The sequence below is a fragment of the Terasakiella pusilla DSM 6293 genome (genome assembly GCF_000688235.1).
Lineage (GTDB): Bacteria > Pseudomonadota > Alphaproteobacteria > Rhodospirillales > Terasakiellaceae > Terasakiella > Terasakiella pusilla.
On the sequence record NZ_JHYO01000018.1, the window covers coordinates 1 to 57,671 of the forward strand.

At 50.3% G+C, this 57,671-nt stretch carries 52 protein-coding genes and 2 tRNA genes (1 of these 54 running past the window's edge); 18 read left to right on the forward strand and 36 right to left on the reverse strand.

The features are described from left to right. Nucleotides 1-477: 477 nt before the first annotated feature. On the reverse strand, nucleotides 478-1,884 hold the full coding sequence (locus Q397_RS0112840) for an SHOCT domain-containing protein (RefSeq protein ID WP_028879764.1): 1,407 nt from the start codon (nucleotides 1,882-1,884) through the stop codon (nucleotides 478-480). Nucleotides 1,885-2,156: 272 nt separating this feature from the next. On the opposite strand from Q397_RS0112840, the gene Q397_RS0112845 reads away from it, so the two are divergent. Then, a complete protein-coding gene (locus tag Q397_RS0112845) occupies nucleotides 2,157-2,363 on the forward strand; it encodes a hypothetical protein (RefSeq protein ID WP_028879765.1) in 207 nt (68 codons plus the stop codon). A 78-nt stretch (nucleotides 2,364-2,441) separates the two neighbouring features. On the opposite strand, the gene Q397_RS0112850 is transcribed toward Q397_RS0112845, so the two are convergent. Together Q397_RS0112850 and Q397_RS0112855 are read right to left on the reverse strand one after the other, a co-directional pair. Beyond that, complete coding sequence (locus Q397_RS0112850; protein ID WP_028879766.1) at nucleotides 2,442-2,897, reverse strand: hypothetical protein; 456 nt, start codon at nucleotides 2,895-2,897, stop codon at nucleotides 2,442-2,444. Between the two features lie 10 nt (nucleotides 2,898-2,907). Then, on the reverse strand, nucleotides 2,908-3,216 hold the full coding sequence (locus Q397_RS0112855) for a hypothetical protein (RefSeq protein WP_028879767.1): 309 nt from the start codon (nucleotides 3,214-3,216) through the stop codon (nucleotides 2,908-2,910). A gap of 215 nt (nucleotides 3,217-3,431) precedes the next feature. Between Q397_RS0112855 and Q397_RS22440 the strand changes: the two genes are divergently transcribed. Further along, nucleotides 3,432-4,787, forward strand: coding sequence for a mechanosensitive ion channel family protein (locus Q397_RS22440; RefSeq protein WP_051609996.1), 1,356 nt, complete (start codon nucleotides 3,432-3,434; stop codon nucleotides 4,785-4,787). On the opposite strand, the gene Q397_RS0112865 is transcribed toward Q397_RS22440, so the two are convergent. Continuing rightward, nucleotides 4,788-5,126, reverse strand: a complete 339-nt coding sequence (locus Q397_RS0112865) for a hypothetical protein (RefSeq protein ID WP_028879768.1) — start codon at nucleotides 5,124-5,126, stop codon at nucleotides 4,788-4,790. It abuts the gene before it with no gap. A 47-nt stretch (nucleotides 5,127-5,173) separates the two neighbouring features. Here Q397_RS0112865 and Q397_RS22445 point away from each other — a divergent pair, with 47 nt between their 5' ends. From Q397_RS22445 to Q397_RS0112880, 3 genes are all read left to right on the forward strand, one after another. After that, a complete protein-coding gene (locus Q397_RS22445) occupies nucleotides 5,174-5,824 on the forward strand; it encodes an rRNA large subunit pseudouridine synthase E (protein ID WP_038013903.1) in 651 nt (216 codons plus the stop codon). A gap of 27 nt (nucleotides 5,825-5,851) precedes the next feature. Further along, the gene (locus tag Q397_RS0112875) at nucleotides 5,852-7,531 is read left to right on the forward strand and encodes a sensor domain-containing phosphodiesterase (RefSeq protein WP_028879769.1); all 1,680 of its coding nucleotides are present in this window, start codon (nucleotides 5,852-5,854) and stop codon (nucleotides 7,529-7,531) included. Between the two features lie 189 nt (nucleotides 7,532-7,720). Beyond that, the gene (locus tag Q397_RS0112880; RefSeq protein ID WP_028879770.1) at nucleotides 7,721-9,382 is read left to right on the forward strand and encodes a sensor domain-containing phosphodiesterase; all 1,662 of its coding nucleotides are present in this window, start codon (nucleotides 7,721-7,723) and stop codon (nucleotides 9,380-9,382) included. On the opposite strand, the gene Q397_RS0112885 is transcribed toward Q397_RS0112880, so the two are convergent. Both Q397_RS0112885 and Q397_RS24230 read right to left on the reverse strand, forming a co-directional pair. Beyond that, nucleotides 9,379-10,095, reverse strand: a complete 717-nt coding sequence (locus tag Q397_RS0112885; RefSeq protein ID WP_038013905.1) for a substrate-binding periplasmic protein — start codon at nucleotides 10,093-10,095, stop codon at nucleotides 9,379-9,381. The two genes, Q397_RS0112880 and Q397_RS0112885, sit on opposite strands and share 4 nt — an antisense overlap. A 74-nt stretch (nucleotides 10,096-10,169) precedes the next feature. Beyond that, nucleotides 10,170-10,907, reverse strand: coding sequence for a substrate-binding periplasmic protein (locus tag Q397_RS24230; protein ID WP_028879772.1), 738 nt, complete (start codon nucleotides 10,905-10,907; stop codon nucleotides 10,170-10,172). 469 nt (nucleotides 10,908-11,376) lie between these two features. Here Q397_RS24230 and proV point away from each other — a divergent pair, with 469 nt between their 5' ends. The 3 genes from proV to proX are packed head-to-tail and all read left to right on the forward strand — an operon-like array spanning nucleotide 11,377 to nucleotide 14,751. Next, entirely contained in the window at nucleotides 11,377-12,600 is a 1,224-nt protein-coding gene (proV, locus tag Q397_RS0112895) for a glycine betaine/L-proline ABC transporter ATP-binding protein ProV (RefSeq protein ID WP_028879773.1), read from the forward strand. Then, nucleotides 12,593-13,696 carry a glycine betaine/L-proline ABC transporter permease ProW gene (gene proW / locus Q397_RS0112900; protein ID WP_028879774.1) on the forward strand — a complete coding sequence of 368 codons (1,104 nt, stop codon included), beginning with the start codon at nucleotides 12,593-12,595 and terminating at the stop codon, nucleotides 13,694-13,696. The genes proV and proW overlap by 8 nt, the downstream gene beginning before the upstream one ends. Before the next feature lie 38 nt (nucleotides 13,697-13,734). After that, a complete protein-coding gene (proX, locus tag Q397_RS0112905) occupies nucleotides 13,735-14,751 on the forward strand; it encodes a glycine betaine/L-proline ABC transporter substrate-binding protein ProX (protein ID WP_028879775.1) in 1,017 nt (338 codons plus the stop codon). Between the two features lie 75 nt (nucleotides 14,752-14,826). Here the strand turns inward: proX and Q397_RS0112910 are convergent, their stop codons facing one another. From Q397_RS0112910 to cysE, 18 genes are all read right to left on the reverse strand, one after another. Beyond that, complete coding sequence (locus Q397_RS0112910; protein ID WP_028879776.1) at nucleotides 14,827-15,033, reverse strand: hypothetical protein; 207 nt, start codon at nucleotides 15,031-15,033, stop codon at nucleotides 14,827-14,829. A gap of 9 nt (nucleotides 15,034-15,042) precedes the next feature. Next, complete coding sequence (locus Q397_RS0112915; protein WP_169737996.1) at nucleotides 15,043-16,194, reverse strand: EAL domain-containing protein; 1,152 nt, start codon at nucleotides 16,192-16,194, stop codon at nucleotides 15,043-15,045. A gap of 158 nt (nucleotides 16,195-16,352) precedes the next feature. Next, nucleotides 16,353-16,424 (reverse strand) — tRNA-Met (locus tag Q397_RS0112920). 40 nt (nucleotides 16,425-16,464) lie between these two features. After that, the gene (locus Q397_RS0112925; protein ID WP_028879778.1) at nucleotides 16,465-16,956 is read right to left on the reverse strand and encodes a hypothetical protein; all 492 of its coding nucleotides are present in this window, start codon (nucleotides 16,954-16,956) and stop codon (nucleotides 16,465-16,467) included. A 17-nt stretch (nucleotides 16,957-16,973) separates the two neighbouring features. Then, a complete protein-coding gene (locus Q397_RS24730) occupies nucleotides 16,974-17,396 on the reverse strand; it encodes a hypothetical protein (protein WP_084149053.1) in 423 nt (140 codons plus the stop codon). Between the two features lie 453 nt (nucleotides 17,397-17,849). Beyond that, nucleotides 17,850-17,926, reverse strand: a tRNA-Met gene (locus tag Q397_RS0112935). An 89-nt stretch (nucleotides 17,927-18,015) separates the two neighbouring features. Continuing rightward, the gene (mnmA, locus tag Q397_RS22455; protein WP_038013906.1) at nucleotides 18,016-19,140 is read right to left on the reverse strand and encodes a tRNA 2-thiouridine(34) synthase MnmA; all 1,125 of its coding nucleotides are present in this window, start codon (nucleotides 19,138-19,140) and stop codon (nucleotides 18,016-18,018) included. Continuing rightward, nucleotides 19,137-19,862 carry a DUF599 domain-containing protein gene (locus tag Q397_RS0112945; RefSeq protein ID WP_051609997.1) on the reverse strand — a complete coding sequence of 242 codons (726 nt, stop codon included), beginning with the start codon at nucleotides 19,860-19,862 and terminating at the stop codon, nucleotides 19,137-19,139. Before Q397_RS0112945 ends, mnmA begins: the two co-directional genes overlap by 4 nt. 7 nt (nucleotides 19,863-19,869) lie before the next feature. Further along, the gene (iscX, locus tag Q397_RS0112950; RefSeq protein ID WP_205618831.1) at nucleotides 19,870-20,070 is read right to left on the reverse strand and encodes a Fe-S cluster assembly protein IscX; all 201 of its coding nucleotides are present in this window, start codon (nucleotides 20,068-20,070) and stop codon (nucleotides 19,870-19,872) included. Nucleotides 20,071-20,104: 34 nt separating this feature from the next. Beyond that, on the reverse strand, nucleotides 20,105-20,431 hold the full coding sequence (locus Q397_RS0112955) for a ferredoxin family 2Fe-2S iron-sulfur cluster binding protein (RefSeq protein ID WP_028879781.1): 327 nt from the start codon (nucleotides 20,429-20,431) through the stop codon (nucleotides 20,105-20,107). 58 nt (nucleotides 20,432-20,489) lie between these two features. Then, entirely contained in the window at nucleotides 20,490-22,385 is a 1,896-nt protein-coding gene (gene hscA, locus Q397_RS0112960; RefSeq protein ID WP_038013908.1) for a Fe-S protein assembly chaperone HscA, read from the reverse strand. Further along, nucleotides 22,385-23,005 (reverse strand): Fe-S protein assembly co-chaperone HscB, encoded by a 621-nt coding sequence (gene hscB / locus Q397_RS0112965; protein WP_051610009.1) that lies wholly within the window; start codon nucleotides 23,003-23,005, stop codon nucleotides 22,385-22,387. The genes hscA and hscB overlap by 1 nt, the downstream gene beginning before the upstream one ends. Before the next feature lie 43 nt (nucleotides 23,006-23,048). Continuing rightward, complete coding sequence (locus Q397_RS0112970) at nucleotides 23,049-23,393, reverse strand: HesB/IscA family protein (protein ID WP_028879784.1); 345 nt, start codon at nucleotides 23,391-23,393, stop codon at nucleotides 23,049-23,051. A 28-nt stretch (nucleotides 23,394-23,421) separates the two neighbouring features. Continuing rightward, the gene (iscU, locus tag Q397_RS0112975; RefSeq protein WP_028879785.1) at nucleotides 23,422-23,826 is read right to left on the reverse strand and encodes a Fe-S cluster assembly scaffold IscU; all 405 of its coding nucleotides are present in this window, start codon (nucleotides 23,824-23,826) and stop codon (nucleotides 23,422-23,424) included. A gap of 39 nt (nucleotides 23,827-23,865) precedes the next feature. Next, nucleotides 23,866-25,092 (reverse strand): IscS subfamily cysteine desulfurase, encoded by a 1,227-nt coding sequence (locus Q397_RS0112980; RefSeq protein ID WP_156950717.1) that lies wholly within the window; start codon nucleotides 25,090-25,092, stop codon nucleotides 23,866-23,868. 36 nt (nucleotides 25,093-25,128) lie between these two features. Continuing rightward, nucleotides 25,129-26,235: a cysteine desulfurase family protein gene (locus Q397_RS0112985; protein ID WP_028879787.1), complete on the reverse strand. Its 1,107-nt coding sequence runs from the start codon at nucleotides 26,233-26,235 to the stop codon at nucleotides 25,129-25,131. Between the two features lie 27 nt (nucleotides 26,236-26,262). Continuing rightward, nucleotides 26,263-26,733 carry an Rrf2 family transcriptional regulator gene (locus Q397_RS0112990; RefSeq protein WP_028879788.1) on the reverse strand — a complete coding sequence of 157 codons (471 nt, stop codon included), beginning with the start codon at nucleotides 26,731-26,733 and terminating at the stop codon, nucleotides 26,263-26,265. Between the two features lie 16 nt (nucleotides 26,734-26,749). After that, nucleotides 26,750-27,457: a serine O-acetyltransferase gene (gene cysE, locus Q397_RS22460; RefSeq protein ID WP_051609998.1), complete on the reverse strand. Its 708-nt coding sequence runs from the start codon at nucleotides 27,455-27,457 to the stop codon at nucleotides 26,750-26,752. 229 nt (nucleotides 27,458-27,686) lie between these two features. Between cysE and Q397_RS0113000 the strand changes: the two genes are divergently transcribed. Next, the gene (locus Q397_RS0113000; protein ID WP_028879789.1) at nucleotides 27,687-28,346 is read left to right on the forward strand and encodes an alpha/beta hydrolase; all 660 of its coding nucleotides are present in this window, start codon (nucleotides 27,687-27,689) and stop codon (nucleotides 28,344-28,346) included. Nucleotides 28,347-28,408: 62 nt separating this feature from the next. On the opposite strand, the gene Q397_RS0113005 is transcribed toward Q397_RS0113000, so the two are convergent. Next, a complete protein-coding gene (locus tag Q397_RS0113005; RefSeq protein ID WP_028879790.1) occupies nucleotides 28,409-29,482 on the reverse strand; it encodes an anhydro-N-acetylmuramic acid kinase in 1,074 nt (357 codons plus the stop codon). Between the two features lie 12 nt (nucleotides 29,483-29,494). After that, complete coding sequence (locus Q397_RS0113010; RefSeq protein WP_028879791.1) at nucleotides 29,495-30,139, reverse strand: MarC family protein; 645 nt, start codon at nucleotides 30,137-30,139, stop codon at nucleotides 29,495-29,497. Nucleotides 30,140-30,235: 96 nt separating this feature from the next. Here Q397_RS0113010 and tyrS point away from each other — a divergent pair, with 96 nt between their 5' ends. Then, nucleotides 30,236-31,489 (forward strand): tyrosine--tRNA ligase, encoded by a 1,254-nt coding sequence (gene tyrS, locus Q397_RS0113015; RefSeq protein WP_028879792.1) that lies wholly within the window; start codon nucleotides 30,236-30,238, stop codon nucleotides 31,487-31,489. On the opposite strand, the gene Q397_RS0113020 is transcribed toward tyrS, so the two are convergent. Next, entirely contained in the window at nucleotides 31,486-34,764 is a 3,279-nt protein-coding gene (locus Q397_RS0113020) for a YhdP family protein (protein WP_028879793.1), read from the reverse strand. The two genes, tyrS and Q397_RS0113020, sit on opposite strands and share 4 nt — an antisense overlap. Nucleotides 34,765-34,855: 91 nt before the next feature. Between Q397_RS0113020 and Q397_RS22465 the strand changes: the two genes are divergently transcribed. The 3 genes from Q397_RS22465 to Q397_RS0113035 all read left to right on the forward strand — a co-directional run bounded on the left by Q397_RS22465 (nucleotide 34,856) and on the right by Q397_RS0113035 (nucleotide 40,243). Then, nucleotides 34,856-37,858, forward strand: coding sequence for a bifunctional [glutamine synthetase] adenylyltransferase/[glutamine synthetase]-adenylyl-L-tyrosine phosphorylase (locus tag Q397_RS22465; RefSeq protein ID WP_156950718.1), 3,003 nt, complete (start codon nucleotides 34,856-34,858; stop codon nucleotides 37,856-37,858). A 10-nt stretch (nucleotides 37,859-37,868) separates the two neighbouring features. Next, on the forward strand, nucleotides 37,869-38,333 hold the full coding sequence (gene bcp / locus Q397_RS25000) for a thioredoxin-dependent thiol peroxidase (RefSeq protein ID WP_028879794.1): 465 nt from the start codon (nucleotides 37,869-37,871) through the stop codon (nucleotides 38,331-38,333). A 227-nt stretch (nucleotides 38,334-38,560) separates the two neighbouring features. Beyond that, nucleotides 38,561-40,243: a putative bifunctional diguanylate cyclase/phosphodiesterase gene (locus Q397_RS0113035; protein ID WP_028879795.1), complete on the forward strand. Its 1,683-nt coding sequence runs from the start codon at nucleotides 38,561-38,563 to the stop codon at nucleotides 40,241-40,243. A 2-nt stretch (nucleotides 40,244-40,245) separates the two neighbouring features. Here Q397_RS0113035 and Q397_RS0113040 read toward each other — a convergent pair whose 3' ends face one another. From Q397_RS0113040 to Q397_RS22470, 5 genes are all read right to left on the reverse strand, one after another. Further along, nucleotides 40,246-40,992 (reverse strand): hypothetical protein, encoded by a 747-nt coding sequence (locus Q397_RS0113040; RefSeq protein ID WP_028879796.1) that lies wholly within the window; start codon nucleotides 40,990-40,992, stop codon nucleotides 40,246-40,248. Then, nucleotides 40,985-41,413, reverse strand: a complete 429-nt coding sequence (locus tag Q397_RS0113045; RefSeq protein WP_028879797.1) for a CBS domain-containing protein — start codon at nucleotides 41,411-41,413, stop codon at nucleotides 40,985-40,987. The genes Q397_RS0113040 and Q397_RS0113045 overlap by 8 nt, the downstream gene beginning before the upstream one ends. A gap of 72 nt (nucleotides 41,414-41,485) precedes the next feature. Beyond that, entirely contained in the window at nucleotides 41,486-42,601 is a 1,116-nt protein-coding gene (prfB, locus tag Q397_RS0113050) for a peptide chain release factor 2 (protein ID WP_028879798.1), read from the reverse strand. Nucleotides 42,602-42,670: 69 nt separating this feature from the next. Then, a complete protein-coding gene (locus Q397_RS0113055) occupies nucleotides 42,671-45,106 on the reverse strand; it encodes a PBP1A family penicillin-binding protein (RefSeq protein ID WP_028879799.1) in 2,436 nt (811 codons plus the stop codon). Between the two features lie 101 nt (nucleotides 45,107-45,207). Next, nucleotides 45,208-46,383: an N-acetylmuramoyl-L-alanine amidase gene (locus tag Q397_RS22470; protein WP_051609999.1), complete on the reverse strand. Its 1,176-nt coding sequence runs from the start codon at nucleotides 46,381-46,383 to the stop codon at nucleotides 45,208-45,210. A gap of 663 nt (nucleotides 46,384-47,046) precedes the next feature. On the opposite strand from Q397_RS22470, the gene Q397_RS0113065 reads away from it, so the two are divergent. Beyond that, nucleotides 47,047-49,767: an Rne/Rng family ribonuclease gene (locus tag Q397_RS0113065; protein WP_038013910.1), complete on the forward strand. Its 2,721-nt coding sequence runs from the start codon at nucleotides 47,047-47,049 to the stop codon at nucleotides 49,765-49,767. Between the two features lie 320 nt (nucleotides 49,768-50,087). On the opposite strand, the gene Q397_RS0113070 is transcribed toward Q397_RS0113065, so the two are convergent. Both Q397_RS0113070 and Q397_RS22475 read right to left on the reverse strand, forming a co-directional pair. Beyond that, a complete protein-coding gene (locus Q397_RS0113070) occupies nucleotides 50,088-51,236 on the reverse strand; it encodes a pyridoxal phosphate-dependent aminotransferase (RefSeq protein WP_028879801.1) in 1,149 nt (382 codons plus the stop codon). Further along, nucleotides 51,236-52,822 (reverse strand): gamma-glutamyltransferase, encoded by a 1,587-nt coding sequence (locus tag Q397_RS22475; RefSeq protein WP_169737997.1) that lies wholly within the window; start codon nucleotides 52,820-52,822, stop codon nucleotides 51,236-51,238. Before Q397_RS22475 ends, Q397_RS0113070 begins: the two co-directional genes overlap by 1 nt. A gap of 79 nt (nucleotides 52,823-52,901) precedes the next feature. Between Q397_RS22475 and Q397_RS0113080 the strand changes: the two genes are divergently transcribed. The 4 genes from Q397_RS0113080 (at nucleotide 52,902) to Q397_RS0113095 (ending at nucleotide 56,338) form a co-directional block, all read left to right on the forward strand. Beyond that, the gene (locus Q397_RS0113080; protein ID WP_051610001.1) at nucleotides 52,902-54,251 is read left to right on the forward strand and encodes a M48 family metalloprotease; all 1,350 of its coding nucleotides are present in this window, start codon (nucleotides 52,902-52,904) and stop codon (nucleotides 54,249-54,251) included. A gap of 3 nt (nucleotides 54,252-54,254) precedes the next feature. Further along, nucleotides 54,255-54,986: a hypothetical protein gene (locus Q397_RS0113085; protein ID WP_028879803.1), complete on the forward strand. Its 732-nt coding sequence runs from the start codon at nucleotides 54,255-54,257 to the stop codon at nucleotides 54,984-54,986. Nucleotides 54,987-55,058: 72 nt separating this feature from the next. Then, nucleotides 55,059-55,793 (forward strand): DsbA family protein, encoded by a 735-nt coding sequence (locus Q397_RS0113090; protein WP_038013911.1) that lies wholly within the window; start codon nucleotides 55,059-55,061, stop codon nucleotides 55,791-55,793. Nucleotides 55,794-55,816: 23 nt separating this feature from the next. Next, nucleotides 55,817-56,338 (forward strand): ferritin-like domain-containing protein, encoded by a 522-nt coding sequence (locus tag Q397_RS0113095; protein ID WP_051610002.1) that lies wholly within the window; start codon nucleotides 55,817-55,819, stop codon nucleotides 56,336-56,338. Nucleotides 56,339-56,350: 12 nt separating this feature from the next. On the opposite strand, the gene Q397_RS0113100 is transcribed toward Q397_RS0113095, so the two are convergent. Next, entirely contained in the window at nucleotides 56,351-57,049 is a 699-nt protein-coding gene (locus Q397_RS0113100; RefSeq protein WP_205618832.1) for a PDZ domain-containing protein, read from the reverse strand. A 123-nt stretch (nucleotides 57,050-57,172) separates the two neighbouring features. Next, nucleotides 57,173-57,671: the end of a diguanylate cyclase domain-containing protein gene (locus Q397_RS22480; RefSeq protein ID WP_051610003.1), read on the reverse strand. It continues 815 nt past the right edge of the window; the window shows 499 of its 1,314 coding nt (coding positions 816-1,314); its start codon lies off the right edge, out of view — the gene reads right to left on this strand; its stop codon occupies nucleotides 57,173-57,175.

Genomic DNA, 57,671 nt, shown 5'->3' on the forward strand with positions numbered 1-57,671 from the left:
AGGATATAAACTTCATGAGTTCGTCCAACTAGAATGCTGTCCGACTTCAATCCGCCGCCTGCGTATCCCTTTCGGTCATATGTACTTGTAAAAGAGCAATCCGGCAACCAGAGCAAGGCTCGGTGCGGAGGGCGGTTTATAAAGGCCTTACCCGAGGCCGTCAACCCTCAAAATTAGTTTCTTTAAAAAAACTGTAACACCTTAGCAAAACTTACTAAACCAATCCGGTCTAACTCGTTGTTCTCAAAGTGTTTTTCGAGAGCCCCGCTGGGGCAGCGCCCCGTTGGTGAAGACGGGTTATAAGGATCTCGCCCCACCCTGTAAACACCTTTTTTCACTTTTTTTCAAAAAACTTCAAAGGAACGTCTGAGATGGGCATAGAATATAGGATTTCAAGGCCAAACTTTTTAAAAAGAAAAAGGAGGTCGCATCGATTTGACGCAACCTCCTTTAGCATTTGGGAAGAGTATTCAGGCTTTAGCCATTTGTCCCCATGAATCCGGGTTCACAGAATTGACGTTTTGATTTCAACTTACCGCATAAACTAGAAGCCGCTTGCTTACTATCCAGTGGCCCTGCCAGCAAACGATAGAAAACACCCTTGCCCGGACCAAGGTTCACTTGCGTCACTTCTGACTGAAGGTTCCCCAGCAAATCACGATGCGCGCGCTTTAACTGTGTCCAGCCACGGGTCGCATCCCGTTGGGATTTATAGGAGGCTAAATGAACAGCCGGCTGCGGACCAGACTTGCGCGCATTATTCATCAAAGAGTTTGGCGCACCGGATGCAGCAGAAGACATGGACGCCCCACCCTGCGGCGGTGTTGGCTGCAAGCCCGATTCAATTGCCAGACGTTCTTGGCTATATTCGTCAGAACTAATCAGACCCTGATTTTTCAAACCTTCCAAACGACGCACCTTATCTGCTGATGCCATCAGGCCTTTTGGTGGTACAGCCGGATTTTCGAGAACCAGCGGTGTTTCCGGCATAAGTGCATCCAGAATCATTTTACGTTCCGCGGCATGCTGCTCAATTGTGATCGCGCGCATCTCCAGCGCACGACCGATCGCGCGCAAACGTCCTGAAATTTGCGCCGAACTTGGAACGGGACGATCCAAACCGGCTGCGGGCGGGTTGGACGACAACGGAATTAGAGCGCCGACGTTCCGTGCGCGGCGAACTTTATATTCTTCCGGTGTGATCAAACCCTGATCCAGTAAATCGCGTAATGTCTCAAAACGCGACACGATATTACGGTCGCCTTCATCCAATCCCATCTCAGGGATGGTATCGCCGGTCATATCTGTATTGGTCTGACGCATAGCTGTTGTGCCATTGTTGGGCGCAAGGTAACCATAGTTACCCGCACCACCGGCAAGCCCCTGCCCCGGCTGTCCGCCATATTGAGCAGGCTTATCAACACCAGCTGCGCCCGTTGCCAGATTGCCAATCACCCCACCAGAATCGATCATAGAAAGATTCACGCTTGCGACCTCCGCCACATTACGCGGCGTACTGTCTTGCAGAACGATCACATTCATGGACTCATCCGGGCGCTGCGCCAGAACGGCTTCGTATAAGGTACGCGCACGAGTCACTTGCCCGGTATTTTGATAAATAATCGCCTTACCCAACAGAGCATATACATTATGAGGATCGGCCTGAAGCGCGACATCGAATAGAGCTTCGGCAGGGAGGAAGTTCCCCTTCATCAATTCTGCCAAACCTCGGTCTGTGGCTACGGATGCCTTTGAGGGATTAGAAAATGCGCTTTTCTCCCAAAAAACCGGGTCAAGCAAACTTCCTTCCTGAACAGCGCCACAGGCTGACACCGTCAAACCCACAGCGAAGAATGCAGCGTAGCGTTTTGTCTTCCCAAACACGCGTTTCTTCCTTTTGCCTATGTCGTCCAGCGAAAACACATCCACCTCATGCGAACACGCACCTAGACGACTCCTACTCTAGGTTCTCCCATAATCCGATGTGAATCCTAATTTTTCTTTAATGAATACAAAAAGGATCAACGCCCGACAACAATTATACATCAAAAACGAAATTTATCAAAAACGCGAATTCCGCAAGTAAATGTTAACTTTTAGGGGGCAAAGTAACTTTCAGTATACAACATTTGTATTATTCATAACTGAGGGTAATTATGGCTAAAGCAACTATCCAACCCGGTGATCGCTTTGTCAAAGTTGGCATGCCGGACACTGTCTGGATTGCCACGCGTTTGATTGAGCTTCCCAACCTTCCCATGCATGTTCATTTAATGAATGAACGTGACGACCTTGAAATGCAAACGCTGTCAGAAGTCGCCTTGATTGATCGCAACTTGTACCAAAAAGTACAAGCGCATTAATCCACAGCGTGTCTCAAGAACAGAAAAAGCGGCTCTCCCTACCGGAGGCCGCTTTTTCTGTTTAACTTTATGCGCGTGCTATAGCCAGTCGCGCTCTTTTGATCGTGCTTCCCGTGGAGGGGCCGGATGTTTGTCCGTCTGATTAAAGCCCGTGAGGAATTCTCTTAATAGAAGATCAGCGTCGATGAGGCGGGTAATGCTCTGCTCCCCCTCGAAGGGAGAGAGTTTTTCTTTGGTTTGCTCCAACCGCGCCAAATGCTTGTTTGCCATCAAACCTGCAATAAAGGTCAACAGTGACAATATAAAGAGACTAATTGTTAAAGAGAGCCCAACGCTAACGCCTTCGCCCATCAAGAAGGAATAAAACCCGAAACAAAAAAGCAATAACATTGCCGCGATCAACACCCCCATCACGACAGTCGCAAGCAGCCCCTTGCGCGCATCTTGCAAGAGATCACGCAAGGTTGATGTTTCGGGCAGGCTGTATCCCAAGACAGCCAAGCCCAAGCGCTTCATCATTTCGGTTGTCAACATGGTGCCCCCGCTATTTGCGTTTCAGCAAGCCAACCAATAGGGCACCCCCGGCAAAGGCGGCTGCGGTTGTCAGGAACGGGCGTTGTTTAATCTGGCTTTCGCACGCATCACGGGCCTGCCCAATCTGTTGAGATTTTTCACCGACGAAACTGCGTACGCTTTGGCCTGCTTTATTTGCAAGCCCTGCAATCTCTTCGCGGGTCAGCATTGTTTTGCTGCGGCCATTCGCCAACGCTTCCTCCGACTGATCGACCAAAAGGTTTTTAATCTGATCGATATCGTCTTTCAGTGCCTTGATTTCTTTTTGTGTAGCAGTCATCAGTTTCTCCTAATTATTAAGGTGAAGCCGTGAAAAACGGCATGTGAATAAGCCTGCCTGAGCCCACATCAGTCTTAAATAGCTCTCCCCCTCAAAAGTATAAAGAAAACATAAATTGATGCTTTCTTGACGAAAATACCCCGCTTTCAAAACGGGAATCCTCCATCGATTACGATAAATAGGAGCCTTGAGATACAACTAACGTGGTCGAAAAAATGGAACCTACTGAAAAGAAAATTGGTGAACTGGTTGAAACCACCGCACAGGCCGTCGCCCCAATCAGCGAAAAAGCCCTCTCTTGGCTGTCCGCCGGATCAACCTATTCTCAGGCCGGATACATCCTGCTTTCCATCTCGCTTGCGTGGGGAATCACCTGGATCATTCATACAGTCTATTCTGAGATTGCCGATCCCAAAAAGTCCATCACGCCGTTTTCACGGCCTTGGTTTCTCAAGCGGTCCGGTCGCCTGATCTGCCCGTTTTTGACGATTCTGTTTTTAAACCTGATGGAACCCATCGCCTATAAACATCTCGACAATCAAGCTGTCATTCACGCCGCCCAGCGCGTGGCATACGTCTGGATGCTTTGGGTCATCCTGAAAGCCTACATCACAAATTCAATCGTACGCACAGTGGGCGTCTGGTTACTGGTCCCCGCAAGCCTGCTGCAAATGTTCGGCTTATTTGACGATGCCGTCAAATATCTGGAAAGTTATGGCTTTAAGCTGGGGGATGTTGAGATCACCGCCTACACATTCCTGAAAGCAATCTTCTTTATCTGCATCATTTTCTGGATTGGGAAAATAATCCGCAATACGGCGGAGCGCTATATTCGCGATAAACAGTCCCTGACCAGAACCACGCAAGAGCTGCTGATCAAGGTTTTTGATATCCTGCTCTATTCTATTCTGTTTCTCATCACGCTTAATCTGGTCGGAATCGACCTAACGGCCCTTGCTGTCTTTAGTGGGGCGCTTGGGGTCGGGCTCGGATTTGGGTTACAGAAGATTGCGTCCAACTTTATCAGCGGGATCATTCTACTGACCGAAAAATCCGTCAACATCAACAACCTGGTGGAAATGAATGACGGCGTCCATGGCTATGTGCGCAAACTGGGTGCGCGCGCGAGCATTGTTGAAACTTTTTGCGGCAAAGAAGTCATGGTCCCCAATGAAGATTTTATCACCTCAAGGGTTGCCAACCTGACCCACAGCAACCCAAAGGGCCGTATCTCCATCCCGATCGGAGTGTCCTATGACAGTGATCTACACAAGGTACGTGACCTGATCCTCGCCGCGGTCAATAGTTATGACCCCGCAATCAAAGAGGAAGAAGACTACCAACCCGGCTGCTACCTACGTGAATACGGTGACAGTTCCGTCAACTTTTTACTGACCTTTTGGATTGATGATGTCACCCAAGGCAGATGGTGCGCGCAAAGCGATGTCATGTTTAAAATCTGGGATTCGTTTAAAGAACATAACATCGAAATCCCCTTCCCCCAGCGCGACCTTAATATTCGCACCACGCAGGAACAAATCTTCCCTGCCCCTGTCCAACAAACCGCGTAGTTACGCCAACTCCTTGAGCCACACGTCTTTAAGGCAGTGGCTCACGCTATCCATCGGGGAGATCGCGACAATAATTTGACCAAAGGCATCTTGCAGCGCGCGAATAGCTTTAAGCACTTCTTCGGATCGTTCGCGCTCCAACGTCTCGCGACCGATGGCGTACATTTGCTCAAACGCCGACTTTTTAATCTCATTGAGTTGATCCGCCAAGGAGGTTGCCCCCAGACAGGGCGTATCTTCCAGAAGTGTCGTCATTGCTGACAGGCTATCGCGAATAATTTTTCGTAATTCTTCGTCGGTTACATTGCCAAAGCTGGCATTGTCTGCATTATGCGCCATAATTCTTATTCCTTCAGTTTGCCCTCTTCTAAAAGATATCCAGCGCCATGTCGAAAATAATCTTGTTCAACAAACCGTTTAATGTCCTCTGTCAGTTTACCGACGAAGGCATCCAACGCGAGACTCTTGCCGACTATATCAAAATTCCCGGTGTCTACGCCGCAGGTAGACTGGACAAAGACAGCGAAGGGCTTTTGTTGCTCACCGATGATGGTAGCGTACAGGCCCGTATTGCCCACCCCAAATTCAAACTTCCAAAAACATATTGGGTGCAGGTGGACGGCATCCCCGACAATGCCGCGCTTGAGAAACTGAGAAAAGGTGTCACCTTAAAAGATGGCCTGACCAAACCTGCCGAGGCACGTATAATCCCAGAGCCCGAAGACCTTTGGCCCAGAACACCGCCCGTGCGCTTTCGTGCCAACATCCCGACAAGCTGGATTGAACTGACGATCCGGGAAGGTAAAAACCGACAGGTCAGACGGATGACGGCCGCAATCGGCCACCCGACCCTGCGCCTGATCCGTTATGCCATCGGGCCTTGGTCCCTACAAAACTTGCCAACCGGTGACTATATAGAAACCACCCTGCAAGAAGGTCAACTACCCGCGCCCCCTCCACCAGCAAACCCCAAACATTCGCGGCCGCAAAGAAACAAAAAACACCATAGAAACAGGCCCCGAAAAGATTTATCCTAACGCTAAAGGATAATAAGAGAGAAACTAATGTCGACTGCCGATAAAAACAAACGAGAAAAAGAACGATTCGTCGCCCTGTCTTTTTGCAGGGCGGATATGCTGTTTGAACTCAACGACACGCACCATATAGAATTTGCCGCGGGGGCCACACCGGGTCTGTTGGGTAAAAAGCCGCAAGACATGGCACAGACCCGTTTTACCGATTATATCCACGAACAAGATCACAAGCTGCTGAAAGAACTGTTTGTCACAGCCAGCAATAAGGGGCGACTTGATGATGTCACCCTTTACATGAAAAGCCCCAGTGGTAAAAAAATCCGCACCATTCTGTCAGGATACCGGGTGCCAGACTTCCACAACCATTTTTTTCTCGCCATCAAGGTCGACCTGAGCAAACCTACATTTGGTAAGATTGACACACCCGAACGCGATGATGAAACCAACCTGATGGAAACAGAGTCGTTTTCGCAGGTGGCCTCCGAACGTGTCACCTCCTTCATCCATGCAGGGGGAGATGCCCAAGTCTCCATGGTGAAGGTAAACCATCTGGATAAGTTGCTCGACACCGTTGGCGCCACCGACAAGAAAAAACTGTTGGGCGAAATCGGCAAGGTTCTAAATGATAATTCCATCGGCGGCGATACGGCAAGCCGTATTGACAAAGATAGCTTTAGCTTTGCCCACTCCGACAAGGTAGATACGCTTGCCATCAACGCACAAATCGAAGCCTTGGCCGCACAAATCCATCCGGACGGGGATATGGTGCAGGCGATCTCCAGCACTCTTGATGTGGATGGCGCAGGCATGAGCGAAGATCAGGTCGCACGCGCGCTGATCCACACCATGCAGAAGTTCTGTGAAAATAAAGGCTCTGTGCGTGAAAGTGCTCTGTCCGATGTTCTTTCCGGTATGATGACCAACACGGTCAAGAATGTTGGTTTTATTAAAGATGTTTCCAAATCCATGGATCTGGACATCTTCTTTATGCCGATCAACGATCTAAAACGCGGCTACGTGCACCACTTTGAAGGGCTCGTCCGCTTTAAGGGGGAACACAAAGACGAATCTCCCTTCCATATGATCTGCCTTGCCGAAGAAGTCGGCATTATTTGCGATCTGGATATGGCGATCGTTAAAAAGAGTATTGAACGCGTCCATCATTTCCGTCAACAAAGCTTCCTGCCGCCGGTTGCGATTAACCTGTCCGGCGCCTCTCTCAGCAACGATGTCTTTATGCATAGTTTACACAAGATGCTCAAAGACGCGCCGGAAATGTCAGGCCATTTGATGTTTGAAATCACCGAGTCCGCCCGCATCGAAGACTTGCCTAAAGTAAACAAGATCCTGCAATCCATCCGAAAAATGAAATTTGAAGTCTGCCTGGATGACTTTGGTGCCGGGGCAGCCAGCTTTGACTACCTCAACGGGCTAGATGTAGATGTGGTCAAATTTGACGGGCCAGTGGTCAAACGCGCCTACCAAACGGAAAAAGGCGGCGACCTGCTGCGGGCCATGTCGCGCATGTGTCACGACCTCAACATCCATACCGTCGCAGAAATGGTTGAAGACAAAGCTATGGCTGACCATATGCAAGCGTGCGGTATTGATTTTGGTCAGGGATGGCATTTTGGTAAACCGCATCCCGATCCTTTACAATATTCGCGCAATTTTGCACCCGTAAACAAGGTCCGTATGGGAACAAAATAACGAATTTGCCGCACGGCCCCACTCAACGATAAAAATCCCTTGAATTAGCTGGGATTTTGAACCACATTCCGCCGCGTTTAAACGACCGATTGCATAAAACCTCCTTTTATTTCTTTGCGCTTTCTTAACGAAAACGTGATAACCCTAGTGTGTGAAATAGGTTAGGTCGGGGGAAGGACTGTACTAAATATGACTGAACAACCAAGACGCAGGCGAGAACGCGAAAGACTTGTCGCACTTTCTTTTTGCCGCGCAGATTTGCTTTTTGAACTGAACATCGACCGGAGGATTGAATATCTTCTCGGCGCGACCGACGTCATGCTGGGCAAATCCGCAAATGCCATGCTTGGAACCAACTTCCTTGACGTTATTCACCCGGATGACCAACAGCTGACAACCCAATTACTGGATAGTGCCTCGACCAAAGGTCGTCTGGACGATGTTGTAGTTTCTCTCAACGGGATCAAAAACACCAAAATTCCGGTCATTCTATCCGGTTATCGTGTTCCCGATTTTGACAATCACTTTTTCCTCGCCCTTAAAGTCGATAGCAAACGTGCGACCTTTGGCAAATTGGATAAACTGTCAAAAGATCAAGATAGCGGTCTACTTGAAGTCAAATCCTTTGCCCAATCAGCAGCACAACGCGTGACCTCCTTCATTAACGCAGGCGGGACCGCGCAGGTATCCATGGTGAAGCTCAATCATCTGGACGACTTGCTGACAAAAGTCGGGGCGAGCGACAAAAAAAAGCTCCTCACCGCCATCGGCACGATCCTGAACACCCACTCCATTGGCGGGAATACAGCCAGCCGAGTGGACGACGACAGTTTCAGCTTCATACATTCTCAGGACGTGGATGCCAGTGAGATTAGTAACCACCTAGAAAAACTCGCAGAGAAAATCCATCCTGATGGAAAAGAAGTGCAAGCCATGTCCACCACACTGGATGTGGATGGTGCCGGCATGAGCGAAGAACAAGTGACCAAAGCCTTGCTCTACACCCTACAGAGTTTCTGCGAGAACGAAAGCAAGATCAAGCAGACCTCAATTTCGGAAATTCTGGACACCTTGATGTCCAACACGGTCGAAAACGTATCGTTCATTAAAGAGATCATCAAGAAACGGGATCTGGACATTCACTTTATGCCGATTGTCCATCTGAAAGACGGCTATGTCCATCACTTTGAAGGCTTGCTGCGATTGCGTGGGGACAAATCATCCGAGTCACCGTTTAACTATGTTCGTCTGGCCGAAGAAGTCAATATCATCTGTGATCTGGATATGAGTGTGATTAAAAAAACCATGGATCACATTTATGCCTTTCAGCGCAAAGGGTTCATCCCGCCGATTGCCGTCAACCTGTCCGGCCTGTCCCTCAGCAACGAACTCTTTATGGATCAGCTTCACACCATCCTGCGGAACTCACCGGACATCGCAGGTCAATTGATGTTTGAAATTACGGAATCTGCAAAAATCAGCGACCTGACAACCGTCAATAATCTCCTTCAAGATATCCGCAAGATGGGTTTTGAAGTCTGTCTTGATGATTTTGGCTCTGGCGCGGCAAGCTTTGACTACCTCAACGCCCTTGATGTCGATGGTGTAAAATTCGACGGTCCCGTGGTGAAACGCGCTTATGCAAGCGAGCGAGGCCACGACCTGCTGCGGGCGATGTCACGCATGTGTCATGACCTGAACATCCACACCATCGCAGAGATGGTGGAAGATAAAGCCATGGCTGATCACATGAAAAAAAGCGGGATCGATTTTGCTCAGGGCTGGTACTTCGGTAAAGCTGTGGCCGATCCACTTGTTTTTAAAGATAAGTTTGACCACTCAAAACGTTAATTTTGTAACGCATTCACCTTCAACTCGCTGAGGGCCGCATTCACGATGGAAATGACTTCCTGACCGCGCGGCGTGTTATGGCACAAGACACGGTCCTGAATGATCGCAAGGGGTCGGTCGGGATCAAAAGTCAGTGGCCCTAAATCTCTTGTTTTTTGCACATAAAGCTGCATGCCCAACTTGGGAACAATCACTGCGTCCAGACGGCCTTTCTCTAACTTTCGCAAGTTGGTCGCCAGGTTACCATAAACATCATACACAACCCCTTCTTGTGGCACGACAGTGCGAAGGATTTCTGGGTCATACAGCAACCCGACCCTTTTTCCCTTTAAGTCCTCGGCGGCATCGATAGGCGGTTTGTTCTGATGATGAACCACAACCCATTCGGTTTCGCGGAAAGGTTCCGACTCTATAAAATCGTAGCTGGCATCATAATAAGTTTTGGCATCTGGACTCACGCAGGTATAGCGCCCTTCCAAAAATGCCTTAAACGAATGAGAAGGACTGTGGATTTGATAGGTGAGCTGGTTGTTGGTAACCTGCACGACGGCACTAATAATGCGCCCCGCCGGCCCATCCAAACGTTCCCAGGAGCGCCCAAAATTTTCAGCCGTCATCGGCAAGACAATATCGTCCGCATGCGACTTGGCAAACAACACAATTTGTAAAGATGCTAAAATAATGGCGAAACGACTGAGATCATGTACTTTCATCAGGCCACTATACACAAATGAATATTCTCTGAATATTGCCCAAAAGGAGTAAAACCGCTGGTGCAATTACCCCTTTAACGCTTATATCTTTCGATTACTTTTTCCAGATACTTCTCTCTTTTCAAGTCAGCTAAGATGCGACGCACCCGTTCCACAATGACGGGAGAGAGAGTTGGCGACCCGGCAAAGGTCAGATCGACATTGGAATAGGGTTCAGAAAAATAAGGCACGTCCATTTCGGGATTTAGCTTCCACATCCAATGCGCCATATCTTTAGGCGTATACCATGCATCTGCGCGGTCGTGGGCCAACATACGTGGAATTGCTGGGGTCAATGAGGGGATTTTCGCCAGATTTTTAAAGTTACTCTCTTCAAGCTGGTGGTCAGGGGGTGCCCCTTTGTGAACAAGGACCCGTTTAAACTCCCGCGCCTCTTCAAAGCTATGAACCTTGCTTTTCAAAGAAACAAAAACCATTTCCATCGGCTTTATCACATCAATCCACGTAAAATGGTTTTCTCGTTCGACGGTCCGCCCAAGCGGAAAGATAATGATATTGCGCCCCTCTTGGGCCAGCTCCAACGCCCGTGCCCATGGATATACTTCGATTTTAGTCTGGTTTCCCAAGCGCCGATCAATCTCGCGGGCGATTTCAACAAACGAGCCCGGATATTCCGGATCAGTCGACATGCTCCAGGGCGGTAAAAAACCGGTAACAAAACGATATTGCTCTGCCTTCGCTACACAAGGTAGCACAAGAAAAAACGACAAAGTCAGTGTTAGCGCGATGTATTTTTTAAATATCTTCCCCATATATCGACGCTAGCATACTCATTCTGGCCTTTCCAGCGGATTATACTCCCCAAAGCGATAAAAGCACTGCCGCTACAATCAGATAAGCCCCTTCTCTCCTTGCACCAAAAAGATCCGTAAACATCAATATTTTAGCCCACTCAACAATCAAGGACTAAAAATTTGACTAATCGTTCAACTTAAAAACCTTCCCATTAACATATGTTAATGACACCCAAATATTCAGGTGCGATCCTTAAGAAAGTTGCCACAAGGAATTCGTATGCATTTAATTACCGTTACACCGTTAACATATAGACTAAGCACCTTCAGTAGAATTTGCCGACATCGTTAAAGTAAAATGCAAAATAACAACCCAGTGCACTACACAATGACTTTCCAAACTACTTATCTCAAAAGTGTTTTTTTTCTTAACCAATCTTGTTTTTAGATAATCTGTTAGTGAATAGCTAACGGACAGAGAGTATGCATGTCTACCTCGAATGAAAAAATTGTAGTCAAAAATCTGTATAAGGTTTTCGGCAAAAACCCCTCTAAAGCCATGAAGCTGTTGAACGAGGGTGTGCCAAAATCTGAAATCTTCGACCGCACAGAACAGGTCGTCGGCGTTTGTGATGCCAGCTTTTCCGTCAACGAAGGTGAAATTTTCGTTGTCATGGGATTGTCCGGCTCAGGCAAATCCACTTTGGTACGCCTTCTCAACCGTCTGATCGAACCCACATCCGGTCAAGTGCTCTTTGACGGCAAGGACATTGCCCAAATGTCTGACAAAGAACTGATGGAACTGCGCCGCAAAGACATGAGCATGGTTTTCCAGTCCTTTGCCTTGATGCCGCACCTCAATGTCATCGACAACGCGTCTTTCGGCCTTGAACTTTCCGGTGTTTCCGTGGAAGAGCGCCACAAACGCGCCCTCGAAGCCCTTGAACAGGTCGGTCTTGAGGCCTTCGCCTACAGCTATCCGGATGAACTCTCCGGTGGGATGCAGCAGCGTGTCGGCCTTGCCCGCGCCCTTGCCAATGACCCGGCGGTTATGTTGATGGACGAAGCCTTTTCCGCCCTCGACCCGTTGATCCGCACCGAAATGCAGGACGAACTGGTCGCCTTGCAGGAAAAACACCAGCGTACCATCATCTTTATTTCCCACGATCTGGATGAAGCCATGCGGATCGGTGATCGAATTGCTATCATGGAAGGCGGCCGCGTCGTTCAGGTCGGCACACCGGAAGAAATTCTCAATAATCCCGCTGACGCCTATGTTGAATCCTTCTTTAAAGGGGTCAATGTCTCCACGGTTTACAGCGCAAAAGATATCGCGCGCAAAACCCGGACAACGGTGATGCATAACCGATCGGGTGTCGGCTTACGTACGGCCCTTGAAGAAATGCGTCAGGAAGATCGCAACTATGGTTACGTTCTGGGCAAAAACCAGCAACTTGCTGGCATTGTATCTGTAAAATCCGTCAAAGCAGCCATTGCTAAAGACCCGGCACAGGACCTTTCCGCTGCTTACCTTAAAAACCTTCAAGTACTTAAGGCTGATCAAGCGTTATCCGAAATTATCGGCAGTGTCGCCAGCGCCCCTTACGCCCTTCCCGTTGTGGATGATGATAACAAATATCTCGGCGTAATCTCTAAAACGGTTTTGCTTGAAACCCTTGACTACGAAAATGAGGAGACGGCAAATGACTGATCAAACTGCCAGCAACCCTTGGGGTGCACCTGCCGAAACAGCCCCTGCACAAACTGAAAGTGCCCCTGCCACCCCTCTTACAGGGAACGAGGGCACAGCTTGGGGTGTTTCTGAACAAACCGAAGCAACTGCAGGCCAGAACGATTGGCTCGTCAATAGTACGGCACAGGAAAAAACGTTTGATATCCTCAACCCGTTTGACCATAGCGTCATCCCGTTGGATAGTTGGGTTGAAACCGGTCTGGAATGGTTGGTTTCCAACTTCCGCCCGGTCTTTCAGGCAATCCGTGTGCCCATTGACGCCACTTTGTCCGGTATTGAGGCTGGTTTGCAAGCCACGCCGTCAGCGCTCATCATTATTCTGTTCGGCTTACTTGCTTGGCAAATGGCGAACAAACGTCTTGCTGTCATCTCTATCGTTTCTCTTGTCCTGATCGGTCTGATCGGGGCATGGTCAGAAACCATGGTCACCCTGTCCCTTGTCCTGACCTCCGTGTTCTTTAGCATGGTTATTGGGCTTCCCATTGGGATCTGGTTATCACGTTCTGACCGGGCCGCAAGCTCAGTTCGCCCGATTTTGGATGCGATGCAGACAACACCAGCCTTCGTTTATCTGGTGCCCATCGTTATGCTGTTCGGGATCGGCAACGTGCCGGGCGTGGTCGTGACCATCATTTTTGCCCTGCCGCCACTTATCCGCCTGACCAACCTTGGTATTCGTCAGGTGCCGGCAGATCTCGTCGAGGCATCGCGGTCTTTTGGGGCCAGCCCGTCACAACTGCTGTTTAAAGTTCAGCTCCCGCTTGCCATGCCGACGATTATGGCAGGTGTCAACCAAACCCTGATGCTGTGTCTGTCCATGGTGGTTATCGCTTCCATGATTGCCGTTGGCGGCTTGGGCCAAATGGTTCTACGAGGCATCGGCCGTCTGGATATGGGCCTCGCGACTGTAGGCGGTGTCGGCATTGTTTTGCTGGCGATCGTGCTTGATCGCATCACACAAGCCATGGGGACAGAGAAACGCAGTAAGGGCATCCGTCACTGGTATGAAGCCGGTCCAATCGGATTTGTCCGTTCCTTTTTCATCAAACAATAAATTTTCAAACCAACGAAAACCTTAAGGAGGTTAAGTTTATGAAATTAAGCCAAACTTTTAAAAAATGGGTGGCCGCAACAACATTTGTTGCAAGTGCCCTCGCTCTGGGCGCGCCAGCAATGGCAGACGCAAACCTACCGGGCAAAGGCGTAACGGTCCAGCCGGGCCAAGACAACGTTGATGGTGAGAACTTCCAAACCATCATCGTCATGAAAGCCCTGAAAGAACTGGGTTATGACGTAAAAGACGTTCAAAACGCAAAATACCCTGCTCTGCACATTTCCATCGCAGACGGTGGCGTGACATTTATGGCGGATCACTGGAACCCGCTGCACCAAGCATTCTTTGAAAAAGCCGGTGGTGACGAAAAACTGTCACGCACAGGTGCGTACATTGAAGGCTGTGCTCAAGGCTACCTGATCGACAAAAAGACTGCTGAAAAATACAACATTACAAACGTTGGCCAGTTGCAAGACCCCGAAATCGCCAAACTGTTTGATGCCAACGACGACGGTAAAGCTGACCTTGCCGGTTGTGTACCGGGCTGGGGTTGTGAGCGCGTGATCGAGCACCACATGGGTGCGTACAAACTCAAAGACACTGTGACACATAACCAAGGTGAATATTCTGCAATTATCGCCGAAACCATCACCCGTTATAAAGAAGGTAAGCCGGTCCTGTATTACACATGGACACCTTACTGGGTTTCCGGCGTATTGGTACCGGGTAAAGACGTTGTGTGGCTGGAAGTACCGCATTCTGCCCACCCGAACGGCATAGATACAAAACTGCCGAACGGCAAAAACTATGGCTTTGAAGTCAACACACAAATGGTCGTTGCAAACAAAGAGTTCGTTAAAAACAACCCTGCTGCTGCGAAACTGTTTGAAGTTATCAAAGTATCTGTGAACGATGTTTCTGCTCAAAACCTTAAAATGAAGGATAAGGGCGAAGGCGGCTGGGAAGCTGCGGAGCGTCATGCGGATGCATGGATTGCAGCTAACCGTGACAAGTTTGACGGCTGGCTGAACGCTGCACGTGAGGCAGCCAAATAAGCCTTTGCTATCTTCTGCAAATGCCAGACAAAAGCCCTGAAGCATATCCGCTTCAGGGCTTTTTCTTTACACTATCTATTTTCGCCTTTTTAACAGGATGATCACCCCCAAAACACCAAGAATCAGTGCACTGGTCATTGGCATTGCCATCGGCAGCCCCAAGACCATCGTCAGTCCGGTTAAAATCGATCCGCCAAAGACCAATATCAAGCCGCCCACCAGCACAGCCAAAATAGATAAGCCGACCACGACAGAGACTAACTTTTCCAATGCCCGCTTCATCCACTTCCCTTAAAAGGTCATATCAGCAACATCTATAGGTCTGGCATATAACCACCCTTGCGCATACTCAATCGGACAGGACTGCAAAACATCATGTTGCGATTGGGTTTCCACCCCTTCGGCCAAAACACGGCATCCCAGATTGACCAATTCTTGCGAGGTCTGATCAATCGCCTTCAAAAAAGCACAATCTTTATCCGCATTGCGGATCACGGTGATGCATAACTTCACGATTTCCGGCCTCAGGATACGCGCAACGTCCAAATCGGCAAAGCCGCATCCCGTATCATCCAACGCGACACCTACCCCCTTCTGGCGCAGTTTATCGACCACAGGCACCAGCACCTGCGCATCATCCAGGGGCATATGTTCAGTAATTTCAAACAAAATATTCTCGCGGCCTTCTAACGGCAGGTGTTCTTCTGCCAAGGCCAAAGCCTCTGGTCCCAGATTGATCGTCAGAAACTGCCCATCGGGAAGGCGCTTCGGGGTACGCTCCAGTGCAAGGCGCGCACAGGCCAATTCCACCTCAAGCGTGCGCCCCACGCGATCGGCAAAATCAAATAACTGATCAGGCCTTTCAAGGGCGGACCCCACGGGGCCGCGTACCAGTGCCTCATACCCCAAAAGGGTTTTATCCTTCAGGCTGACAATCGGTTGCAGAAATGTGCGCAGCTTGTCCCCTGCCAGTATATCATCCAGCTCTGCCGACACGCCCTGAAGAGTGCCGTCCACACAGGTCGAAGGGTTTGTCAGATAAGGTTCAAGCCACCCTTGGTGGACATCGACCAACCGACCGGAATGATCTTGCCCCAGCGGCGCAAGACACACGCGCGGTGACATCTTCATGGATGCCCCAACCCCAAAAACATCGCGCAGGCTTTCATGCACCACCCGACTGGTCGCTTTCTCGATTGCCTGACGACTTTCCTCAAAATCCCGCAGAAGTGACCCTGCCGTCATCTCAAAAGACGCCATCCAATGGGGCGCACCCAAATCCATCTTAAAATCAAGCAGGCTGTGCTGGGAAAGTAAGCGCTTGACCTTCTCTTCAATCACCACAGACACATCACTTAAGTTCTGCGTCACCGCCTCTCCGCCATAGACGTCCTGCAAGGTCTGCATATCTGCAATATCAATGTACAGTACGTTCTTATCCATCCCCATATCCTTGCCTCACTTAAAATCAACTTAGACAAGACAATAGCAAGCCTCCCCCAGAAGAAAAGACAATTAAACCAATCGCAGAAATAGAGATTTCCTATAAGACATCTGAACACGAAAAAGGCCTCAAGGAAAACCTTGAGGCCTTTTAAAATTGGTAGCTGGAGGCAGACTTGAACTGCCGACCTCGGCATTATGAGTGCCGCGCTCTAACCAGCTGAGCTTCACACTTATGTCTATCGTTTAGTGACAAAATACAAAGTCAACTTATTGAACTGATATGTTCTCTTTTCTCAAGAACAATGATTTATCCACTTTGCTAAACAGTTTTTCGTATATGGCTGGATCATATATGGGGTGTGCTTCTGTTCGTGGGATCCCCCATCCCCCATCACCATCGTAAAATTCTTCCGAAGCTAGGTTTAGCCGAATACTAATTTGATTATCTTTCAGAGCAACTGATGCAGAAGCGTTCTCAGTGACTTTGTTGCTTTGAGTCAGCATGTAAACCTTTTGTCCAGTTATGATTCCGATGGTTTCATTCACATTGGAAATGATGAAACCTTCATCTTGAAGAGCTGCAGCTGTTGCTTTCAAACCTGCAATAAGGTCTGTGGTATCATACAGTCGGGTTTGTAGTTGACGAATTTCTAATTGGGTTAGATTTGCTACAGGTGCTTTTGTCATTGTTTTACAAGCTGCCAACGTCAGCAAAGTAGTTACAAGAGTTAAGGAAAGTAATATCTTTCGAATGATCATTGTTTTCTCTACATTAATTAAAAGCGGCTTGAGTGGTATGTGAAATCTCGAACTTTACTGTTCTTATCAAGTTTAATCACAATTGTTAAAGTACTCTGGGTTCTCTTAGTTGCTGAGGCACTTTGACTTTCACCAACAGTTCCAATAATTACCCAAGCATTTCCTCCAGAAGAACTATTTGAGTGAACTTGAGTTGAACTCATCTTATCATACACCCAAACTTCTCTACGTTCTTCATCTAGGGTAACTATATTCGGGCTGCCAAGAGCCTCAATAACCTTGCTAGAAGGCATACCAATTGAAATGTGACGTTGAACGGTACCTAAAGTTAGAGTTTGCTCTGAGGATGTAACTTCCTTTTCATGGACAGAAGCAGGTGTTGTCTGACAGGCCGTTAATAAAACTAAAGCACCAACGACTGATAACAATTTGTTTTTCATCTAGATTCCCCTAATTATACAACCTTATTCTATAGTAGTTTTACCTAGACACAATACTCAAATAAGTGATCCAGTTGGATAAAGTGATTAACTGCACTCGTTGCATTCAAAAGACATGTTGAAGGTTGGACGTATGCGCAGACAAATAAGTGAGCTCACAGACACACAACATCATGTCGAACATATCGTGCCCCCTTAGTAACGACAGAGCGCAAAGGAAAGTTTGCGGCCTTCATGTCCCTTGAAATATCTCTATGGCTTCTGCTGCACTTAATATGTCTAAAGGTACTAAGTTCGCTGACAAGAGGGCTCACTGATGATGTTTGATAATGGATTTATGATTGACCTAACGCGCCTTCAAAATTGGCCAAGGAGTACGGAGATATTCCAAACAGAAAACCCTGTGACTCGCACGAAAAAGGCCTCAAGGAAAACCTTGAGGCCTTTTAAAATTGGTAGCTGGAGGCAGACTTGAACTGCCGACCTCGGCATTATGAGTGCCGCGCTCTAACCAGCTGAGCTACCCAGCCTTGGAAACGCTGTGCGCTTCGAAGTGAGCGTTTTTTAGGTCACCCGAGCCCAAGTGTCAAGCAACAAAAAACATAATTTTACATTTTTTTTAAGCCGCTGTTTTTTCGGCCTTTTGACGCTGTATCCAACCGCCGCCCAGCATGCGTTCTCCTTCGTAGAAAACACAGGCCTGACCCGGCGCAATCCCTGCATATCCCTCATGCAGCTTAACTACAGCACGCCCCGTCCCATCGGGATAAATGGTTGCCAGCTGCGGTGCCTGTGCAGAGCGTACCTTCACAGTAATCTCGCGCCCTTCTTCCCCTAAAGGTGTAAAACCAATCCAGTTTAAACCGGAGATTTCCAGCTCATACTCCAGAAGCGCTTCTTTCGGTCCAACGATGACCTGTTTTTTATCGGCATCAAGACGAATCACATACAAAGGCTCCGGCCAGGCGATTCCTAAACCACGGCGTTGACCGACCGTATATTTGATGATGCCGTCATGCTTCCCTACGACAGTCCCGTCCACATGCACGATCTCACCAGCGTCAAGCGCACCCGGACGTAATTTTGAAACCACATCCACATACTTTCCTTCCGGCACGAAACAAATATCCTGACTATCGCTTTTAGAGGCAACCGCCAGACCATATTTTTTCGCCAAGGCGCGGGTTTCATCCTTAGACATGCCACCAAGCGGGAAGCGGACAAAGTTGGCCTGCTCCTGTGTCATGGTAAACATGAAATAACTCTGATCTCGTCGATGGTCCTCGCCGCGCAACAAGACAGCGCCCTGATCGGTCATCTGCCACTGGACATAGTGACCGGTTACCAACGCGTCCCCACCAAGGTCTTTTGCCGTTTCCAGCAAATCGCGAAATTTCACGGTCTCGTTACATTTAACGCACGGGATCGGAGTTTCGCCCTGCACATAAGTCTCGGCAAAATAATCCATCACTTCGCGTTTAAAAATTTCTTCATAATCCAACACATAATGCGGAATACCGATCTGGTCTGCCACACGGCGCGCATCATAGATGTCACGACCTGCACAACATGTATTGGGGCGACAAACAGCTTCCCCGTGGTCGTAAAGCTGCAGCGTTACGCCGACAACGTCATACCCTTCTTCCTTCAGCATCGCTGCTGTCACGGAGCTGTCAACGCCACCGGACATGGCAACAATAACGCGCGTATCTTCGGGGGCTTTATCAATATGGAGTGAGTTCATGACTTAAAATCGATTGTGTAATTGGAGTTAGGGTCAAGTGTCTTTAACGTCTTGGACTTAAATTCACGGCGATAGATCACCATCACCACAAATAGGGTCGACAGAACAAAAATCCAAGGGTGCAAAAACCACGACAAGGCCGCCAGACCAAAGTAATAGGCCCGCATCCCCCGGTTAAAGGTCTGCACCGCAAGGGCATTTACCTTGGCCGCGCGTTCAGCAATTTTTTGCGCCTGTGGGCTTTCTGCATGTTCGGGCGTTGGAAAAGCGCCCATAACAATGATCATGTAATTAAACTGGCGCAGGGCCCAGGCAAATTTAAAAAAGGCGTAAACAAAAACAAGGCCAAGCACCAACAGCTTGATTTCCCACATGACCTTGGTTGTTTTCACCACATACGTCAGATCTTTGGTTAGGTGCTGGACCTGTTCCAACCCGCCAAAGATTGCGACAATACCCCCGATGATAAAAATCGCGGTGGAGGCAAACAAGGAGATGGAACGCACCAGCGTCGCCAGCAAAGCCGCATCCCCCACCCTGACCTCACGGTATAAAGAGGCACGCATCCACTCCAGACGGTATTGATACATCACCGTCATCAAGGTCGTGCGGTCTTTCGAATAGGTATCCGCATAGTAGGTGTAACCGGACCATGCGATTAGAAACCAAAAAAGTGCGGTCACATCCAACAAAGTTACACCATGTATGAGTTCCGCATTCATGGCTTATCTAGTCCCGTTCTTCCAGCCACGCCATCTGGATGGCTTCGAGAACTTTTTCGTTTGATTTTTGTGGATCATCCTCAAAGCCTTCCAACTCCTGAACCCATTTCCACAGGTCGGTGAAGCGAACGTGCAAGATGTCCACGTCAGGATGAGCATCTTCCAGTTCAATGGCGATGTCGTGTATATCCGTCCAGCGCAGTCCCATCAGATGCTCTCCTTCTCTCTATTATAGTCAATACTTAGCCGATGTTACGTGTTTCGGACGGAACATGAACTTTCAAGCCATCCAAATCGTCAGACATGATGATCTGACAGCCCAAGCGGGATGTCTGTTGCAGGCCAAAGGCCAGATCCAACATATCTTCTTCTTCTTCTTCCGGCTCCGCCAGTTTATCGAACCATTCTTCCGCAACAATCACGTGACACGTAGAGCAAGCAAGTGAGCCTTCGCAGGCGCCTTCAAGATCAACGTCATTTTTGTGCGCGATTTCAAGAACGGACAAACCGTTTGGTGCTTCAACTTCTTTTTCAGAACCATCCGGATTAATGAAAGTCATTTTAGGCATAATAATCTTCCTGAGTTACACTGTGTTGAGGAGCCTTTTATCGTCTTTATCCGATAAATCAAGACCCAATCGCGTTTTCTAGTTTCTTCACATCAATTCCGGTCAGGGCCTCTTCGATGCCTTTGTCCATTCGTCTCTGTGCAAAAGTCTGGGTTTCACGGTCCAATACCTCAACCATGGAGTTGATTGCATGGCGATCATCACCTGCAATTGCCTCATCCAATTTGTTGAGAACAACATTGATATGGGAACGTTCATCTTCATTCAGCAGTTTGCCGTCAATATGCAACGCAGAATAAACCGCTTCCATAACACGTTTGGCTTCGACGCGTGCTTCTGTCAGCAAGCGGATTTCCATATCTTCGCGGGCATGGACCATACTGTCACGCAACATATCCGCCATCTCTTCATCGGACAGACCATAAGACGGCTTCACCGCGACTTCTTGGGACACACCGGTAGTGACTTCTTCCGCCCCAACGGTCAACAGGCCATCGGCATCCACACTGAAGGTCACCTTAATGCGCGCCGCCCCTGCCGTCATTGGCGGGATCCCTTTCAGGATAAAGCGGGCAAGCGATCGGTTTTGATCCACCATTTCACGCTCACCTTGCAGCACATGGATCGCCATGGCGCTCTGTCCATCCTGATAGGTGGTAAATTCTTGTGCTTTGGCAACAGGGATCGGTGTATTGCGCTGAATCACTTTTTCCACAATCCCGCCCATGGTTTCAATCCCAAGGCTCAGGGGGGTGACATCCAGCAACAGGTTATCTGACCCGACCGTCAACGCTTCAGCTTGCAAGGCCGCACCAACTGCAACCACCTCGTCCGGGTTGATGTCTGCCAAAGGTTCTTGACCAAACAGTTCACCGACGCGTTTACGCACCAAAGGCACACGGGTTGAACCACCGACCAAGACAACGCCCTTAACTTCATCAGGGAATGTATCGCCATCTTCCAGAACATTGCGGCAAATTTCGATGCTGCGTTCCACAAGCGGTGTTGCCAGTTCTTCAAACTTTGCACGGGTGATCGTGTGTTTGGATGTTTTGCCGTTAAATTCCAGCACAAAGTCACCTTGGTCATTTTCTGTCAGGCATTCTTTTGCCATCCGACCTGTGACCAAAGCGATTTTCACATCGTCCGTCGTGAGCTTTTCTTCACCAAAGGTTTCGCGGCGCTGCTCGAGGAAGTATTCCAGGATCGCGTGGTCGAAGTCATCGCCGCCCAAGGCCGCGTCACCGCCAGTCGATTTCACCTGAAAGACGCCTTTTTCCATGCGCAGCAAGGACAAATCAAACGTCCCGCCGCCAAGGTCATAAACCGCATACACGCCTTCCGCCTGCTGATCCAAGCCATAAGCAAGTGCCGCCGCTGTCGGTTCGTTCACCAGACGCAAAACTTCAAGGCCTGCAAGACGGGCCGCATCTTTGGTGGCCGTACGGGCCGCATCATCAAAATAAGCCGGCACCGTAATCACGGCTTGTTCGACCTTATACTTTAACTGATCTTCCGCACGTTCTTTCAAGGCACGCAGGATATCGGCCGAAATTTCTACCGGCGTTAACTCTCTACCCGCGAGCTTAAGGCGGACCATGCCTTCGCCTTCGACCACCTCAAACGGCAGTGTGCCGGAGATGGATTTGACGTCAGAGAGTCCACGGCCCATCAAGCGCTTTACCGAAGAAACCACGGTTTCAGGGCGCATCAACAGCAGTTGTTTTGCCAGATTGCCCACAATCGCGGACCCGTCCGGTGCGTAGGCCACAACAGAAGGCACCAAGCCTTTGCCGTTTTCATCGCGCAAGACTTCCGGTGTTTCTCCTTTAGAAACCGCGACGACCGAGTTTGTGGTCCCCAGATCAATGCCGATGGCAAGCGCATCATCGCCCGCATGAGGAACCGGCGTTTCGCCCGGTTCGTGAATTTGTAGCAGAACGTTTTCAATCATTATTTCATTACCAATCGCGCTTTATGTTGGCGCGTTTCTTCCAAGAGTTTGGTGAGATATTTAAGACGCAACGCCAGCTTACGGGCTGCCTCCAGATTTTGATCCGCAAAAGCCTTTGCGATCTGTTTAACGCAGTCGCGCACATCGCGGCGCGCCTTCATGGTCAGGTCGTTGACCACCTCTACGCTTTCGGCTTCCATCAAGGCTTCGCGGGTTTCCATGGCTTCCATCAGCAAGGCGGGGTCATTGACGGTATGGTCATGACTGATCCCGTCTGCGCCCAAAACCTTGAGCAGATAATCTGCACGCAGAAGCGGATCTTTCAACGCTTCAAATGCTTCATTCAAGGTGACCGCCTGTTGCTGGGAAAGTGACTTCTCTTTCGGCGTCTTTTTTGCAAAACGGTCAGGGTGCAAATGGCGTTGCAGCTCAAAATACTTACGCTCCAACCCATCGACATCCACGTCATAGCTGTTGTGCAGGCCAAAGCGGGCAAAATGGTCGATATGCCCGGGGGGTTGCACCGCGTGACAGGTTTCACAAAATAAGTCAGCCTCCGCCACTGGGCCTTTACAGGACCAGCAGGGGTGAAGGCCGCTTTGATCGTTTCGCAATGTCATATTGGAAGATAATGCGTCCATAGTCTTTTATAGGTCTGATTGCTTAGACGTGGAAAGATTCACCACACCCGCAACGCCCCTTTTCGTTGGGGTTACTGAAAACGAAACCGGAAGCCATCTTTTCTTCGACGTAATCCATTTCCGTGCCGAAAATAAACATGGTCGCTTTTGGGTCGATCATGATTTTGACATCATCAGCCGGATCAAAGGCTTCATCGAATTCGTTCACTTCATCTGCGAATTCCAGAGTATAAGACAAGCCGGAACAGCCCTTGGTGCGCACACCGATACGGATGCCCACGCTGGGTTTGCCACGACTTTCAAGCAACGCGCGGATACGATCCAACGCATTTTCAGTCACTGTGATAGGTGCCGGACGTTCTGACATGCCTTAATACTCCAAATTCATCAAACGCTTAGGATGCTTCGCTGTCGCCAGCCGCACCGTGTTTCGTTTTATAGTCACTAATTGCCGCTTTGATAGCATCTTCTGCCAAAACAGAGCAATGAATCTTCACCGGCGGCAACGCCAATTCTTCAGCGATGTCGGTGTTTTTGATATTTGATGCTTCATCAAGGGTCTTGCCCTTGACCCATTCGGTCACTAACGAGCTGGACGCGATCGCTGACCCGCAACCAAATGTTTTAAACTTCGCATCTTCAATAATACCGTTCTCACCCACTTTAATTTGCAGGCGCATCACATCGCCACACGCTGGTGCACCGACCAGACCTGTGCCGACTTCACCAGAGTCATTATCCATTGAACCAACGTTACGCGGGTTTTCATAATGGTCTACGACTTTATCACTATAAGACATTTTCTTCTCCTGTACTTCACCGTTTCAAGGACGGTAGTCTTAATGTTCTGCCCATTGAATGGACTTAAGATCGATCCCTTGTTGAGCCATTTCGAACAGCGGGCTCATCTCGCGTAGGCGCTGCACTTCTTTAATGATACGGTCTGTTGCATAGTCTACTTCTTCTTTGGTCGTGAAGCGACCAATGCCCAAGCGCAAGGACGTATGGGCCAACTCTTCTTCCACACCCAACGCACGCAGCACGTAGGACGGCTCCAATGACGCAGAGGTACAAGCAGAACCGGAAGAAACCGCAAGGTCTTTAATCCCCATCATCAAGCCTTCACCTTCCACGAAGGCGAAAGAGACGTTCAGGTTTGTAGAAACGCGCTGTTCCAGATCACCGTTCAGATAAACTTCCGGCAACTCTTCTTTAAAGCGGTTCCACATGTGCATCTGCAATTCGCGCATACGCTCGTTTTCTTCCGCCATTTCGTTTTTAGCGATTTCACAAGCGGTACCCAGACCGACACACAAAGCTGGTGCCAATGTACCGGAACGCATACCACGTTCCTGACCACCACCATTGATTTGCGCGACCAGACGTACACGTGGGCGACGGCGTACAAACAGCGCACCAATGCCCATCGGACCGTAAATTTTGTGACCGGAGATTGACATCAGATCGATATTCATCTCTTCCACATCCAACGGAATTTTACCGACGGCTTGCGCACAATCTGTGTGGAAGAACGTCTTATTCTCCCGACACAGCGCACCAATTTCTTTCAATGGCTGGATCACACCGATTTCGTTGTTCACACCCATGATGGAAACCAGAACAGTGTTGTCGGTCATCGCCGCTTTCAGCTCTTCCAGGTCGATCAGGCCGTTTTCCTTAACCGGCAGATAAGTCACCTCAAAGCCGTCCTGTTCCAGATGGCGGCAGGTATCCAGCACGCACTTATGTTCTGTCACACAGGTGATGATGTGATTGCGCTTGCCTTTATAGAACTGGGCAACACCTTTAATCGCAAGGTTATTGGACTCAGTCGCACCGGAAGTAAAGATGATCTCTTTCGGGTTTGCCCCGATCAGGTCAGCAACTTGCTTGCGTGCATCCTCAACCGCTTCTTCGGCATCCCAGCCGTAAGCATGATTGCGCGAGTGTGGATTACCGAATTTTTGCGTAAAGTAAGGCATCATTGCCTCTACAACACGCGGGTCTGTCGGCGTTGTTGCCTGATAGTCCAAATAAACCGGGTTTTCCTGTGTATTCACGCCCATTGGGGGGCACTCCTTCTCTCTTCTTCCTTAAAAGGGTCAAGCAGCATGACTACTGCCGTTTTTTCTGTCTTGCACACGTGCGACCAGTTTTGACCACGCCTGTACAAAGGTTTCAATATCTTCTTTTGTTGTTTCCCATCCAAGCGACACCCGAATGGCACAATTTGCATATTCATCCTCAACGGCCATCGCCTTCAACACGTGGGAGGCTTTGACAGTCCCGCTGGAACAGGCGGACCCGGCACTCACCATCACACCTGCCAGATCAAGCGCCATAACCTGACGTTCGCTGGTCAGTCCGGCAACGGCAAAACAGCTTGTATTCGGCAGTCGATCTACATCCGCACCGAATACCCGAGCTCCTGACTCAGATATTTGCTCTTCTAGCTCATTTCGCAAGGCCAAAACACCAGAAAAATCAAATTTTTCTGCGGCTGCGACACCAAAACCGATAATGCCGATCAGATTCTCGGTGCCACCACGGAGAGACTTTTCTTGCCCCCCGCCTTTTTGGACACCGTTAAGCACCAAGCCGTCACGCTTCACCAACGCGCCCACACCTTTGGGGCCGCCGATTTTATGAGCAGACAGGCTCACCAGATCAACGCCATTTTCCTGCATGTCAAACGGTTCTTTCGTGACCGCCTGCACCGCATCACAATGGACCAGTGCCCCTGCCGCATGGGCAATCTCGCAAATCTCTTTTACAGGCTGCAGAACGCCGGTTTCGTTGTTCGCTGCCATAACACTCACAAGTGTGGGGCGCTCATCCAGTGTGGCTTTTAAATATTCAATATCCACAAGCCCGTTGGCATCTACCTTCAACGGCTCCACATCCGCACGGGCATTCAGAACAGCAGCATGTTCTGTTGGGGAGACGAGAACACGCTGAACATCGACCCCGTTCAAGGCGAGATAATCCGCCTCGGTCCCACCACTTGTAAAGATCACCCCGTCTCGCGTGGCGTTTACAAGGGCTGCGACGCGATCACGGGCCTCTTCCATCTTGGCGCGGGCTTCTCGCCCCACCTTATGGACGGAGGAAGGATTACCGATGAGATCAAACGCATCGACCATAGCGCGGCGTACCGATGGGAGCATCGGTGCCGTAGCGTTATAATCCATGTAAACGGTCTTCATCATCTAGTCGGTCCTGAGGTTTATTATTTTCTATTCAGCAGCTTCGATTTTCTCGCGGGTGCGCGCATCAAACAGGGAACTTGTCCCCAGCAAGCGCTTCTCCACGATATCTTCCAACGAAATAGAATTCAGATAGAGGTAAATCTGGTTGCCTAACTCGGTCCACAAATCATGGGTCAGACATCGACTTTTGTTTTCACGACAGCCATTTGGGTTACCCGGCGTACAGCGTGTTGCCGTAATCGGCTCGTCCACAGACAGAATAATGTCGGAAACCCGCACTTCGCTACAATCGCGAGACAGCAGATACCCACCACCCGGACCACGAACAGACTTCACCAGATCGCCTTTGCGTAACTTGCCAAACAGTTGTTCCAGATATGACAGGGAAATCTCCTGCCTGTCGGCAATATCCGCAAGCGAAACAGGGGTTCCCTTGCTGTTACAGGCCAGATCGACCATTGCCATGACGGCGTACCGTCCTTTTGTGCTGAGTTTCACTTTTCTATTCTCCCAATTAACTTGCTGAAGAGATCACGTCGAGCTTCTTCTCAGGCTCTTTCTGTGTCTCACCCACATCGCTTTCCAGTTCCTGAACTCGATTCTGCAACAGAGTAATTTCAGCACGCATGGCTTCGAGTGTGCGAACGATTGGATCATCCGCCCCATCAACTGCCCCATAAGCGCAAAATTCCTTGCTGCGTTTTTTATCGCGTCCCACAACCATTTTCGCTGGAATACCAACCATCGTGACACCCGGCGGCACATCTTCAAGAACAACCGCGTTAGCACCGATCCGCGCACCTGCGCCGATCACATGTGGACCCAACACTTGCGCACCGGAGCCTACAATCACGCCATCTTCCAACGTTGGGTGACGTTTACCTTCATGCAACGCCGTTCCGCCCAAGGTCACACCTTGATAGACGGTTACATCATCACCGACTTCTGCCGTTTCCCCGATCACAACCCCTGTACCGTGATCAATGAAGAACCGACGCCCGATTTTTGCACCGGGGTGAATTTCGATACCGGATAAAACTTTACCCACGTGGGAGAGAAAACGCCCCAGCAAACGCCAGTCGCGAACCCACAACGCATGGGCGACACGATAAAACATCAAGGCATGAAGCCCCGGATAACACAAAATCACCTCGAGACGGGATTTCGCTGCGGGATCACGCTGAATGAATGAATCGATATCTTCTTTGAATCTTTTAAACACTTTAAGCCACGTTTTACTAGTATCTTGGTTGATTTTACGCTATGAGAAGCACCAGCGATCCGGCGCAAATCATTGCGTTTAGCACGTTATTTGAGTCAGAATATAGAATGCCCGACTAAAACAGTCAAGTATACGAAGGCACAAAATAAGCTTTTTTCTGCTAATAACCACTCGCACTTGTCGGATTTAAGTTTTTTGTAATTTTTTCAATAGGATTCGTCTCGGAAAAATGCCTGAAGTCATTTTCAATGGACCCGAAGGTCGCCTCGAAGGGCGCTACCATCATAGTAACGAAGCCAACGCACCGATCGCCTTGCTTTTGCACCCGCACCCCGAACAGGGCGGGACGATGAACAACCGCGTCACCTACACAATGTTCAAAACGTTTAAAGAACGTGGTTTTTCCGTTTTGCGCTTCAACTTCCGTGGCGTTGGTCGCTCGCAAGGTATCTTTGACAGCGGTATCGGCGAATTGTCTGACGCTGCCTCTGCCCTTGACTGGATGCAGACACACAACCCCAACGCCCGCATCTGCTGGGTTGGCGGCTTCTCTTTTGGCGCATGGATCGGTATGCAACTGATGATGCGCCGCCCGGAGATCAACGGCTTTATCTCCGTTGCGCCGCCTGCAAACCTGTATGACTTCTCCTTCCTCGCACCTTGTCCGGCATCCGGTCTGGTGATCCATGGGGACAGCGATGACGTTGTGCCGGAAGAATCGGTGCAGAAGCTGGTTGATAAGCTCGATAGTCAGAAAAACATTTCCATCGACTACAAGCGTATCGCGGATGCCACCCACTACTTTAACAACGAAGCGGAAGCTGAATTGATTAAAGAATTCACAGGTGAGTATCTGGATCGCCGCATTGTCGAGCTGGCTGCTGAATAAGCCCTCTGACAAACCAAACAGAACAAAAAAAATGGCCCCGAACTTTGTGTTGGGGCCATTTTTTATTTCGCAGGGTGATATTGCCCACCAGATAAGGGCTGCGTCACCCCCGTAGTACCGGGAAACGTAATCGGCAATCCTGCGGCCGATCGTGCCGCCAGATAGGCAAAGGCCTGTGCCTCAACCGCATCGCCATTCCAGCCCACATGCTCCGCCGTCAACACTATGCCAGACAGATAGGCCTTACAGGCACTCAGGATTGATTTATTCAATCTTCCCCCGCCACAGATCACCCAACATTCCGCCAGTTCTGGGAAAGCGTCTTGCGCGCGCAACACCGAGGCAACTGTAAAGGCCGTCAGGGTCGCCGCGCCATCTTCAACGGACAGATCATCCACCAGATCAAACGCGATCTTTTTAAACTCGTCACGATCAAGGCTTTTGGGGGCTGGCTGCTGAAAATAGGGATGGGTCATAAATGTATTGACGCAATCATCATGGATGTCGCCGGAAGCCGCAATTTTACCATCTTCGTCAAACGGCTGGCCCGTGTGTTTTTTCACCCAATCATCAACCAAGGCATTGCCGGGGCCGGTATCAAACGCCAACAGCTCGCCATCAGCCCCGATCCATGTGACATTCCCCACCCCGCCAAGGTTTAAGACCGCAAGCGGTTTTGCCATATCCTTAGCCACCGCGGCATGAAAGACCGGCACCAAAGGCGCGCCCTGCCCGCCCGCCAAAACATCAGCGGTGCGCAGATCGTTCACCACATCAATCCCGACAGCCTTCGCCAAAGCCGCCCCATCGCCAAGCTGGATGGTCAAACCGTTATCAGGTTCATGAAAGACCGTCTGACCATGAAAACCGATCAAGTCAATTTCCGATCGGGTCAGACCTTCAGTTTGCAAAAATCGCTCAATGGCTTGAATATGCCGATTGGTGACTTCCGCTTCACGCGCCTCATGACCCGACTTTTTGCCGAAGCCATCGCGGATCAACTCGCGGAACCCCTCATCATAAGGGTAGGAGGAAAAAGCCCCCAACACCTCGATCCGCTCCCCATCGGTGCGCACAAGCGCCAAATCAACCCCGTCAAGCGAGGTGCCACTCATCAAGCCAAGGACCAACTTCACACTTTATCTCCCCTAAGTGAATAAGGCGGTACGGATGCCATCCATAATATATTGCGAGGCCAGCGCTGCCAACAGCACACCCAGAATACGCGAAAAAATACTGGAAACCGCTTCGCCCAAGATTTTTTCCAGATGATGCGCATTTAAAAACAGCACCAAACTGATCAACATCACAGCCAGCGCGACCAGTAAAATGATGGTCTGACCTTCAAAGCTGCCGTCTTGGCCTTCCATCAACAGCATGATGGAGGTGATAGACCCCGGCCCCGCCAAAAACGGAATCGCCAGAGGAAAAACCGAAATATCTTCCAGTTCGTGATCTTTGTGGGCCTCATGTTCCTTTTTGATCTCTTCGGCTTTTTCATTGCGGCGGGACGTCCGCTTACCAAAAACCATTTCAAGACCAGTCAAAAACAGCATCACCCCACCCGCGATGCGGAAAGAGGACATTTCAATGCCCAGAAGCCCTAGAAACTCGTGCCCAATAAGGGCGAAAAACAAAAGAATACCAGAGCCAAAGAAGAAAGCCCGGATCGCCATGCGCCGGCGATAAGCAATTGTCGCCCCTGCCGTGACACCGATAAACATCGGCGTCAAACCGATCGGATCGATAATAACAAACAGGGTGACAAACGTCTGTAAGACGATATCAACCATTATACCTAACCATTTTTATATAGAGATTATAATTATATTCATGCTAAGTAGGCCCCACACCTTAATATGTAAAGACTTTTCAGGAAAAGCCCTGTCATGACCCAATACAAATCAGATTTCATCCGTATCCTCGCGGAACGCGGATTTATCAATCAATGCACCGACATTGAAGCCTTGGACGAAAAAGCATCCAAAGAGGTCATTACAGCCTATATCGGCTTCGATTGTACGGCAACCAGCCTGCACATCGGAAGTTTGTTGCCGATTATGCTGTTGCGCTGGCTCCAGAAAACAGGTCACAAGCCAGTCGTCCTTATGGGTGGCGGGACAACAAAAGTTGGCGACCCTTCTGGTAAAGATGCAGCACGCCCCGTGATGACTGACGACTTTATCGCAACCAACATGGCAGGGATCAAAACCGTTTTCGACAAATATCTACAGTTTGGCGACGGCAGCACAGACGCCCTTATGGTCAACAACAATGACTGGCTGTCTGATATTTCCTACCTCGACTTCCTGCGTGACTTTGGCCGCCACTTCACCATCAACCGTATGATGACGTTTGATAGCGTCAAGCTGCGCCTTGATCGTGAACAGCCGTTGACCTTCCTTGAGTTCAACTACATGATCCTGCAAGCCTACGATTACTACGAACTCAACAAGCGCTTGGGCCTGAGCCTGCAAATGGGCGGGTCTGACCAATGGGGCAACATCATCAACGGTGTTGAGCTGACCCGTCGTGTGTCTGGCAACGAAGTCTACGGCTTGACCGTGCCGTTGCTCACTACCTCTACAGGCCAGAAGATGGGCAAGACCCACAATGGCGCTGTGTGGCTGAATGACGATATGCTGTCGGCTTACGACTTCTGGCAATACTGGCGCAACGTGTCTGACGCGGATGTTGGTCGTTTCCTGCGTCTGTTTACAGAACTGCCTTTGGATGAAGTCGCGAAACTGGAAGCCCTCGGTGGTCAGGAACTGAATGAAGCCAAGAAAATTCTGGCCCATGAAGTCACCAAACTATGCCGTGGCGAGCAAGCAGCCGTCGATGCTGCAGAAACCGCGCGCATCACCTTTGAAGAAGGCGCATTAGGTAAAGACCTGCCAACTTTTGAAGTGCCGCAGTCCGAACTGGAAAGCGGTATCCCGGCTTTTGACGCCATGCGACGTGTCGAATTGGCTAAATCTGGCGGGGAAGCCCGTCGTGCCATCAAAGGCGGCGGTGCACGCCTGAACGACAAAGCGGTCGGTGATGAAAACCAGCTGGTAACATTGGCCGATGCCAATGCAGACGGCCTGATTAAACTATCCTTCGGTAAAAAGCGCCACGCGCTGATCAAGCCTGTTTAATCTGATTTCGGCAAAGCACTTGGCGGCGCCTCATCGGTGTCGCCAAGCTGAAACAGCTTCCTCAAGAACCCCGGTGCCAATCCACTGACCGGATTGACGCTTACATCCGGGTCTTCCAGACTACCCGTCACGTTATAAGTCCAGGCGAACAAACCGCCCCCCTTTTCCCCACCGGAAAAGATTTGCCCCAACAGTGGCACATTCCCCAAAATAGAGTTCAAGCCATAAGCGGGCACCACTGTCCCACGGATGTTGGCGACCTTGGCGTACGTATAAAGCTTGCCTTCCCACGTCAAACCGATGGAAATACCGTTGGTGCGCCCGTCCTTAAATTCAAGCACACCATTGTTGTATTTAAACGGAGATGTCAGGCTGTTAAAGCCAATCCCGTCCCCCTGTAACGTATCTAAAAAGCCCGTAATACCCGCAAGGCTCATAATCTTCGCCAGTGCAGGTACCTTGGTAATCCGATAGTCATCGACCTTGATGGTTCCGACCAAGGGGCGATCCGCAACATCGTCGTTAAAGACCCCTTCAATCACCAAATTACCATCCTGCATATCATCAAACAGATCAAGGGCGCGCAACAAGGCACCGGCGTCTTTGGTTTCCATCTTCAACAGGCGATTTTGATCTTGCGGGGACAGGTCAATCATAAAGGGCTGACCACCGCCCACAACGCCCGTCAAATGCGCCTGCGTCCAGATTTTACCGTCAGATGAAAGCGCCCCCGCCACGGTATTGAGGGAGTGTTTATCATCCAGCCAGATTTTGTTAAACCGCCCGGAGAACGTACCAACCACATCCGTATCCGCATTCTGCGGGGCCGCCGTTTCGGCTTTATCTGTTTTCGCCCCATCTAACAGAGCCGTCAGATCAAGACTTTCGCCGTTGATATCCACTTCCCATCCCGTCTTATCGGAATAAAGGATAGTTCCGCCTGCAATGTCTGTACGACCTGCCTGAAAACGTGTCACTTCCATCGTATGCAACTGATTGCCCGCCGCGTTCAGGCTCAAGGCTCCTGCCGCTTTTAAGTCCGGCGCGGAGACAGAGAAATAAGGAACGCTGATCACCCGTTCACGATTAAAGGTCACTTTCGCATAGGCTTCCCCTGCGGCTTCTTTGGGCTTGTGCCAATTGATGACAGGTACATCCAGACTCGCGCCTGTCAGATTGGTAAAGGTCTCAAGCTCTCCGTGCCCATCCCAATTCTCCGTAATGGTGGCATCCACATGGATCGGACCTTTCATAATGTCATCATTAAAGGGGGGGAAGTCCAATTTCAGCTCGTTCTCCCGCTGCCCGTCATCAATGATCCCATCCAACAGGAAACGACGTTTAAATAAAGTTTCCTTGCTAAAGTTTTCCCGCCACTTCAAATCCGCTGGAATAGTGCCCAAAACGATGCTGCCTTCAACATCCATGCCTTTTTTATCGACATTCAGGGTAATTTCACCTTTGCTCAGGTTTTGTTCAAAAATAACATCCTTGACGGCGATATTTTTACCGACGGATTTGGCCGTTACTTCGACACCGTCCCAGTCGATATCTTTTAACAAAAGAAAAGTGAGTTGCAGGTTTGTATCCGTCTGACCCGATGTTCTTTCAGGGTCAATCCCCAGCGCTTCCGCAAAGCCCAACGGTTCCTTATCAATAAAAGCCAAACCTTCACGTAACGGGCTTGACACATTCAAATCAAGGCTGAAGCGTTGATCATATTCATCCAGACCGGTGATGTTGATCTTCGCATCCTTAACCTTGATCTCCCCGACTTCGCCGGATGTCACATTAATGTTGAAACTATGTTGATCATATTCCGCCCAGCCGTTGGCTTTATGTGCAGGTGGAAGCGGCGGCAGGTAATTGACGCTAACGTCCTGAATATCCATATCACCGTTCATATAATGAACGACCGGCTCGCCTTCTTGCGGCAAGGTCAACGATAGATTAATCCCGGCGCGCGGCACTAGACCGCCATAAATCTGATTAACCACCCAGTCACGCGCATCATCGCTTAAGCCTGCGGGCCAATAGCGGTGCAGCTTAGTAGGCTCCACATTCAGCAGTTCCCCGACCAAATCAATCTTACGCTCCGTCCCATGCAAAGCACCTTCGACGCTTACCTTGATCGTCCCTGTTGGTCCCTCCCCTAAATCAAGGCTAAATTTATCGACATTCAAGGAATCCTGCTTAGTGTCATACTCCCCACTCAGGCGAATAGTTTCCATGGGCAAGTCATGATTAAACGGTTCAGGAAGGTGGATCAGAGATCCCTTTTCAAGGGCAACCAGGATTTCTTCAATTTTAACGATGTCGTTAAAGTCTTCATACCCCAGGCGCACAGAGGCAGTATCAACGTTTAAGGTCTGCCCCCCAAGTTCAGCAACCGCGACCTGACCATCATTCGCCGACAATTCTGCAAAAAACGAACGGATATTGCCGGCCTTATCGACGGCCACATTGGTCTTGCCCTCAACCGTCAGGTCTACCCCTTTCAACTGGGACAGTTCCGGCATCAAATAGGTGAGTCCCGCAAGGTGCAGCTTGTGAACCATCACCTGCGCATCCAGAATTTCCGTCGTCAGGTTGTAGGAGGCGGACACATCCATCTTTGCCGGACGTCCCGATAAAATCAGATCAACCCCTGTATCCAGTACGATCGTTTCACCGATCCGTTCCAGATGAAAACTGGTATCCGGCGCTTTGAAAGTCGCGCCAGTCTTTTTATCGACATATTCAAACTCACCGTTTTCAACATTAATTTCGGTGAGATAAGTCAGTGGACGGTTCGGGTCCGGTGCACTTGCCACAAATTCATCGAGATCAAAGGCTTTATCTGCGCGCACAGTCATGCCGCCGCCCATTTCAAAGGCCAATGTCCCATCCCCATGACGCATGAGATGGATGGTCGGGCGGATCAACTCAACACTATTAGGGGCAACGATACCATTGAACAGCGCGCGTCCACTCATGGACACGGAGGCTTCGGGGATACTGGCAAGCCGGCGACCATCGCGGGTAAAAACATTTACGCCTTGCAATCGGATATCCAGATTGCGATCCCACCCTTCCCAACTGAGGATCGTATCCTTGATTTTAACCTGAATACCACGCGTGTTTTGCGACACGGCATCAACGATGTAAGGGGTTAGTTGTGGTAAGGAAATCGGGCCTTGCGACAGTTTCCAAGCCAAGACAAGCAGAACAAGCGCAAGACCTGCAAGAACTGCGATTAAGATTTGTAGGGAATGTTTAACTGTCTTCCAAACCACCGTGATGTCCCGATTATTCTTTCCTACTTGACCCAACTTTTGAGTTGGCGCACTCTGCACGAAACAGGGCACACAGCTGGGGATTATTATTATGACAACTCTTTGGTACCAAAACGTTAACACCCAGCTTCCAAGAAGCGCTGATCAAGAAAAATGCGATGTTAACTTTCTGCATTGGCAAGAAGCAATTGCATGCATTGATGGCATTGATCTACGGACTTTTGCAACAACTGTTATCGATGATCCAAAGGCCAGAGCGATCCTGAACGCTATTTTTGGCAACAGCCCTTTCTTAAGCCATTGTATAACAAGTGAGATTTCCTTTGCCTGTCACTTGTTAAAAAACGGCCCTGACGTCACTTTTTCAGAACTGATGTCCGACCTCGAGGCCTGTTGGGCGACACAACCATCGCGAGATAGAGTATCACAGGCACTGCGAATCACGAAACGTCGCGCCGCCCTCACCATTGCTCTTGCTGATATTTGTAAGGTCTGGGACGTTTTTCAAGTCACCGACGCCCTGACCACCCTTGCCGAAAAGTCTTTGGACTATGCCGCAGGCACGGTCCTGCGTGAAGGCCATGAACGTGGCTACTTTAGACTGCCCGACCCTGTAAACAACCCGCAGAAAGACTCAGGGTTCATCATCCTTGGCATGGGGAAACTGGGTGGCCGCGAGCTTAATTATTCCAGCGATGTGGATATTATCGTCCTTTATGATGCAGAAATTATCGACACGGACGACCCATGGGATTTACAAAAAAACATGGTGCGCCTGACCAAACAACTGGTGCAAATCATGGATGCCCGCACGGCTGACGGTTATGTTTTCCGCACCGATCTGCGCCTGCGCCCTGACCCCGGTTCCACCCCCCTTGCGATCTCCGTATTGGGGGCAGAGACTTACTATGAAAGCATCGGGCAAAATTGGGAACGTGCCGCCATGATCAAGGCCCGTCCCGTTGCCGGTGATATCAAGGCCGGATACGAATTTCTGGAACGTTTGCGCCCCTATATGTGGCGCAAATATATGGACTTTGCCGCCATTCAGGATATCCACGCCATCAAGCGCCAGATCAACGCCCATAAAGGCGGGCACACCATCGCGCTGAATGGTCACAACGTCAAACTGGGCCATGGCGGTATTCGGGAAATTGAATTTTACGCCCAGACCCAACAGCTGATCTGGGGCGGACGCAACCCCGATGTGCGCATTGCCCCAACCTGCAAAGCCCTGCAAGCCCTTGTAGATGCGGAACAAATGGAACAAAGCATCTGTGACGACCTGATCGACAGCTATGAATATCTGCGTATGGTCGAACACCGCATCCAGATGACCAATGACGAGCAAACCCACTCCATCCCCGAAGATGATAAAGCGGTGGAACATCTCGCCATCTTCCTGGGCTATGACAGTAAACAAGCCTTTGCCGACGACTTTATCCCTCATCTGGAACGGGTCGAAACCTATTACGCCCAGTTGTTTGAAGATACTGCCGACACTGATAATCACAATCTGGAAACGGGCAATCTCGTCTTTACAGGGGCCGAGGTGGACCCCGGCACCATCAGCTATCTGGCAAGCCTTGGGTTTAACAACCCGGAATTTGTCGATAGCACCGTGCGCGGCTGGCATCATGCGCGATATCGTGCAACCCGCAGCACCCGTTCCCGCGAAATTCTGACCGCGCTTATGCCCTTGCTCATCCGCGCTATGGCCAACACCGCAGAACCCGATACCGCCTTTCGTCGTTTCGATGACTTTTTAAGCCAGCTTCCGGCGGGCGTTCAGCTCTTTTCCATGTTTCAGGTGAATCCTCATCTCCTTGATCTTGTTGCCGAAGTGATGGGCGAAGCCCCCCGTCTTGCAGATCATCTCGCGCGGCATTCCGGCATGCTGGAATATGTCTTAACGCCAGACTTCTTCACCCCTCTCCCCGATGTCGACGAACTTTGTGACGATCTGGAAAAGATACTGGAACAAGCCCGCGACTTTCAGGATGTGTTGGATATCTCGCGCCGCTGGGCCAATGATCGCAAGTTTCAGGTTGGCGTACAGACCCTGCGCCAGATCATCACCGTTAAGGAGTCGGGACTGGCTCAGACCAATATCGCAGACACCTTGATCAAATCCATCCTGCCGCGTGTGCAGGCAGAACTGGCGGAAAAACACGGCATCATCGAAGGCGGTGATATGTGCGTCATCGGGCTGGGCAAAGCAGGCAGCCGCGATATGACGGCAACCAGCGACCTTGACCTTGTCTTCATCTACGACGTGCCCGAAGACTGCGAAGGATCCAATGGGGACCGCCCGTTGGGGATTGCGCAATATTATGCCCGCCTGTCCCAACGGTTCATCAATGCCCTCACCGCCCCAACGGGGGAAGGGATGCTGTATGAAGTGGATATGCGCTTGCGTCCCTCTGGCAACGCGGGTCCCATTGCCTCCAGCCTTGATGCCTTTAGGCGCTACCACCATGAAGCCGCATGGACGTGGGAACATATGGCCCTGACCCGTGCCCGGATCATTTGCGGCGGTGAACAACTGAGCCAAAAAGTCCAAGCAGAAGTCAAAGACATCCTGTGCCGCCCGCGTGATGGGGAGAAGCTGGTCTTTGACGTCAGCGATATGCGCAAACGCATGGACAAGGAACACCATACCGAGGTGGTCTGGGAGATTAAGCAATATCGCGGCGGGATCGTGGATATCGACTTTATCGCGCAGTTTCTGCAACTAAACTATGCCAACGCCCATCCCGAAATATTGCAAAACAGCACACCAGATGTCCTTGCAAAAGCACGCGAAATCGGCATTTTAACCGAAGATGTCGCCAGCGATCTGATCACCGCCATTGATCTTTGGACTATCATCCAAGGCTATTTGCGCCTGACGGTCGCGGCAGAACTGAAAAAGGCAGATGGCGGCGAATTGCCCCATGCCTTGAAACAAGACCTTGTGCAAGCCACCGGCGAGCCTACATTTGATATGCTATATGAACGCATGACAAATGCCGCCACACAGGTCATGACACATTATACCACCCTGATCGACGAGCCCGCCTCAACGGTCACACCGGAACAAGACAAAACATAAGGAAAGCACGATGACTTTAGAAGTCGGTACAAAAGCCCCTGATTTTAAACTGCCCACAGACAACGCTGGCGAACTTAGCCTGTCGGATTTGAAGGGGAAAAAGGTTGTTCTTTACTTCTACCCCAAAGATTCAACACCGGGCTGCACCACACAGGCGCAGGGCTTTCGTGATTTGAAAGACGCTTTTGCCGCTGAAAACTGCGTGATCGTCGGTGCATCCAAAGATACCGTCAAACGCCATGATAACTTTGTCACGAAACAAGAACTGAACTTCCCGCTGGTGTCTGATGCGGAAAGCGATCTCTGTGAAACCTATGGCATTTGGCAGGAAAAGAAGATGTACGGCAAAACCTTCATGGGGATCGTGCGTACCACTTTCCTGATCGACGAAGAAGGTGTCATCCAGAAAGTCTGGCCAAAAGTAAAAGTCAAAGGCCATGTGGAAGAAGTGCTGGACGCCGTAAAGGCCCTGTAACCAGCAGCTTTGCGATGTTTACATTGATGTTCTAAATACGGCGGACGCTTTAGAAAAGGTCCGCCGTTCCTCTTTCGATGTCTAACACTGGCAACAGCTCGTTTGCGAACGGTTTAGGAGCAATCTAAAAGCCAGCCGTCAATAAAGTAGTACAGTGTCAAACTGAATTAACCACAGATTACCATACCCCCTTGTCAAACAGCTAAAGCTCTGCGTAAACTTCAGCTATGACGGTGATACTGCAAAATACACAGGACAATCTGGTTGATATTATCCTGAATACCGTCGATGACCCTATGCTGGTCACCGACGGAAAAGGCGTTATTGTGCGTATCAACCGCGCCTTTGAAGACTGCTTCGGCTGGCGCGCAGAAGAAGTTATCGGGCAGACTCCCGCCCTTTTAAATTCCCAAAGACACGATGAGTTCTTTTTTGCAAACCTCTGGACGGCCCTTTCAACGGATGGCTTTTGGGAAGGTCATATCTGGAACCGAGCCAAATCCGGTGATGAAATCGCAACCCACTGCCGCATCAAGGCCCAGCTTGATGAAGATGGCACCGTGCTTTACTATGTCTCACGCATGAAAGTGGCGGCAATCGAGACAGACGCGATCGTGCGTAACCACGATCAATTAACAGGTTTACCCGATCGCCACCTGTTTAAAGACCGTCTGGAACAGGCCATGATTGCTGTGCGGCGGGTTCATAAATCCGTAGCCCTGCTGCAAATCGGTATCGATCATTTTTCTACGGTCAACGACGGCCTTGGCTATGACATCGGGGATGCGCTTTTAAGACAGGTTTCCGAACGGCTGCACGCCTGTATGCGCGGCAGTGACACGGTCGCGCGCCTTGGTGGGGACCTTTTTGCCATGGCGTTGCAAGTCGCCTCAATTGATGATGGCGTAATTGTCGCGGAAAAAGTCCTTCGAAGCGTGCAGAAAACCTTTCATGTGAACGCCAAATCTCTAAATGTGACCGTCAGTATCGGGATCAGCCTGTACCCAAAAGATGCTGACTGCGCCAATGACCTGATGAAACTGGCGGACACCGCCATGCATCATGCCAAAAAACAAGGTGGCAATAATTTTAAGTTTTTTGCCGAAGACATGAACATCAAAGCCAAAAAACGTTTAGAGATGGAAAATGCCATTCGCCAAGGGCTAAAACACAACGAGTTTATCCTCTACTACCAACCCAAAGTCTGTGCCGATACAGAACAAATCGTCGGCGCAGAAGCCTTGATCCGTTGGCAATCCCCCGAACGCGGCTTTATCTCCCCCGTTGATTTTATTCCAATTGCCGAGGAAACAGGATTGATTGGCGAGATCGGCAACTGGGTCTTGCAGGAAGCGACACGCCAAAACAAATTTTGGCAGGATCAGGGGTTACGGCCCATCCGCATTGCGGTCAATGTCGCGGCCCCGCAGTTCAAGGCACCGGACTTTATTGATCATGTGCGTGATGCCCTTGCCCGCAACGCCCTAGGCCCAGAATGGCTGGAACTGGAGATCGTGGAAAGTATGTTGATGGGGGACACGGACATGACGGTTGAAAAGCTCCATCAAATTCGCGAGATCGGCTGCCACCTGTCCATTGATGATTTTGGGACGGGCTATTCATCTTTAAGCTATCTAACCCGTTTCCCCATCACCACTTTAAAAATCGATCGCGCCTTCATCAAGGATTTGGAGAACGATAAGACCATGGCGGAAATATCCCGCGCGATCATTGGCATGTCCCAAGGCCTCGAACTGGAAGTCGTTGCTGAAGGCGCAGAAACCGACGCGCATATCCGTTTTTTAAAAGAAAATGGCTGCCAGACCGTGCAGGGATTCTATTATTCCCGTCCCGTTCCTGCAGACGAATTTGCCCAGCTCCTGAAGATGGGCTTATCCGCCAAGGCGTGAGCTTACATCTGCTGTAACTTGACGACCAGATGAGCAATTTCCTGACGTTGCGGCTCGCTCAGCACCTCTTTTTGAATCTCTTTATCCCGTGATGTGTGAACAATAAATTCATCGAACAGCGCCATCAGGAAATCACGGGCCTGTGTACGGGTAAATTGGATCGCCCCTTTGATGCCGCTGTCATCACTGGCTTTCCCTTCCATGACATTCACAAACCAGTCCAGCCGTTTTTCAAAATGCGCAAAGGCATGCGCAACAGCATAGAGTGTTTCCAACCGGATTTTAACCACGGTATTGTGTTGATAAAAATCCGTCCATTGAAACTCGCTTCCCTGCAAGCGGATCATGTCTGTCATTAAACCGGATACTTCATCATGCAGATGCTCATAACGCTCCCGCCCTAGAATAACAGACAGTGCCTGAAAGTAATTTGGGATTTGCTTGGTGGACAGCTTGCGCTTTTGACGATGTAACAGGCCTTCCAACGGCTGAACCATGACACGGCCAAAAGCGTTGGTGCGCGGTGGTACAGCGAGGTCCAGTTGATATTTGCTCATGCAGCGTTCATGAACGGAATGACAAAAGGCCTCCACCTTATTGTTCTCAACCGTCAGTGCCTCTTCGATTTCTTGTAAATCGCTTGCTGTCACCGCCCCTTGTTCAAGGCGCTCTCTCACGGCGGCAATGACAATATGTACGGTCATATCAAACGTATTTTTGCACGGTAATTTTTCGCTTGGCTCATCCATTCCCTGCAAACCTCTCAATATCACGGGCGCTGACAACCCCTATGATACGTCCCCCACCATCTTTGACCGCGATGTGGCGAATACGTTTTTCCGCCATAAAAGACGCCACCCGCTTTAAAGGGTCATCATACTTGCAGAAAATAAGGTCCGCGCACATAAACGAAGAGATCGGCTTTTCAAACGCCTTTAGGTCGTACATGGCAAGATGGTGAATGATATCTCGCTCCGAGACAACCCCTTTGACCTGCCCGTCTGTGTCGTCCAGATAAACAGCCCCAATTTTATAGTCGTCCATATAAGCAATCAGATCAGTAAGCGAGGCACTGAGCGGACAGGTCAAAATACCCGAACGAGCGGGATCTTCGTTCTCTTTTAAATCGAGAACGTCTTGGACCCTAGCATATCTTTCAAAATACAGCATTGCGCGCTCCTTGAACCCACACTTTTAAGCAGGTATACTACAAGAAAACGTCAATCAATGCGCTAACTATTTTTAATAGTCTTCACTGGCACTTTCGATACGATGGGCAAGCGCCGCCGCCATAAACATATCCAAATCCCCATCAAGTACAGCCTGAGAGTTCGATGTTTCCACGTTGGTACGCAAATCCTTGATCATCTGATAAGGTTGCAAAACGTAAGAACGGATTTGACGACCCCAGCCGATCTCTGTCTTGGCGTCATGCTCCGCCTGCGATTCAGCCTCACGCTTTTGCAGTTCAGCTTCATACAGACGCGCCCGCAACATCTTATAAGCCGCTGCCCGGTTTTTATGCTGGGAACGATCGTTTTGACACTGCACCACAATCCCTGTGGGAATGTGGGTGATACGGATCGCGGAGTCCGTTTTGTTAACGTGCTGCCCCCCCGCACCAGAGGCACGGTAAGTATCAACCCGCAAATCTTTCTCTTCGATCTCAATCTCGATGTTGTCATCAATCTCCGGAGAAACCGAAACCGCTGCAAAGCTGGTATGACGACGCGCAGAACTGTCAAACGGGGAAATACGAACGAGACGGTGCGTCCCTGTCTCGTTCTTCAGCCAGCCGTAAGCGTTATGCCCCGCTACCTTGATCGTCACGGATTTAATGCCCGCTTCCTCGCCCGCGGTTTCTTCAAGATATTCGACTTTGTAGCCATGCTGATCGGCCCAACGGGTATACATACGCAGCATAATGTTGGCCCAGTCACAAGCTTCCGTCCCCCCGGCACCGGAGTTGATCTCCAAGAAGCAGTTATTCGCATCCGCTTCACCGGACAACAATGTTTCAATTTCCTGCTTGGCGGCGCGTTCTTTCAGGACAGCCAAAGCTTCTTCAGCTTCTTTTACCGTATCCGCATCTTCTTCCAACTCCCCCATTTCGATGAAGGCGATATTATCCTCCAGCTCCTGCTCGGACGCTTCCAGGCCTTTGATCCCGCTTTCAAGGCGCGTACGCTCTTTCATCAGGTCTTGTGCCTTTTTGGGGTCGTTCCACAGATCCGGGTCTTCGCTCAGCGCGTTCAGTTCTTCCAGACGGCGAACCGCATTGTCATAGTCCAAATGCTTGCGCAATAGGCTTAAGGATTTACGAATTTCTTCGACCTGGGTTTCGATTTCCGCACGCATGGTATGACTTCTTCCTGATTAAAAATGCAAAACGAGATTGTGGGTATTTAAACCCAATCGCTGTGCGGGTCAATACAGACCGCTTCCCGTTTCAACAACAGCTGGTGCAACAACCTTTTCATTGCTTTGCCCGTCCAGCACGGCATTACTTTCACTTGGCGACGTGCCGAGCTTAAATGCTTCCCAGATAACGTTGGTATCGTGGAGTTGAGCATCCTGACCTGTACGGGCGTTCACACGTACCAGCCGAATGCCATTAGGGATACGGAAAGGTGTTGCGGGTTGATCGGCTAAGGCTTCCTGCATAAAATCACGGAAAATCGGTGCGGCAGCAGACGCCCCTTGCTCGCGCTTACCCAACGAAATCGGATTATCAAAGCCCACAAACACCCCCACGACCAGATCAGGACTAAAGCCCATAAACCACGCATCACGGCTTTCGTTTGTTGTCCCTGTTTTACCGCCCAATGGCTTGCCAACCGCAGCGACACGACGTCCCGTACCACGTTCCACGGTCCCTTCAAGGATAGACACCATCTGATAGGCGCTTTCCTCACTGGTTACACTTTCACGGTTGTCAACGATGGTCGGCACGACTTCGTCACCAGTCCATTGCATGGCCATACAGCCGTTACATTCGCGCGTATCATGCTTAAACACGGTCACGCCATCACGGTTCTGGATACGGTCAATCAGGGTAGGCGTAATGCTTTTACCGCCATTAACGATCATCCCGTAAGCCGTGGAAAGATCAATCAATTTGGTTTCCCCGGCCCCTAACGCCATGGACAGAACTTCCGGCAAATCTTTCGTGATGCCGAAACGCCGTGCATATTCACTCACAACGTCCGGTCCCAATGTCTGTGCCAAACGAACGGTCATCAGGTTTCGTGATTTCTCAATCCCCAAACGCATGGTGGACGGACCATAAAAACGGTTGGTGTAGTTGTCCGGTCGCCATTTCGGCTGCCCCGGCCCTTGGTCCAACACAAACGGTGCATCAAGGATCAACGTGGATGGCGTGTAGCCATGATCCAGTGCCGCCAGATAAACAAATGGCTTAAACGCAGACCCTGGCTGACGGTTAGCCTGTGTCGCGCGGTTAAACTGGCTCATATCATAGTCGTAGCCGCCAACCATGGCCAACACACGCCCGGTATGCGGATCAAGCGCCACAATCGCGCCCTGCACATCCGGCAACTGACGAAGTGCAAAGGTGTTAGGCTGGTATTTATTACCTTTTTCCGTTTCCGTCACCGGCATCACCCAGATCACATCACCTTTATTCAAGGCATCCGGCGGATTTTTCAGGCTTGCCCCAACCCGCTGACCTTCAATCCACGGGCGCGCCCATTTCATCTCAGCAAACGGAATGACACCTTGACTCCCATCTTTCAAACCGATGGTAACATCAGCTTTGTGCAATTCCAGCACCATTGCCATTTGCCAAGCATCCGGCGCCCCTTTTTGCGGGGTAACCTGTTGCAGGGCATCTTGCCAGCCCAAGGTGGTTTCCACATTTTTAATCGGCCCGCGCCAGCCATGGCGACGATCATAAGCCTCTAACCCTTGCTGCAACGTACGTTGCGCGACTTCCTGCAATTTGGGATCAACGGTGGAATGGACGGACAAGCCACCTTTATACAGCTTATCTTCGCCATACATATCCACCAACTGACGACGAATTTCTTCTGCAAAATATGGCGCTTCCACCACTTCTGTCTCGGAACGCGATTCAACGGTCAAAGGATCTTTTTTTGCTTCCTCTGCTTCTGCAGGTGTGATCACCCCTTCAATCGCCATACGATCAATGACCCAGTTCCGGCGTTCAACAGCTTTTGCCGTTTTACGGGTTGGGTGATAGTTGTTTGGTGCTTTAGGCAAGGCGGCAAGATAGGCCGTTTCCGCGATGCTCAGTTCCCCCAAAGATTTATTGAAGTAGTTGAGCGCAGCAGCCGCCACACCATACGACCCATACCCCAGATAGATTTCGTTGAGATAAAGCTCGATGATCCGGTCTTTGGTGAGCGCCTGTTCAATGCGGAGCGCCAAAATCGCCTCTTTGATTTTGCGAACATAAGACACTTCGTTCGTCAGCAAAAAGTTCTTGGCAACCTGTTGGGTGATCGTAGAAGCCCCGACCAGACGGCGGCCTTTCCCCAGATTTTTAAGGTTAATCACCACAGCTCGGGCCACACCCATCGGATCAATACCACTGTGTTGATAAAAATTCTTGTCTTCCGCTGCTAAAAACGTCCCGACGACCCGCTGCGGGATCGCCTTGATTGGCACGAACACACGGTTTTCAATTGCATATTCTGCCAACAATTGCCCGTCACCGGCATGCACGCGTGTCATCACCGGTGGTTCATAATCTTTCAGTTGGGTGTAATCCGGCAAGCCTTTGCCATAATGATAGAACCCATAGAGGACTCCCCCTGCCGCCAAGATCGCCAAGAAAAGAAAGAGACCTAAAAGACCACCAATAATTTTTAAGATTTTCAACGTGCTTGCCTTAATTTTTTACCAACAGAGACCTGTTATAGAAGTGCAGTATACCCAAATGAACCTGTTTGTCATTTGGGTATCACAAAATAACGGCAGATTTATGAACGATTGGCTTCTTCAATCCGGTTGAAGTAACGGTTAATAGACGTTTTGATCGTTTCCGCCAGTTTTGTGCGATGAGATTTGGAACGCAACGCCCGTTCATCATACTTGTTGGACAAGAATCCAAGCTCGATCAACACAGCCGGCACGTCTGGTGCCTTAAGTACTGCAAAGCCGGCAAAACGGTGCGGATTACGCAGCACCTTGCTGGAAGTTGACAGGTCCTTCACCAACGTCTCGGCAAACCGGGACGATTGATTTTTGGTATCACGCTGCGCCATATCCAGCAAAATAAAACTGAGATCGTCTGATGTGGAAGTCAAATCAAACCCTGCAATCAAATCAGCCTTATTCTCACGATCCGCAAGGGCTTGGGCCTCCTTGTCCGAGGCACGCTCTGACAGGGTGTAAACCGATGCCCCGCGCACCCCCCGATCCTTAAACGTATCGGCATGCAGCGAAATAAACAGGTCAGCCCCTGCCCGTCTGGCGATCGCTGTACGTTCCCGTAGCGGAATAAAGACATCGCGATCACGGGTCATCACGACTTTATAGCGCCCCGTGCGTTCCAGTTTGTCGCGGAGTTCACGGGCAATGGCTAGCGTAATATGTTTCTCATACGATCCGCTTACACCGCTTGCGCCCGGATCAACTCCGCCATGACCGGCATCCAGAACCACAACATGCTTGCTGCTTTTATTCGGTTTTTTCGGCGGGGTCATCACAGGGACACGGGCCTGTTCCACATTACCCTGCACGTTTGGTGCGGCAGCGGCACTGACAGAGGCAGGCGTTGGATACTCCGCCGGTTTCATCATTGCCATAAAATTGGCACGGCTGGTCGGCACAAGATCCATGACAAAACGCCAGTTTTTAACCTGTCCACGCGGTGCCAGCATCATGGTGTTTTTGATCTGTACCGGCGACTTTGCATCCAGCACAATGCGGGAAACGCCGGTCTTAAACAAACCATAACGAAAACCGCTTAGCGCCCCGTACATGCGGGGATTAAACCCTTTGGGCAGTTGCCAGGCCAATTCCGGAAAATCCACAACAACGCGATACGGGTCAGCCAATGTCGTCAGGTTAAATTCAACCTGATCACTCAGTTCCATTACAAAACGGGTGTAATCGGGGTGTTCCCCAATACGCACACTTTGGACCACTGGCATCAGCCCGTCCTGCGCCGGACTCTCCTTAAAGAATCCAAAAACGCAAACAAGCACCAGTAACAGTTTGAAAACAGGTGTTATTATGGAATTGTGTCTGAACATCACGGCATCAATTTTATTTACAACATAATCGCAATATCGCCAGCGACTCCTTTGATTTACTCCATTTTCCCCTCTATTCGCAAGTAGAGAATAACTGGGGTATAAAAGATAAAATGAAAGAAAAATCGCTATTGGACCTATAAGAGCATTGTGTAATTAATTTCCTACCGTTATGTTAACGACCGCGTGAAAAAGCGCTCTTATCTGTAAAAGTTTCCGATGTGTGGGGTACAGTCCTTGTTTCTCCACTTTATATTCAACGACCGGAAAAGTTAATCAGCCCTGAGTTCACGCCGATTTGACGCAATATTGATTGTGCAAACGCAGCGCTTGAAACGACTATTGATACTATATTCGAGGTTTTGATGCTGGCAAGAGCAGACCATAACACCAAAACGGCTGACAGAAAATGTTCTGTGCATCCCTTTGGCATGGGCGCCGCCAGTATTTCGACCATTTATTTTTCTACAAAATATCGCAGTCTCACGTCATCGGGTTCAGCTTGTTATTTCTTACGCTCCCCTAACAGACTGGTCACTGCACACTGGAGTTACAAGCCTAATGGCAACCAAACGCATGTTAATCGATGCGACGCATCCGGAAGAGACCCGGGTCGTCGTCGTCGATGGAAATCGTCTGAACGAACTTGAATTTGAATCTGCTTCACGCAAACAACTCAAAGGCAATATCTATCTCGCTAAAGTCACTCGTGTAGAACCCAGCCTGCAGGCCGCCTTTGTTGAATATGGCGGCAATCGACACGGCTTTTTGGCGTTCAACGAGATTCACCCGGACTACTATCAAATCCCGGTTTCCGACCGTGAAGAATTTGAAGCCGATCTGGAAGATGACAACGACGAGCTGGACGCAAAACCAGAAGACGACGTTGAAGAAAGCGGCGCGGACGATAGCGATCAGGTGGAACATATCCGCCCTCATTACCGCAACCAACGCCGTTACAAAATTCAGGAAGTCATCAAGAAGCGCCAGATCATTCTGGTACAGGTGGTTAAGGAAGAACGCGGCAATAAAGGCGCGGCCCTGACGACCTATCTGTCTTTGGCTGGTCGTTATTGCGTCCTGATGCCAAACACGGATAAAGGTGGCGGGATTTCCCGTAAAATCTCCAACGCTAAAGACCGTAAGCGTTTGAAATCTGTTCTTTCCGAACTGTCTATCCCAAAAGGAACAGCCGTGATCGTAAGAACGGCTGGGGCGGAACGTTCCAAAGCGGAGATCAAACGCGACTTTGAATATCTGATGCGCCTGTGGTCCAACATTCGTGATGTGACGCTGCAAAGTCAGGCCCCTTCATTAATTTATGAAGAAGCCAACCTGATCAAACGCTCCATCCGCGATATGTACAGCCGCGACATCGACGAAGTACTGGTCGAAGGTGAAGAAGGCTACCGCACAGCTAAGGACTTCATGAAGATGTTGATCCCCAGTCATGCAAAAAAGGTTCAGCCTTATCGTGATGAAACGCAAATCCCGCTGTATCACCGCTATCAGGTAGAAGGGCAGCTGGATGCGATGCACAGCCCGATCGTGCAACTTCCCTCCGGCGGTTATATCGTCATCAACCCAACCGAAGCCTTGGTTGCGATTGACGTAAACTCCGGTCGTTCAACAAAAGAACGCAACATTGAGGAAACAGCCCTCAAGACAAACATCGAAGCGGCCGACGAAATCGCACGCTCCTTACGTCTTCGTGATCTTGCGGGTCTTGTAGTTGTCGACTTCATCGATATGGAGATCTCACGCAACCAGGCCGCTGTTGAACGCCGCATCAAGGATGCGATGAAGAATGATCGCGCCCGTATCCAAATCGGTCGTATCAGCCCGTTTGGCCTGCTGGAGATGTCACGTCAACGCCTGCGTCCAAGCTTTACGGAAACAAGTACACATACCTGCCACGTCTGTCAGGGCACAGGGGTCACACGTTCGCTTGAATCAACTGTTCTACATGTCCTGCGCGTGATTGAAGAAGAAGGCATCCGCCGTCGTTCCGAAGAAGTGATCGTGCATGTACCGAACGAGGTAGCACTTTACATCCTCAACCAAAAGCGTACCCAGTTGGCAGCCATTGAACAACGCTACCAAATGCAGGTTCAACTTTCTGGCGATGACACATTGATCGCACCGGCCTACCGTCTGGAGCGCCTGAAGACCAAGCAAGGCGGCGACGCAGTCGTCGTGCGTCCCTTAGGTCCGGAAGATTCAACACAGTTTGAAAATATCAAAAGTGAAGTTCTGGAAAACAACGACGAAGATCAAGAAGGCGATGGTCGCAAGCGCCGCCGCCGCCGCCGTGGTCGTCGTCGTAAGTCCGATAACCAGACGGACGAGATGGATGCAGAGATCATCGAAAACGAGGAAGAACTTTCCGAAGAAGACGATGATGAAGATAAACCGCGCAAACGTCGCCGCCGTGGCAAACGCGGTGGTCGCCGTCGCACACGCCGCAACCCGGACGATGAGACGGATCTGGATGGCGAAGACCTATCTGATGAGGACAGAGCTTACGATGAGTCATCAGAAGAGGAAGAAGCGGGTGAGCAGCCTGAGCGCGAAGAAGGTGAAGACAAGCCAAGACGTCGTCCGCGTCGCCGTGGCATGCGTCGCCGTCGTCCCGACACAGAGGAAACGGCTGACGTAAGTACTGAAGTCGCTGCAGAAGTAAGTTCTCCTTCTGACGACACAGTAGCTGAAGCCCCTGCCCCTGCGCCAGAAGCATCTGTTAAAACAGCAACCGTCGAGGAAGAAGCAGCACCGGCACAAGAAGAGGCGCCGAAACCGCGTCGTCGGACACGTGCAAAGCCTGCTGCAAAAGCCGAAGCGGCTGATACTGCCGAAACTTCACAAGAAGCAACAGCAGACGTTGCAGAAGAAGCACCGAAAAAACCGCGTACACGCCGTCGGGCTGCCCCGAAAGCCAAAGCCGCTGTAACGGATGAAGCGACTTCTGTTGACGCTGCTGAAGCAAGCGAAGAAACCAAGCCAACCCGCCGCCCGACACGTCGTCGCACGACAAAGGCAGCGGAGGGTACACCTGACGCAACAGAAGATAAGCCGAAGCCAGCCCCGCGCAGACGCGCAGCCGCTAAAGCCGATTCTGTCGCATCTGAGCCGAAGAAGGAAGAAGCGAAAGCCGAACCTAAAGCGCCAGAAGTGGAAACAAAGGTTGTTGCCACAACAGCAGTAACCGTAAAATCAAGTGACGGCAGCCTTGAGGAAGTCACTGAAGATAAACCAAAACGTAAAGGTTGGTGGAGCCGTTAAGGCAAATCAACCAATATAAAGTATAAGGCCGGATACCTGAAAATGGTATCCGGCCTTTTTTAATTTGATTTCCCGTAATACTTCAGGTTAAAGTACACAAAAAATATGCTATTGAGACGCGTCCGACGACAACACTTTATTTTCGGAATATGAGATGTCTACAAAGATCAAATGCGGCGACTGCGTACACTGTGAAAAGTGTCACCTCTTTCAACAGATCAAGGGATTTACAGATTTCCCCAGCTTTACAAAAAACGCGCTGAACAGATGCGACTGGTACTCTTTACACAAGACCACCAGCCCGCACCCCTGATCTATCCCTACTTCAAATACGCTTGTAAGCGTTTTGCAGCTTCGCGCATCTGCTCGAAACTGCCAGCGTAGGAGAAGCGCATGAAATGGTCCCCCCGTGCGCTGTCAAAGTCTACGCCCGGCGTTGTGGCAACACCTGTCTTTTCCAATATATCACGGCAAAAAGCCTGTGAGTCATTGGTTAAATGCGCCACATCACTATAGATATAAAAAGCCCCATCACTAGGGGCGAGTTTGGTAAAGCCAGCCTTTGGTAGCTCGTTCAGCAACAGCTCACGGTTCTTGGCGTACAGGGCCACATTCGCTTCAGCTTCTTCCATACAGTCAAAGGCCGCAACCCCACCATATTGTGAAAGTGTCGGGGCGGAAATAAACATGTTTTGCGCCAGACATTCCACCGGACGGACCATATTTTCAGGCACAACCATCCAGCCCAGTCGCCAGCCCGTCATCGAAAAATATTTAGAGAAGCTGTTGATCAGAATCACATTGTCGCTAAATTCAACCGCCGTATTCGCCCGCTGATCATAGGTAATCCCGTGATAAATCTCATCAGAGATAAAACGGATTCCCTTTTGGTCACAATAGGCACACAGGATTTGCAAGTCAGCCGTAGACAACATACTGCCTGTCGGGTTGCCCGGACTAGCCACGATCAATCCATCCAGATCAACGCCAAGATTATCCAAAATCTCAGGTGTCGGCTGAAAGTGCGTGTCCGGCCCTACTTCAATTTCAATCGGTTGATAGCCAAGGGCGCGCAAGATATTGCGATAAGCCGGATATCCCGGTGCGGTCAGGCCAATCTTGTCACCTGGTTCAAACGCACATAGAAAGGACAGCAAAAAGCCGGTGGACGACCCCGTTGTCACCACAACACGATGCGCAGGCACATCCACATTATAATAATCTTTATAATGCTGGGAGATCCGTTCACGCAAAGGCGCAATACCCAAAGCATCCGTATAGCCGATCTTATCACTCAACAAGGCCTTTTGAGTGGCTTCAATGACCTTTTGTGGTGCGCCAGTACTCGGTTGACCGACCTCAAGGTGGATCACATCATCGCCCTTGGCTTCGCGTTCATTGGCGGCCCGCAACACGTCCATCACGATAAAAGGCGCGACGGTGCCACGTTTTGCAATCTTTAAAGTCATTAATCTGTTCCTACTGCAAGACCATACGCACGGGGATCACTCAGTGTACGACAACTCCCCGGATTAACTGGAATCCCTGCCGGACATATGATCGCATTGACAATGCCCAGACCTTCCACAGGATCTGTTGCGTGCCCCTTGGCTTGCAAGTCAGACACCACGTCACCGGACAAGTGACCTTCATAGAAAACCTTATCCGGTGCCCCGCCATGATGCACACGCGCTTGGCTCATGGCTTCTTGCGGGTCCTGCCCGCCCATAATGCTGCGCGCAGCAACAGACACAAGCGCTGTCGGTGCCACAACACCGCGCGAGGCAGCGCCCACGAAATAAATCTCGTTCACATTCTCGTTCACCAGCACCATCGGACCAAGCGACATCGGACCGCGTCCATTCAGACCTGGCAATGCAGACAGCAAGACACCTGTCCCGGGCGCTGTACGCCCCACACCAAACCCATTGTTCATGGTGACGTTACACGCCACACCAGACCCAAACCGGTCAACCGCAACCAAGCTTAGGGCGGAGGGGGATTCTGGTGTCAGTTTTGGGGCAGCAGACAAGGTATTGGCCGGTTGATGACTGTTTTCATTAAACCCGTTCATCAATTTTTCAATGTGGCCTTCGCTTGTCAGCTCCTCAACAGCAACCTGACTGGCACCATTAGGCATCACCCAATGTGCGCGGTCCCCGAAGGCCCGCATGGACATTTCTGCCAATAGGTGCGCACGTTCGCTTTCACTAGCCCCCGTAAAATCACCGTTTTCAGCCAACATGGACCAAATTTGTGCCCCAACCACACCAGCGGCGGCGGCCGGTGGCGCGAAATGAGCTGTTTTATATTCGTAGGGCTGGCTTTTCACCGTCTCACGCCATTGCGGCAAGGCATCGCGCAAATCTTCCAGTGTCATTTGTCCACCAGCTTGCCCAACCGCTTCGACAAAACGACGTGCAAACGGCCCGACATACAACGCCCCCGGACCTTTGGTGCGAATTTCCGTCAGGGTCGCGGCAAGATCAAGCTGTTTAATCACATCGCCTTCACGAACCGGCTGACCATCGGCTTTCTGGAAAACCCGCGCACTTTCCGGGTCGCGTATTAGAGCTGTTCCAACCGGTTTCAATTCCGCTGCCAGAGCGCGCGACACCTGTGTGCCAAATCGTGCCAGGTTCTCTGCCGGTGCAATCAATTGCCCCCACTGCAAGTCACCATAACGCGATTGCAGGATAAAAAATCCACGTGCATTCATCGGTACACCAACATACCGTTCTGCACCCGCTGTCAGGTTTGATGGCACCTTTGTCAAAAAGTCCAGTGCCTCTGTTGTTGCCGTTTTATTGTCATGCACAACACACACACCGCCGCCACCAAGGCTTGCCGAAGCGGGCATCGTAACAGCAGAGGCGAAATACATCGCCGTTACCGCATCAGCCGCCGTACCGCCCGCCGACAGAACATCACGACCAATCAGGGCGGCGCGAGGTTCATCAGCAACAACACCGCCAAGAAACCCTTTCACAAATCCGACCTTGCCCCTATCTTCTTCATCAGTAGTGAAGCTACACGCAACGAGCGCGACTGTCATTGTGCAGACTGCCAATTGACGCGTATAACGATGCAGGTTAGCGTGTAAACCTGTAGACTTTTTAAAACGGTGGAAAACAGTGCGTAAAACCATAAAAATTCTTTTCTTACTTGCCTGTTGGACTCTATCCCTTCCCGTATCGAGCGCCGCAAAAGCGGGATCGATTTCTTTTATCCGGGATGCGGAAATCGAAAATATTATCGCCTTATACTCAAAACCCGTTTTTGAAGCCGCAGGTCTTGCCGCCGATAACGTTGAAATCTATCTGGTAAACGATAGTAGACTCAATGCTTTTGTTGCCGGTGGACAAAAACTGTTCATACATACAGGCCTTTTGCAACGTGCGCGCACCCCAGAACAGGTGATTGGCGTCATCGCACACGAAAGCGGTCACATCGCCGGGGGACACTTATCGCGCATTCGCCAAAAAATGAAGGGGGTCCCCGCCGAATCGATCATCGGCTTTATACTGGGGGGCGCCGCTGCCATGGCGGGGGAAGCCGGTGCGGGTGCTGCCATCATGTTTGGCGGTCAAGAAGCAGCGCAAAGATCGCTTTTAAGCTACAGCCGGATGGAAGAAGGTTCCGCCGATCAGGCCGCCATCAAATATCTGGACGACATTGGCATTTCTTCGCGCGGGTTGCTGGAATTTTTTGAAATTCTCAAACGCGATGAAGTCACTAAAACGTCGGAGCAAAACCCCTACATCCGGTCTCACCCGTTAACTGGTGAACGTGTGAACGCTATTCGTGCCCATGTGGAAGCCTCCCCTTACAAGGACCGTAAATTAGGCAAAGAATACCGCGACATGCACAATCGTATGCGCGCCAAACTGGATGCCTTTTTACTATCGCCCGCCCATACATTGCGCCTTTACCCTGTCGGGGATAATAGTATCCCTGCCCGCTATGCCCGCGCCGGGGCCTATCACAAAGACGGACGACTGGAACAAGCAATTATGGAAGTTGACAGCCTGATTGCCGAAATGCCGGATGATCCCTATTTTCATGAACTTAAGGGCCAGATTTATTTTGAAAACGGCCAGTTGGATGACGCTGTCATTTCGTATGAAAAAGCGGTTGAACTAAAGCCTAACACACCTCTGCTGTTGCTGGGTCTGGGCCGCAGTTATCTGGAACAAAACGATCCCGCAAAACTCAACCAAGCTATCGAAATGCTGGAACGAACCGTCCATAACGATAAAGAATACGCTTTTGCCTGGCGTCAACTCGGCATCGCTTACGGCAAGGCCGAACGTATGGCAGAAAGCTCCCTCGCCCTTGCGGAAGAAGCCTTCCTGCAACGGCGCTACAAGGACTCCCAATTCCTTGCCAACCGCGCTGAACAGGGGCTTAAAGTCGGATCACGGGAATGGCTACAGGCACAGGATATCCGTCTGACCTCTGAAAGACTGTTGAAGAAAAAATAACCCATGCGCACGTTGATCCTTCTTCTCTTCCCCCTCCTCCTCGCTGGCTGTTATGAAACAGCCCCGACGAAAGAGCTGGTTATTGGAAAAGGAAGTCGGATCGACGTACTGAACAGCCGACATCATTTTGCGCCAAACCATATTCCCGCAGGCTGGGTCATCGAAGGGCGAGATAAAGAGACTGTTTTTTCCAACCGGGGTAAACTCCCCAACATCTATATGAACCGCCGCGATGGAGTGAAAGGCGTCCATATCCAAAGTGGACAAGCCGACTTTGTCCTTGCGCGTTATCAGGATACGCGGGTGCTGGTTACCCCCTTTCTTGTCTGGAACTGGCATGTGTCAGAACATAACGGCCTGCATCACCCTGTTCGGCTGCTCGTTGGATTTTACGGGGGAAACCCACAAAGCCCGCCCTTGCAAGGGGACCGGATGGTGTGGCACGGCGACGGGCTCCCGCCGTTTGATCGGGTACTCGCCATTGGCTATGACCAGACCGCCCTCAAACGCGGCAATCTCTATCCCATGGGACAGGTGAAATATTATGTCCAACGTGGGGGACTGGAACAGACAAACCGATGGCATAACGAAGCCGTCGATCTCTCCCTCCTCTATCAACAAGCTTGGCCCACCGATCATGTCGGGACAGCCAAAATCACCTTCATCGGCATGGCAAGTACCCCCAGTGCCGACGATGGCGGTATCACATTTTCGACAATTGACCTGATCCGCTAAGTCTAGCCTTGTCTTCTCTTGTTTGCTGTACCATGATGCCCACAACTTTTCCTAATAAACAGAGACATAAAAATGCGCTTTTTAATTTTCGCCCTCGGCCTCCTTCTTGTCACCACCCCACTGGCTGCCAAAGACCAGTTGTCTGCAGACCAACAGGAGGAAGTTCGTCAACTCGTTCGCGATACCTTGTTGAAAAACCCTGAAATCCTTATGGAAGCCATGCAGATTCTGCAAAGCAAGCAAGAAGCTGCCCGCGAAGAAATGCAAAAAGCTGCTTTATCACAACTGTCTGATCTGCTGGTTACCCCCGGCATCACACCGATTGACGGTAACCCGGATGGGGATGTGACGATTGTCGAGTTTTTTGACTATCAATGTGGCTATTGCAAGCGCGCCTACCCGACCATCATGGACGTCGTCAATAGCGATAAAAACATCCGCTTTGTGATGAAAGAATTTGCCATCCTTGGCCCCGTTTCCGAAATTGCCGCCCGCGCGGCTCTCGCCTCGCAAAAGCAAGGTAAGTACAAAGAATTCCATAAAGAACTGATGACCGTTCGCGGCCGTCTGAGTGAAGAGAAAGTCTACAAAACCGCCGAAGATTTGGGCATGGATGTGGACCAGCTGAAAAAAGATATGCAAGCCGATGACGTCTCACAGGAAATCACCTCGACCCGTCAAATTGCACAAAGCCTGAATATCACGGGGACGCCGGCCTTTATCGTCGGGGAACAAATTCTCCCCGGTGCTGTGCCTGCAGACACATTGAAAGACGCAGTAAAAAAAGCACGCGCCAAGAAAAAGTAACATCACGAGATAAGGGGAAGATCATGTCTGTTACGTACAACATTGAAACGCTGGAAGACCTTCTGGCCCACTCACTCACCATGGAAACCGAAGCCGCTGAACGATACCGCGAAGTGGCTGACACCATGGATGTACATAACAACCCGGAAGTCGCGAAACTGTTTCACCTGCTTGCCGGTTATGCCGACAAACATGCCGCTGAAATGGAAGAACGATCAAAGGATATGACCCTTCCCCATATCGCACCTTGGGATTTCGTCTGGGAAGATGGCGATAGTCCGGAAGCTGCCGATATTTACCAGACCCACTATAAAATGACGCCCCATCACGTCATAAAATTGGCGCTAAAGGTTGAACAAGGCGCCCATGACTTTTATGCCAAGATCGCTCATGACAGTACTCACCCGGATGTCAAAGCCATGGCAGCCGAATTTGCCGAAGAAGAAAGCGAACATGTCGCTTTGCTGGAAGAATGGATCAAGCGATATCCAGAGCCCGTCTCCCACTGGGACGAGGATCTTGATCCCCCGATGATGCCCGAGTAGGCCGGAGCGCTCCTATTGAACCTGTGGAACCGGTAAAAAAGCGAAACGAAAACCATTGGCGCGCTCAATCAACAACAGCACCATATCCTTCTTTTCCTTTTGCGCACGCTTCATATATCCGACGATATGTCCAGGCTTCCAGACCGGAAACTGATTGACCTGCACAACCACATCACCGACTTGAATATCCAGTCCGGCGGCTTTTTCAGCATCCACAAGACTGACAACAACGCCACGGCTTGACCATGGCAGGTCAAAGCGCGTCTGCACCTTTGGTGTCAAAGCCGCAAAGGTAATCCCCAAGGGGGCAATGGTCGTAAAATTGTTGCGCATATCCTCCCAGACAGGTGGTTTTTCACCGATATCAAAGGGCACCTGCAAGGTTGTCCCCTGACGATAAATGCCCAAGGTGACTGCGCTTCCCGGTTTCAGCCCCTCCACCATCTTGAGGACGTCTTCAACCGATTTAGTCTCTTCGCCATTCAAAGTCTGGATCACATCCCCACGGCGGACATCAGATTGGCTGGCCGGACCGGGGAAAGCTATATCACGGATCAACACACCCTGTGTTGTTTCAAGGCCCAACGCCCGGACAATCTGCGGCGACATTCCTTGAATTTGCAATCCAAAAAACGGACGAACATCCGTCGCCTGCGCCATGCTCGGCAAACAAGCGAGCCCCAAGAACAGCATAACTGTAAAAGCGCCCATCTTCATTTTATGCAAAGGACCTTGCAAAACCATCTCCCGTTCTTCTCCCAGTTCAGGTGGGAGACTATCTTATAGGATAAGGCGAAAGAAAGCCTGAATTTAAAAAAAAACGATTTATAAGACCTAACCGAGTACCGAAAGCGTCGGTTCATACAGCTTATATCCATTGCGTCCCGAGGTTTTGACCGCATACATGGCTTCATCCGCACAGCGCAATAATTCGTCACAATCCATTGCATCTTCAGGGAAACGGGCAATACCAATGCTCGCGCCAAGGCGGCACTCGCGTCCGCTGACAAGAATAGGTTCTTCCATACTTTCAAGCAGTTTGTCCGCTACCAAAACGCCCGCGTCAGAATTATCCAATTCTTCCAAAAGGATAACAAATTCATCACCGCCAATACGGGCAACCGTATCTGATTCGCGTATAATCTTGCGAAAACGCTTGGCGACCACTTGTAACACAACATCCCCTGCTTCATGCCCAAGGGTATCGTTAATCGGCTTAAACTTGTCCAAGTCCACAAACATCAAGACCAGCGCCTTATTATAACGCTGGGCAGATTTAATCGCGTGATTTAAACGGTCGGTAAATAAGTGGCGATTCGGCAGCCCGGTCAGG

Bases quoted from the DNA above. Each gene is read 5' to 3' on its own strand.
- Q397_RS0112855 (WP_028879767.1), bottom strand. From the start codon at position 3,216: ATGACTGCTACACAAAAAGAAATCAAGGCACTGAAAGACGATATCGAT.
- Q397_RS0113035 (WP_028879795.1), top strand. From the start codon at position 38,561: ATGACGGTGATACTGCAAAATACACAGGACAATCTGGTTGATATTATC.
- iscU (WP_028879785.1), bottom strand. From the start codon at position 23,826: ATGTCTTATAGTGATAAAGTCGTAGACCATTATGAAAACCCGCGTAAC.
- Q397_RS24230 (WP_028879772.1), bottom strand. From the start codon at position 10,907: ATGGGGAAGATATTTAAAAAATACATCGCGCTAACACTGACTTTGTCG.
- Q397_RS0113040 (WP_028879796.1), bottom strand. From the start codon at position 40,992: ATGGATGAGCCAAGCGAAAAATTACCGTGCAAAAATACGTTTGATATG.
- hscA (WP_038013908.1), bottom strand. From the start codon at position 22,385: ATGATTGAAAACGTTCTGCTACAAATTCACGAACCGGGCGAAACGCCG.
- Q397_RS0113065 (WP_038013910.1), top strand. From the start codon at position 47,047: ATGGCAACCAAACGCATGTTAATCGATGCGACGCATCCGGAAGAGACC.
- Q397_RS0112970 (WP_028879784.1), bottom strand. From the start codon at position 23,393: ATGTCAGAACGTCCGGCACCTATCACAGTGACTGAAAATGCGTTGGAT.
- Q397_RS0112915 (WP_169737996.1), bottom strand. From the start codon at position 16,194: ATGGATAAGAACGTACTGTACATTGATATTGCAGATATGCAGACCTTG.
- Q397_RS0113090 (WP_038013911.1), top strand. From the start codon at position 55,059: ATGCGCTTTTTAATTTTCGCCCTCGGCCTCCTTCTTGTCACCACCCCA.
- Q397_RS0112880 (WP_028879770.1), top strand. From the start codon at position 7,721: ATGACTGAACAACCAAGACGCAGGCGAGAACGCGAAAGACTTGTCGCA.
- Q397_RS22445 (WP_038013903.1), top strand. From the start codon at position 5,174: ATGTCGAAAATAATCTTGTTCAACAAACCGTTTAATGTCCTCTGTCAG.
- Q397_RS0113010 (WP_028879791.1), bottom strand. From the start codon at position 30,139: ATGGTTGATATCGTCTTACAGACGTTTGTCACCCTGTTTGTTATTATC.
- Q397_RS22465 (WP_156950718.1), top strand. From the start codon at position 34,856: ATGACAACTCTTTGGTACCAAAACGTTAACACCCAGCTTCCAAGAAGC.
- Q397_RS0112945 (WP_051609997.1), bottom strand. From the start codon at position 19,862: ATGAATGCGGAACTCATACATGGTGTAACTTTGTTGGATGTGACCGCA.
- Q397_RS0112910 (WP_028879776.1), bottom strand. From the start codon at position 15,033: ATGAAGCGGGCATTGGAAAAGTTAGTCTCTGTCGTGGTCGGCTTATCT.
- Q397_RS0112885 (WP_038013905.1), bottom strand. From the start codon at position 10,095: ATGAAAGTACATGATCTCAGTCGTTTCGCCATTATTTTAGCATCTTTA.
- Q397_RS0112865 (WP_028879768.1), bottom strand. From the start codon at position 5,126: ATGGCGCATAATGCAGACAATGCCAGCTTTGGCAATGTAACCGACGAA.
- Q397_RS0112875 (WP_028879769.1), top strand. From the start codon at position 5,852: ATGTCGACTGCCGATAAAAACAAACGAGAAAAAGAACGATTCGTCGCC.
- hscB (WP_051610009.1), bottom strand. From the start codon at position 23,005: ATGACATTGCGAAACGATCAAAGCGGCCTTCACCCCTGCTGGTCCTGT.
- Q397_RS22440 (WP_051609996.1), top strand. From the start codon at position 3,432: ATGGAACCTACTGAAAAGAAAATTGGTGAACTGGTTGAAACCACCGCA.
- Q397_RS0113085 (WP_028879803.1), top strand. From the start codon at position 54,255: ATGCGCACGTTGATCCTTCTTCTCTTCCCCCTCCTCCTCGCTGGCTGT.
- Q397_RS0113045 (WP_028879797.1), bottom strand. From the start codon at position 41,413: ATGCTGTATTTTGAAAGATATGCTAGGGTCCAAGACGTTCTCGATTTA.
- Q397_RS0112925 (WP_028879778.1), bottom strand. From the start codon at position 16,956: ATGATCATTCGAAAGATATTACTTTCCTTAACTCTTGTAACTACTTTG.
- Q397_RS0113100 (WP_205618832.1), bottom strand. From the start codon at position 57,049: ATGGGCGCTTTTACAGTTATGCTGTTCTTGGGGCTCGCTTGTTTGCCG.
- Q397_RS24730 (WP_084149053.1), bottom strand. From the start codon at position 17,396: ATGAAAAACAAATTGTTATCAGTCGTTGGTGCTTTAGTTTTATTAACG.
- Q397_RS0113000 (WP_028879789.1), top strand. From the start codon at position 27,687: ATGCCTGAAGTCATTTTCAATGGACCCGAAGGTCGCCTCGAAGGGCGC.
- proV (WP_028879773.1), top strand. From the start codon at position 11,377: ATGTCTACCTCGAATGAAAAAATTGTAGTCAAAAATCTGTATAAGGTT.
- proW (WP_028879774.1), top strand. From the start codon at position 12,593: ATGACTGATCAAACTGCCAGCAACCCTTGGGGTGCACCTGCCGAAACA.
- bcp (WP_028879794.1), top strand. From the start codon at position 37,869: ATGACTTTAGAAGTCGGTACAAAAGCCCCTGATTTTAAACTGCCCACA.
- Q397_RS0112845 (WP_028879765.1), top strand. From the start codon at position 2,157: ATGGCTAAAGCAACTATCCAACCCGGTGATCGCTTTGTCAAAGTTGGC.
- tyrS (WP_028879792.1), top strand. From the start codon at position 30,236: ATGACCCAATACAAATCAGATTTCATCCGTATCCTCGCGGAACGCGGA.
- Q397_RS0112985 (WP_028879787.1), bottom strand. From the start codon at position 26,235: ATGATGAAGACCGTTTACATGGATTATAACGCTACGGCACCGATGCTC.
- Q397_RS22475 (WP_169737997.1), bottom strand. From the start codon at position 52,822: ATGACAGTCGCGCTCGTTGCGTGTAGCTTCACTACTGATGAAGAAGAT.
- Q397_RS0112955 (WP_028879781.1), bottom strand. From the start codon at position 20,431: ATGCCTAAAATGACTTTCATTAATCCGGATGGTTCTGAAAAAGAAGTT.
- Q397_RS0112980 (WP_156950717.1), bottom strand. From the start codon at position 25,092: ATGGGCGTGAATACACAGGAAAACCCGGTTTATTTGGACTATCAGGCA.
- Q397_RS0113095 (WP_051610002.1), top strand. From the start codon at position 55,817: ATGTCTGTTACGTACAACATTGAAACGCTGGAAGACCTTCTGGCCCAC.
- Q397_RS0113070 (WP_028879801.1), bottom strand. From the start codon at position 51,236: ATGACTTTAAAGATTGCAAAACGTGGCACCGTCGCGCCTTTTATCGTG.
- Q397_RS0112850 (WP_028879766.1), bottom strand. From the start codon at position 2,897: ATGTTGACAACCGAAATGATGAAGCGCTTGGGCTTGGCTGTCTTGGGA.
- iscX (WP_205618831.1), bottom strand. From the start codon at position 20,070: ATGGGACTGCGCTGGACGGATATACACGACATCGCCATTGAACTGGAA.
- prfB (WP_028879798.1), bottom strand. From the start codon at position 42,601: ATGCGTGCGGAAATCGAAACCCAGGTCGAAGAAATTCGTAAATCCTTA.
- Q397_RS22470 (WP_051609999.1), bottom strand. From the start codon at position 46,383: ATGCCAGTGGTCCAAAGTGTGCGTATTGGGGAACACCCCGATTACACC.
- mnmA (WP_038013906.1), bottom strand. From the start codon at position 19,140: ATGAACTCACTCCATATTGATAAAGCCCCCGAAGATACGCGCGTTATT.
- proX (WP_028879775.1), top strand. From the start codon at position 13,735: ATGAAATTAAGCCAAACTTTTAAAAAATGGGTGGCCGCAACAACATTT.